Annotated in this window: 60 protein-coding genes (1 of these 60 running past the window's edge); 28 read left to right on the forward strand and 32 right to left on the reverse strand. The window is 32.2% G+C overall.

Features of this window, described 5'->3' with window-relative positions:
- Positions 1–269 precede the first annotated feature (269 nt).
- A complete protein-coding gene (locus AC2D8I_RS09890) occupies positions 270–587 on the forward strand; it encodes a hypothetical protein (protein ID WP_484705842.1) in 318 nt (105 codons plus the stop codon).
- A gap of 1,026 nt (positions 588–1,613) precedes the next feature.
- Here the strand turns inward: AC2D8I_RS09890 and AC2D8I_RS09895 are convergent.
- The 5 genes from AC2D8I_RS09895 to AC2D8I_RS09915 all read right to left on the reverse strand — a co-directional run bounded on the left by AC2D8I_RS09895 (position 1,614) and on the right by AC2D8I_RS09915 (position 6,605).
- On the reverse strand, positions 1,614–1,868 hold the full coding sequence (locus AC2D8I_RS09895; protein WP_484705843.1) for a hypothetical protein: 255 nt from the start codon (positions 1,866–1,868) through the stop codon (positions 1,614–1,616).
- Between the two features lie 3 nt (positions 1,869–1,871).
- Entirely contained in the window at positions 1,872–2,702 is an 831-nt protein-coding gene (locus tag AC2D8I_RS09900; protein WP_484705844.1) for a hypothetical protein, read from the reverse strand.
- Positions 2,703–3,784: 1,082 nt separating this feature from the next.
- Positions 3,785–4,858 carry an RHS repeat domain-containing protein gene (locus tag AC2D8I_RS09905; protein ID WP_484705952.1) on the reverse strand — a complete coding sequence of 358 codons (1,074 nt, stop codon included), beginning with the start codon at positions 4,856–4,858 and terminating at the stop codon, positions 3,785–3,787.
- Between the two features lie 320 nt (positions 4,859–5,178).
- Complete coding sequence (locus AC2D8I_RS09910) at positions 5,179–5,952, reverse strand: hypothetical protein (RefSeq protein ID WP_484705845.1); 774 nt, start codon at positions 5,950–5,952, stop codon at positions 5,179–5,181.
- Positions 5,953–6,347: 395 nt separating this feature from the next.
- Positions 6,348–6,605 carry a hypothetical protein gene (locus tag AC2D8I_RS09915; protein WP_484705846.1) on the reverse strand — a complete coding sequence of 86 codons (258 nt, stop codon included), beginning with the start codon at positions 6,603–6,605 and terminating at the stop codon, positions 6,348–6,350.
- Between the two features lie 130 nt (positions 6,606–6,735).
- On the opposite strand from AC2D8I_RS09915, the gene AC2D8I_RS09920 reads away from it, so the two are divergent.
- A complete protein-coding gene (locus tag AC2D8I_RS09920; protein ID WP_484705847.1) occupies positions 6,736–7,167 on the forward strand; it encodes a hypothetical protein in 432 nt (143 codons plus the stop codon).
- Between the two features lie 57 nt (positions 7,168–7,224).
- Here AC2D8I_RS09920 and AC2D8I_RS09925 read toward each other — a convergent pair whose 3' ends face one another.
- The 4 genes from AC2D8I_RS09925 to AC2D8I_RS09940 all read right to left on the reverse strand — a co-directional run bounded on the left by AC2D8I_RS09925 (position 7,225) and on the right by AC2D8I_RS09940 (position 9,373).
- On the reverse strand, positions 7,225–7,626 hold the full coding sequence (locus tag AC2D8I_RS09925) for a rhodanese-like domain-containing protein (RefSeq protein WP_484705848.1): 402 nt from the start codon (positions 7,624–7,626) through the stop codon (positions 7,225–7,227).
- A 26-nt stretch (positions 7,627–7,652) separates the two neighbouring features.
- Complete coding sequence (locus AC2D8I_RS09930) at positions 7,653–7,955, reverse strand: rhodanese-like domain-containing protein (protein ID WP_484705849.1); 303 nt, start codon at positions 7,953–7,955, stop codon at positions 7,653–7,655.
- A 299-nt stretch (positions 7,956–8,254) separates the two neighbouring features.
- Positions 8,255–8,872, reverse strand: coding sequence for a thioredoxin family protein (locus AC2D8I_RS09935; RefSeq protein ID WP_484705850.1), 618 nt, complete (start codon positions 8,870–8,872; stop codon positions 8,255–8,257).
- A 12-nt stretch (positions 8,873–8,884) separates the two neighbouring features.
- Positions 8,885–9,373, reverse strand: a complete 489-nt coding sequence (locus tag AC2D8I_RS09940) for a TlpA disulfide reductase family protein (protein ID WP_484705851.1) — start codon at positions 9,371–9,373, stop codon at positions 8,885–8,887.
- 109 nt (positions 9,374–9,482) lie between these two features.
- On the opposite strand from AC2D8I_RS09940, the gene AC2D8I_RS09945 reads away from it, so the two are divergent.
- The 13 genes from AC2D8I_RS09945 (at position 9,483) to AC2D8I_RS10005 (ending at position 21,159) form a co-directional block, all read left to right on the forward strand.
- Positions 9,483–9,941: a MarR family winged helix-turn-helix transcriptional regulator gene (locus AC2D8I_RS09945; protein WP_484705852.1), complete on the forward strand. Its 459-nt coding sequence runs from the start codon at positions 9,483–9,485 to the stop codon at positions 9,939–9,941.
- Between the two features lie 27 nt (positions 9,942–9,968).
- Positions 9,969–10,535 carry a YceI family protein gene (locus tag AC2D8I_RS09950; protein ID WP_484705853.1) on the forward strand — a complete coding sequence of 189 codons (567 nt, stop codon included), beginning with the start codon at positions 9,969–9,971 and terminating at the stop codon, positions 10,533–10,535.
- A gap of 318 nt (positions 10,536–10,853) precedes the next feature.
- A complete protein-coding gene (locus AC2D8I_RS09955; RefSeq protein WP_484705854.1) occupies positions 10,854–12,251 on the forward strand; it encodes an anthranilate synthase component I family protein in 1,398 nt (465 codons plus the stop codon).
- A gap of 43 nt (positions 12,252–12,294) precedes the next feature.
- Complete coding sequence (locus tag AC2D8I_RS09960; RefSeq protein ID WP_484705855.1) at positions 12,295–12,861, forward strand: anthranilate synthase component II; 567 nt, start codon at positions 12,295–12,297, stop codon at positions 12,859–12,861.
- 62 nt (positions 12,862–12,923) lie between these two features.
- Complete coding sequence (gene trpD / locus AC2D8I_RS09965) at positions 12,924–13,916, forward strand: anthranilate phosphoribosyltransferase (RefSeq protein ID WP_484705856.1); 993 nt, start codon at positions 12,924–12,926, stop codon at positions 13,914–13,916.
- A 1-nt stretch (position 13,917) separates the two neighbouring features.
- A complete protein-coding gene (gene trpC / locus AC2D8I_RS09970) occupies positions 13,918–14,700 on the forward strand; it encodes an indole-3-glycerol phosphate synthase TrpC (RefSeq protein ID WP_484705857.1) in 783 nt (260 codons plus the stop codon).
- A gap of 101 nt (positions 14,701–14,801) precedes the next feature.
- Positions 14,802–15,431 (forward strand): phosphoribosylanthranilate isomerase, encoded by a 630-nt coding sequence (locus AC2D8I_RS09975; RefSeq protein ID WP_484705858.1) that lies wholly within the window; start codon positions 14,802–14,804, stop codon positions 15,429–15,431.
- A 40-nt stretch (positions 15,432–15,471) separates the two neighbouring features.
- On the forward strand, positions 15,472–16,653 hold the full coding sequence (trpB, locus tag AC2D8I_RS09980; protein WP_484705859.1) for a tryptophan synthase subunit beta: 1,182 nt from the start codon (positions 15,472–15,474) through the stop codon (positions 16,651–16,653).
- A 233-nt stretch (positions 16,654–16,886) separates the two neighbouring features.
- Entirely contained in the window at positions 16,887–17,651 is a 765-nt protein-coding gene (gene trpA, locus AC2D8I_RS09985) for a tryptophan synthase subunit alpha (RefSeq protein WP_484705860.1), read from the forward strand.
- A gap of 466 nt (positions 17,652–18,117) precedes the next feature.
- Positions 18,118–18,531: a DUF805 domain-containing protein gene (locus AC2D8I_RS09990; RefSeq protein ID WP_484705861.1), complete on the forward strand. Its 414-nt coding sequence runs from the start codon at positions 18,118–18,120 to the stop codon at positions 18,529–18,531.
- A gap of 3 nt (positions 18,532–18,534) precedes the next feature.
- Positions 18,535–18,996 carry a tRNA (cytidine(34)-2'-O)-methyltransferase gene (locus tag AC2D8I_RS09995; RefSeq protein ID WP_484705862.1) on the forward strand — a complete coding sequence of 154 codons (462 nt, stop codon included), beginning with the start codon at positions 18,535–18,537 and terminating at the stop codon, positions 18,994–18,996.
- 439 nt (positions 18,997–19,435) lie between these two features.
- Positions 19,436–20,263 carry a HEAT repeat domain-containing protein gene (locus tag AC2D8I_RS10000; protein ID WP_484705863.1) on the forward strand — a complete coding sequence of 276 codons (828 nt, stop codon included), beginning with the start codon at positions 19,436–19,438 and terminating at the stop codon, positions 20,261–20,263.
- Positions 20,264–20,265: 2 nt separating this feature from the next.
- Positions 20,266–21,159, forward strand: coding sequence for a hypothetical protein (locus tag AC2D8I_RS10005; protein ID WP_484705864.1), 894 nt, complete (start codon positions 20,266–20,268; stop codon positions 21,157–21,159).
- A gap of 5 nt (positions 21,160–21,164) precedes the next feature.
- Here AC2D8I_RS10005 and AC2D8I_RS10010 read toward each other — a convergent pair whose 3' ends face one another.
- From AC2D8I_RS10010 to AC2D8I_RS10030, 5 genes are all read right to left on the reverse strand, one after another.
- Entirely contained in the window at positions 21,165–21,404 is a 240-nt protein-coding gene (locus AC2D8I_RS10010; protein ID WP_484705865.1) for a VF530 family protein, read from the reverse strand.
- Between the two features lie 2 nt (positions 21,405–21,406).
- On the reverse strand, positions 21,407–21,616 hold the full coding sequence (locus AC2D8I_RS10015) for a DUF6500 family protein (RefSeq protein WP_484705866.1): 210 nt from the start codon (positions 21,614–21,616) through the stop codon (positions 21,407–21,409).
- Between the two features lie 9 nt (positions 21,617–21,625).
- Positions 21,626–22,933 carry a DEAD/DEAH box helicase gene (locus AC2D8I_RS10020; protein ID WP_484705867.1) on the reverse strand — a complete coding sequence of 436 codons (1,308 nt, stop codon included), beginning with the start codon at positions 22,931–22,933 and terminating at the stop codon, positions 21,626–21,628.
- A 153-nt stretch (positions 22,934–23,086) separates the two neighbouring features.
- A complete protein-coding gene (locus AC2D8I_RS10025; RefSeq protein WP_484705868.1) occupies positions 23,087–24,490 on the reverse strand; it encodes a M20/M25/M40 family metallo-hydrolase in 1,404 nt (467 codons plus the stop codon).
- A 128-nt stretch (positions 24,491–24,618) separates the two neighbouring features.
- Complete coding sequence (locus tag AC2D8I_RS10030) at positions 24,619–25,497, reverse strand: PPK2 family polyphosphate kinase (RefSeq protein WP_484705869.1); 879 nt, start codon at positions 25,495–25,497, stop codon at positions 24,619–24,621.
- Positions 25,498–25,633: 136 nt separating this feature from the next.
- Here AC2D8I_RS10030 and AC2D8I_RS10035 point away from each other — a divergent pair, with 136 nt between their 5' ends.
- Positions 25,634–26,845: a hypothetical protein gene (locus AC2D8I_RS10035; RefSeq protein WP_484705870.1), complete on the forward strand. Its 1,212-nt coding sequence runs from the start codon at positions 25,634–25,636 to the stop codon at positions 26,843–26,845.
- Positions 26,846–26,864: 19 nt separating this feature from the next.
- Here the strand turns inward: AC2D8I_RS10035 and AC2D8I_RS10040 are convergent, their stop codons facing one another.
- The 5 genes from AC2D8I_RS10040 to AC2D8I_RS10060 all read right to left on the reverse strand — a co-directional run bounded on the left by AC2D8I_RS10040 (position 26,865) and on the right by AC2D8I_RS10060 (position 32,350).
- Positions 26,865–28,028, reverse strand: coding sequence for a sigma-54-dependent transcriptional regulator (locus AC2D8I_RS10040; protein WP_484705871.1), 1,164 nt, complete (start codon positions 28,026–28,028; stop codon positions 26,865–26,867).
- Positions 28,029–28,146: 118 nt separating this feature from the next.
- Positions 28,147–29,460 carry an ABC transporter permease gene (locus tag AC2D8I_RS10045; RefSeq protein ID WP_484705872.1) on the reverse strand — a complete coding sequence of 438 codons (1,314 nt, stop codon included), beginning with the start codon at positions 29,458–29,460 and terminating at the stop codon, positions 28,147–28,149.
- A 5-nt stretch (positions 29,461–29,465) separates the two neighbouring features.
- A complete protein-coding gene (locus tag AC2D8I_RS10050) occupies positions 29,466–30,392 on the reverse strand; it encodes an ABC transporter ATP-binding protein (RefSeq protein WP_484705873.1) in 927 nt (308 codons plus the stop codon).
- 296 nt (positions 30,393–30,688) lie between these two features.
- Entirely contained in the window at positions 30,689–31,801 is a 1,113-nt protein-coding gene (gene dnaJ, locus AC2D8I_RS10055) for a molecular chaperone DnaJ (RefSeq protein ID WP_484705874.1), read from the reverse strand.
- A gap of 9 nt (positions 31,802–31,810) precedes the next feature.
- Positions 31,811–32,350, reverse strand: coding sequence for a nucleotide exchange factor GrpE (locus AC2D8I_RS10060; RefSeq protein WP_484705875.1), 540 nt, complete (start codon positions 32,348–32,350; stop codon positions 31,811–31,813).
- Positions 32,351–32,550: 200 nt separating this feature from the next.
- Here AC2D8I_RS10060 and AC2D8I_RS10065 point away from each other — a divergent pair, with 200 nt between their 5' ends.
- The gene (locus AC2D8I_RS10065) at positions 32,551–33,198 is read left to right on the forward strand and encodes a YceI family protein (RefSeq protein WP_484705876.1); all 648 of its coding nucleotides are present in this window, start codon (positions 32,551–32,553) and stop codon (positions 33,196–33,198) included.
- 225 nt (positions 33,199–33,423) lie between these two features.
- Entirely contained in the window at positions 33,424–34,050 is a 627-nt protein-coding gene (locus AC2D8I_RS10070) for a hypothetical protein (protein WP_484705877.1), read from the forward strand.
- Between the two features lie 8 nt (positions 34,051–34,058).
- Here the strand turns inward: AC2D8I_RS10070 and AC2D8I_RS10075 are convergent, their stop codons facing one another.
- The 3 genes from AC2D8I_RS10075 to AC2D8I_RS10085 form a co-directional block, all read right to left on the reverse strand.
- Entirely contained in the window at positions 34,059–34,967 is a 909-nt protein-coding gene (locus AC2D8I_RS10075; RefSeq protein WP_484705878.1) for a TIGR01777 family oxidoreductase, read from the reverse strand.
- 73 nt (positions 34,968–35,040) lie between these two features.
- Positions 35,041–35,727 (reverse strand): tRNA (5-methylaminomethyl-2-thiouridine)(34)-methyltransferase MnmC2, encoded by a 687-nt coding sequence (gene mnmC2 / locus AC2D8I_RS10080; protein WP_484705879.1) that lies wholly within the window; start codon positions 35,725–35,727, stop codon positions 35,041–35,043.
- 1 nt (position 35,728) lies between these two features.
- The gene (locus AC2D8I_RS10085; protein ID WP_484705880.1) at positions 35,729–36,289 is read right to left on the reverse strand and encodes a DUF4920 domain-containing protein; all 561 of its coding nucleotides are present in this window, start codon (positions 36,287–36,289) and stop codon (positions 35,729–35,731) included.
- A gap of 114 nt (positions 36,290–36,403) precedes the next feature.
- Between AC2D8I_RS10085 and AC2D8I_RS10090 the strand changes: the two genes are divergently transcribed.
- The gene (locus AC2D8I_RS10090; RefSeq protein WP_484705881.1) at positions 36,404–37,459 is read left to right on the forward strand and encodes a branched-chain amino acid aminotransferase; all 1,056 of its coding nucleotides are present in this window, start codon (positions 36,404–36,406) and stop codon (positions 37,457–37,459) included.
- Between the two features lie 55 nt (positions 37,460–37,514).
- Here the strand turns inward: AC2D8I_RS10090 and AC2D8I_RS10095 are convergent, their stop codons facing one another.
- Positions 37,515–37,898, reverse strand: coding sequence for a pyrophosphohydrolase domain-containing protein (locus tag AC2D8I_RS10095; protein ID WP_484705882.1), 384 nt, complete (start codon positions 37,896–37,898; stop codon positions 37,515–37,517).
- A 46-nt stretch (positions 37,899–37,944) separates the two neighbouring features.
- Positions 37,945–38,700 (reverse strand): SDR family NAD(P)-dependent oxidoreductase, encoded by a 756-nt coding sequence (locus tag AC2D8I_RS10100; RefSeq protein WP_484705883.1) that lies wholly within the window; start codon positions 38,698–38,700, stop codon positions 37,945–37,947.
- A 1,038-nt stretch (positions 38,701–39,738) separates the two neighbouring features.
- On the opposite strand from AC2D8I_RS10100, the gene AC2D8I_RS10105 reads away from it, so the two are divergent.
- Positions 39,739–41,469 carry a thiol-activated cytolysin family protein gene (locus AC2D8I_RS10105; RefSeq protein ID WP_484705884.1) on the forward strand — a complete coding sequence of 577 codons (1,731 nt, stop codon included), beginning with the start codon at positions 39,739–39,741 and terminating at the stop codon, positions 41,467–41,469.
- Positions 41,470–41,732: 263 nt separating this feature from the next.
- On the opposite strand, the gene AC2D8I_RS10110 is transcribed toward AC2D8I_RS10105, so the two are convergent.
- A complete protein-coding gene (locus AC2D8I_RS10110; protein ID WP_484705885.1) occupies positions 41,733–43,787 on the reverse strand; it encodes a dipeptidyl-peptidase 3 family protein in 2,055 nt (684 codons plus the stop codon).
- Between the two features lie 228 nt (positions 43,788–44,015).
- Between AC2D8I_RS10110 and crcB the strand changes: the two genes are divergently transcribed.
- Positions 44,016–44,393, forward strand: coding sequence for a fluoride efflux transporter CrcB (gene crcB / locus AC2D8I_RS10115; RefSeq protein ID WP_484705886.1), 378 nt, complete (start codon positions 44,016–44,018; stop codon positions 44,391–44,393).
- Here the strand turns inward: crcB and AC2D8I_RS10120 are convergent.
- Complete coding sequence (locus AC2D8I_RS10120) at positions 44,380–44,982, reverse strand: DUF1684 domain-containing protein (RefSeq protein WP_484705887.1); 603 nt, start codon at positions 44,980–44,982, stop codon at positions 44,380–44,382. The two genes, crcB and AC2D8I_RS10120, sit on opposite strands and share 14 nt — an antisense overlap.
- Positions 44,983–45,490: 508 nt before the next feature.
- Here AC2D8I_RS10120 and AC2D8I_RS10125 point away from each other — a divergent pair.
- The gene (locus AC2D8I_RS10125; protein ID WP_484705888.1) at positions 45,491–46,708 is read left to right on the forward strand and encodes an MDR family MFS transporter; all 1,218 of its coding nucleotides are present in this window, start codon (positions 45,491–45,493) and stop codon (positions 46,706–46,708) included.
- Positions 46,709–46,868: 160 nt separating this feature from the next.
- Here AC2D8I_RS10125 and AC2D8I_RS10130 read toward each other — a convergent pair whose 3' ends face one another.
- The 3 genes from AC2D8I_RS10130 to AC2D8I_RS10140 form a co-directional block, all read right to left on the reverse strand.
- Positions 46,869–48,758, reverse strand: a complete 1,890-nt coding sequence (locus tag AC2D8I_RS10130; RefSeq protein ID WP_484705953.1) for a CocE/NonD family hydrolase — start codon at positions 48,756–48,758, stop codon at positions 46,869–46,871.
- 379 nt (positions 48,759–49,137) lie between these two features.
- Positions 49,138–49,677 carry a sigma-70 family RNA polymerase sigma factor gene (locus AC2D8I_RS10135; RefSeq protein WP_484705889.1) on the reverse strand — a complete coding sequence of 180 codons (540 nt, stop codon included), beginning with the start codon at positions 49,675–49,677 and terminating at the stop codon, positions 49,138–49,140.
- A gap of 315 nt (positions 49,678–49,992) precedes the next feature.
- Positions 49,993–50,433, reverse strand: coding sequence for an Lrp/AsnC family transcriptional regulator (locus tag AC2D8I_RS10140; RefSeq protein ID WP_484705890.1), 441 nt, complete (start codon positions 50,431–50,433; stop codon positions 49,993–49,995).
- Positions 50,434–50,550: 117 nt separating this feature from the next.
- On the opposite strand from AC2D8I_RS10140, the gene AC2D8I_RS10145 reads away from it, so the two are divergent.
- Complete coding sequence (locus AC2D8I_RS10145) at positions 50,551–50,946, forward strand: hypothetical protein (RefSeq protein ID WP_484705891.1); 396 nt, start codon at positions 50,551–50,553, stop codon at positions 50,944–50,946.
- A 213-nt stretch (positions 50,947–51,159) separates the two neighbouring features.
- On the opposite strand, the gene AC2D8I_RS10150 is transcribed toward AC2D8I_RS10145, so the two are convergent.
- The 3 genes from AC2D8I_RS10150 to AC2D8I_RS10160 are packed head-to-tail and all read right to left on the reverse strand — an operon-like array spanning position 51,160 to position 53,897.
- Positions 51,160–52,749: a hypothetical protein gene (locus tag AC2D8I_RS10150; RefSeq protein WP_484705892.1), complete on the reverse strand. Its 1,590-nt coding sequence runs from the start codon at positions 52,747–52,749 to the stop codon at positions 51,160–51,162.
- A 52-nt stretch (positions 52,750–52,801) separates the two neighbouring features.
- The gene (locus tag AC2D8I_RS10155; protein WP_484705893.1) at positions 52,802–53,362 is read right to left on the reverse strand and encodes a hypothetical protein; all 561 of its coding nucleotides are present in this window, start codon (positions 53,360–53,362) and stop codon (positions 52,802–52,804) included.
- The gene (locus tag AC2D8I_RS10160) at positions 53,355–53,897 is read right to left on the reverse strand and encodes an RNA polymerase sigma factor (RefSeq protein WP_484705954.1); all 543 of its coding nucleotides are present in this window, start codon (positions 53,895–53,897) and stop codon (positions 53,355–53,357) included. Before AC2D8I_RS10160 ends, AC2D8I_RS10155 begins: the two co-directional genes overlap by 8 nt.
- Positions 53,898–54,071: 174 nt before the next feature.
- Here AC2D8I_RS10160 and AC2D8I_RS10165 point away from each other — a divergent pair, with 174 nt between their 5' ends.
- The 5 genes from AC2D8I_RS10165 to AC2D8I_RS10185 form a co-directional block, all read left to right on the forward strand.
- A complete protein-coding gene (locus tag AC2D8I_RS10165; protein ID WP_484705894.1) occupies positions 54,072–54,626 on the forward strand; it encodes a DUF2911 domain-containing protein in 555 nt (184 codons plus the stop codon).
- Between the two features lie 32 nt (positions 54,627–54,658).
- Positions 54,659–55,738, forward strand: coding sequence for a methylmalonyl Co-A mutase-associated GTPase MeaB (meaB, locus tag AC2D8I_RS10170; RefSeq protein WP_484705895.1), 1,080 nt, complete (start codon positions 54,659–54,661; stop codon positions 55,736–55,738).
- Between the two features lie 255 nt (positions 55,739–55,993).
- On the forward strand, positions 55,994–56,677 hold the full coding sequence (locus tag AC2D8I_RS10175) for a hypothetical protein (protein WP_484705896.1): 684 nt from the start codon (positions 55,994–55,996) through the stop codon (positions 56,675–56,677).
- Between the two features lie 29 nt (positions 56,678–56,706).
- Positions 56,707–57,366 carry a hypothetical protein gene (locus AC2D8I_RS10180; protein WP_484705897.1) on the forward strand — a complete coding sequence of 220 codons (660 nt, stop codon included), beginning with the start codon at positions 56,707–56,709 and terminating at the stop codon, positions 57,364–57,366.
- Positions 57,342–57,671: the 5' end (the start) of a sensor histidine kinase gene (locus tag AC2D8I_RS10185; RefSeq protein ID WP_484705898.1), read on the forward strand. 450 nt of this gene lie beyond the right edge of the window; the window shows 330 of its 780 coding nt (coding positions 1–330); its start codon is at positions 57,342–57,344; its stop codon lies beyond the right edge, outside the window. The genes AC2D8I_RS10180 and AC2D8I_RS10185 overlap by 25 nt, the downstream gene beginning before the upstream one ends.

Consider the following 57,671-nt stretch of genomic DNA (forward strand, 5'->3'; position numbering starts at 1 on the left):
TCTTACCAAAAAGAAATTTAAAGACTTTTTTAATAAAAATGTTGCTACACTTTAGCACAATAAAAAAGCCTCTACATCCCTTAAAAGCTTTCTCTTTATTTTTCTTACTCGATACGCCACTAGCAAATACTAGCGGTAGCCGTAACGTGATAAACTAGTGCCATCTGGGGGCTTTTACATCTCTGTAAAAGCTTTTATCTCTTTATTTTTTTATTACTCTTGCACCAAAATTTAACACCACTAAGCACAGCTTAACAGTAGCGTGCGCTATGTCACATCGGGGTAGCGACACGTGGTTACCGAGCGGGGGATTATTCATAATAAAAAAGCCTTTACTTCTCTGTAAAAGCTTTTCTCTTTTTATTTCTACTCTTATTCTTATACCAATCTGTAACGCTACTAAGCTAAGCTTAGCAGTAGCGATACGTGGTAGCCTAGCGGGGGACAATAATGCTTTGCAAGATCCTTTAATGCTTAAACGCCTTAACGAGATCAACAATTTACCTAATAAAGAAAAAGACGCACTATTGCTTACTCTTGATGCTTTTTTAAGAGACTTTAAAACTAAACAAGCTTTCTCTTCTTAAAACCACAAAAAAAGCCCCTACATCTCTGTAAAAGCTTTATCTTTTTATTATTCTTGTCTTCTTATACTCATACCGCTACTAAGCTAAGCTTAGCAGTAGCGACACGTGGGCCCCTAGCGGAGCACCTACAACTTAATGTAAATGCTTTGTTGCTTACTCTTACCGCCACTAGTTACAAACTAGCGGGAGCTGGGGGGACACGTGTTACCTGAGCGGGGGGTAAACTATGTCCCTTAACGAACATGGACTTAAACTAAACAATTGATTATTCATAATAAAAAAGCCTTTACATCTCTGTAAAAGCTTTTCTTTTTTTATTATTCTTGTCTTGTTATACTCATACCGCTACTAAGCTAAGCTTAGCAGTAGCGACACGTGGTAGCCTAGCGGGTAGTAATACGTGATGCTAAAAGCTAGTGCTAAACTCTGCTTAGTAGCCACAAACTAGCTCTTTTATTCACAAAACAATACCTCACTTTTACATTTGTTATTGGTTTAATAATTACTCAATACGCTACTAAACTAAGTTTAGTAGTAGACACGCGTTACTAAAAGCCAGCGCTAAGCTCTGCTTAGTGACCACAAACTAGCGCTTTATTCACTAAAACAACACCTCATTTTCATATTTGTTACTGCTTTTATAATTACTGAATATGCTACTAAACTAAGTTTAACAGTAACCATACGTATTACTAAAGGCTAGCGCTAAGCTCTGCTTAGTGACCATAAACCAGCTCTTTTAATCACAACAACAACCCATTTTCATATTAGTTATTGCTTTTAATAATTTACTCAATACGCTACTAAGCTAAGCTTAGCAGTAGCGATACGTGGTCACCCATCGGGGAGAATAAAGATGCAGAACTTTTAAAAGACCCTAAAATGCTAAAGCGTTTACAGGATATTGATACGCTTCCTAGTGAAGATAAAAATGGTATTCTTTATGCTTTGGACAACTTGCTTAAAGCGGCTAAATTAAAGGCTATTTAAAAGCAACAAAGCTATCGATTAGGATAGCTTTGTTTATTACCATTTTATATTATTATCTACTTCTAATTTATAAACTTGCGGCTTATCATCATACTCTTCAAATACATATAAGCGTTTACAAGAGGGACACTTCCAGATAGAATGCTTATCAACGTCAATATTAATGACAGGCTCTTTTTCTGACCTATCTAAAAGTAATAACCATTCATCCTCATTAAATAATTTATATTCTATTTCTGAGTCACTAGAGTTACTTAAAAGCTCTCCACATTTACATTTTATTCTTGACATTTTTTATAATTTTTTTACTCCAAACTCAACCACACCATCCTGTGTAGCTATTCTCACTTTTCCTTTAAAAGCCTTTCCTTTATCTGTTCCTTTAAAACGTTTATAAATATCTCTTGCATCATCTAATGACCCTTTTGGAATTCTAATATCTAAATCTATAATATCAACTCCAATTTTTTTAGTTGCTTTTTTCAATTGCTCAACTGCTGTATTTGGATTTAAAAGTGTTTTAGTCAAAGCTTTAAACTCTACTTTAAGACCATCAATTGTAAAATCTGGTAATTTATCTATACTATTTTCCTTGATTCTTTTAACAAGAGAACCATCAGAAAGATATTCCGCTACTCTTTTTGATTCAAAATCTTTTAAACCTTTCCTTACACCTTTAAAAGCTCCTTTCTTAATTGCTCCTTCTATTAAATCAATAGGGTCTAAAATTACTGGTATACCAGTAACTGTTTCAAAAATAAATTCCCCTCCTTCTTTTGCTAATGCTGTTAATCCAAATAATTCAATTGCTCCAACAAAAGCTAAAGTTCCCCCTATGGTATATACTGCAAAAGTAGAGACTTCATCAGCAGAAGCCCCAATATCAGTTGGGTCAAATTCTATCCATTTATGTTTTGAATAATAATAATTATGAACTTCATTTTCTGAATAAGTCCTTGCAACATACATTGTACTTGGTAATAACTCATCAAAGAAATCACCGTGTAACTTATGCATACCAACAGTTTTAAAAACTACTGTCCTTGCAATATCTTCACCAAACAGTTTCTTTTCAGCTGCTTTATCTAACCTATTCCAAAAAAGTTCAGGTTTAGAAGGCTCCATACCTTCTAAATCTTAGTATAATATTGGACTATTACCTGCATATTGATATGGTGACCACCAAGGAAACTTGTACTCTAATGGGTCAGTAGCGAGATGCTAAAAGCTAGTGCTAAGCTCTGCTTAGTGACCACAAACTAGCGCTTTATTCACTAAAACAACACCTCATTTTCATATTTGTTACTGCTTTTATAATTACTGAATATGCTACTAAACTAAGTTTAACAGCAACCATACGTATTACTAAAGCTAAATAATTGCTTATTAAAAATTAAAAAAGCTTCTACATCTCTGTAAAAGATTTTTAAACTATTTTTTTTACTCTTACCGCTACTAAGCACAGCTTAGCAGTAGCCACACGTGGCACCCTAGCGGGGCTTATTCAAAATAAAAAAAGCCTTTACATCTCTGTAAAAACTTTCTCTTTTTTATTTCTACTCTTATTCTTATACAAATCTGTAACGCTACTAAGCTAAGCTTAGCAGTAGCGATACGTGGTCACCCATCGGGACTACTAAGCACAGCTTAGCAGTAGCCACACGTGGCACCCTAGCGGGGGCTTATTCAAAATAAAAAAAGCCTTTACATCTCTGTAAAAACTTTCTCTTTTTATTTCTACTCTTATTCTTATACAAATCTGTAACGCTACTAAGCTAAGCTTAGCAGTAGCGATACGTGGTCACCCATCGGGGGTAGCCATTACTTTGATAAACTAGCACCAGCAGAGGACTTTTCTTTTAAGAAGAATAAAACAATGAATAAAACACAACTTAAAAGATGAGAATATGTAGCAAAATTTATGATTGTGAAATCAAAAAAATCTAACCCCAAAAACCAAAAACTAAAAAACCCAGAAATTAAACCGATAAAAAAACCTAAAAATAAATTCAATATTCTTTTCTTTTTAGAAAAAAAAAGAAAAAAAAGTGAACTCAAAATTACAATTGAATAAAATCTAAAAATTATGCCGTTATCTTTTCCGTAATAAAAGCTCATATCATAATCTCTAATCCTAAAGTCCAACCATAATACTATAGCAAAAATTGACAATATAAATAAACTTAATTTAAACAGTTTTGTCATAATTATTTAATTTCACTTTCAATTTTATCATTTAACTCAATAGTTGCTTTTGTAGCGACGGCTTCAGCAGCTTTAGAGTTCCAATCTACTTTTTTATCTTTTACTTCAACAACAACAAAGTCTAATGCTTTAAACATAGAACCTTTTCCTAAATCATGATTCATTTCAGCATGAGAACCTTCTCCTTCATGTGGATATTTCCCAGTAACAAGTTTCTTTTTTAAAAGTTTAGCAAATTTCTTGTGTTCTTTTGAAGTTAGAGCTTCTTGTAGCGTTGGAATTTCACTAATATCAGTTTGCCCATAAACTTCTTCATAAATTTCTATAAAATTAGAGTGCGAATAAAAATCTTGAACTGCATGAAAAGATTCCCCAATATTAGCACCTAATCTGCTAGCATCAATTATTCCTGATGCATATTCACCTACATATTTATCAACCTCATTGTGAATATTTTTAAAATTGTTAAGTATTTGATTATAACCCATATTATCAAAATGTTCAATATGAATAGACGGAATACCTCTACCGATAGGTTTAGGTAAAGCTCTAACATCTGGAGCAACAACACCTCCATCAAATAACCCAGTACCAACAATTGCGTTCCTGTATGCCTCAATTTTCTCATTTAAGTGATGATTTTTTCCATATTTAAATTTAGATTTTGCAAAAGCCATATTTGTAATACGCTTATGTACATCTATCAAGAAATTTCCATCTGGGTCAATAAAACTTAACGGGTTATTATTGACATAGCTGTATAGTGTCAAATCTGGTAGTTTTTTAAACTCACTGTCAATTTTAAACCATCTACCAATTCGTGGGTCAAGCATTCTAGCTCCAAAATCGTAACTACTTCCTTTAACACCTTTTATTTCATCATCCTTTTCCATTCCATTGAAGCCATAACGATAGCTATCACTAGAACCATGTCTATTAGGTAACAATTGCCCGAAGGGATAATAATCATTATATGAAAGAACGTCTGGTTTAAAGGTAATGTTATTTTCTGTACCGTCAAATATTTTTCGGTCTGTTATTACACTTAATACATTCCCTAAACAACTGGTTTGAATACCGTTTCAAAATAAAACTAGATTCGTTAGCCCCTTTTTCCATTTTAATATTTTCTTTGCATTTTCACCCTTATTCAATACACTACTAGTGATGGTCATGCAAATAATCAAGCGAAAGGTATGCATCTTGTTTTATGCGTTCTGGTTTAGAATTAATAAGTCTCAATTCCAAAAAAACATTTTTTATAAAACATATGTAGGCTTCCCTTTTTATAGAGAAGCCTACAGTACTACACAGTTTACAACCGTATCTTTTTCTTTACAGAAACGCCATTAATAAATACACACTTCTCTTTGTGTATCGTTATTAATAGTTGTTTTTATTCATAAATATATTGTATTGTGCTATCAAGTTCACCTTGGTAATAGTAAGTAGCTGTTGCAGGGTAGTTTGATGAGTTATATGTATATTCATATTCTTCAAATACACTTATATCACCATTCTCATCATCTGTAATTTTTAAAAGGTTATTTAATCCACTTTCTATATAACCTGAAAAATCAATAGCTATAATATTTAACGTTTCTACATTAGAAATATTTTTATAAATACCATTTTTATTATCAAACTCGTGAGTCGACATTAGGTCATCCACGATTTCGAAAGTAACTTGACTATTATTTAATGTAATAATGCGATCAGAAATATGCGAGGTTTGCGCATTATAATCACCAGCATACTGTTTTTCAAGTATCGTACCGTCGTTATTGTATATCAACTCAAAACCTAAAGCTTCGTTGTTTGATATATACGCAACATATGAAATTAATTGGTTATTTGAATTATAATTGAAAAGGGTATAATCAGATGAAATTCCATTTGATGATGTGTGATTTATTCTTTTTAATAAGTTGTTTTCATACAAATATTCATAGAACCCGCCCTCAGAATCCAAAATCTTTGTAAGATTATTATTTTCATCGTATGAAAAATATTCAGTAATGATTTCATCATCAGAATAAGTAACACGTCGTTCTTTTAATAAAAGAACCTCTTCTTGTGGAGGATTATTATCTTCTGAAGCGTCATCGCTACTACAAGAAAACAATGTTAACAGTAAGGTAAAGGCTATTGGTAAGGTTTTTAAATTCATAATTTTTATTATTGATTTTATAAGTTCAAGTTTTAAATACTTAAATGCTTTTTGAGTGTAACATTATAAATAATTAATCCTTGCGCAAAACTATCATATCCCACCTTTAAAAGCAAGGTTATTCGCATATAAGATATCGTGTAAGTTATACTGTATTAAAGTATTGATATCTCTAACAAAATGATTAACAATTCATCATTTCAAAAATCATTCTGTATAAAATAAATATATCCGAAGTGATTGCAGACATACAATTAACTTTTAAAACACTAATAATGCTGCCTATACTTAAAAAATGGATGTCAATAATAATTAAAACAAATCCCCATAAACTAAACGTTATGGGGATTACTAAAAACAATTATCAACATCTCATTAATCATTTTCAGGCAAATTTATTTAGAAAGCAGCTTATTCTTTTTTGCTTCTCTTTTATTAAATTCATACAGTCTTTTTTGAAATACTTTAAAAATAGCATCTTCTATATCTAGATTTTCTTTTCGCCCATTTAATACTGCACTTATATAGGTATCGCTAAAGATTTCGCCACTTTTACTTGTTATGTTTTTATACTCTAATTCTTGTAGAACATCTTTTATATAGTTCGTTTTAAGATGCACCTTTAGCTTTATTGTTTCGTCAGTGGTTATCATAACATATTATTGATTACTTGGTAAATATTTGGTACATTTGAGGTAAATGAAAACACTAAAATACAAATAATATTCTGTATTTAAAAATTATTATCTGTAAAAATGTGTGAAATTATAAATATCCCAAAAAATGGAGATAGTAAAAAGAATAATAGAAATACAAAAAGAAGTCACAAAAAGTCAACGTTCTTTCGAATTAAGCATAGGTAAAACTAGTGGCTACCTTAATGTTATACAAAGAAATAAAAGCACACCAGGAGTAGATTTAATTCTTAAAATAATAGAAATTTATCCAGAATATAATTTAAACTGGATTATGACTGGCAATGGCGAAAAATACAACAAGAATATTGAAGTTAATAGAGTAAGCGAAGGACGATCGCATTACATAACCAAAGAAAACGGAAGTATAGAAAGTATTATAAAAAAACTTATTGATACCAAAACTGATTCCATTTTAAAAGAGCAAGAACAAAAAATAAACGCTCTTAAGCATATTATCACTAAACTACAAACACGTTTAAGCCTTATTGAAAAGAAATCGGGTAAAATAAATAGTTAGCAGCTACATACTACAGTATATAAAAAAAGCCTCGTTTAAAATACGAGACTTTTTGTTTTATAAAGGCTTTAATTTTAGTTTTAATTCTTGATGTTTCCATTTAGAAAACCCACCTTTTAAGTCATATATTTTAATAAAACCAGCCTCTTTTAGCTTTTGTGCACATTGAGAACTTCTACCGCCTACTTGACAATATAAAATTACGGGTTTTAACTTATCTAACTTTTTAATGTCTTCATCAAAATTTGGAGAGTTAAAATTTATATTTTGGGAGTGTTTTAAATGTCCATCGTCATACTCTTTTTCCGTTCTAACATCTACCAATTGAACATCTTCTAAATCTAATAACGTTTGCATTTCTTCGGGTGTGATAACGGTTATTTCGCTATTATCTAAGTCTGAGCACCCTAAAAAAATTAACAAGAATAAAAAGCTTACAATAAATGATGATTGTTTCATGATTGATATCGTTTTTATATTTTATTTCAATGCGTTTCCCATTCAGAAAACCCACCAACAAGATTATAGGTATTCTCAAACCCTAATTGATTCATTATCGCACAAGCTTGAGCACTTCGACTTCCTGCTTTACAATAAACATAGTAATTCTTTGTTTTATCTAATTCCTCCAACTCATAAATAAAAGCTTGTCCTTTAAATATATTTATATTTTTAGCATTAGGAATAAAACCATCTGCGACCTCTTCTTCTGTTCTTACATCTAATATAATTGCATTTTCATCTTCATTAAGTTGCGCTTTCCAAGCCGCTTGGGATAAGTCTGACATATTTGTTTTTTTTAAGGTAAAGTTAAGCAAAATTAACTTTTGTTTAAGATATAGACGACAAAAAAAACAAAAGTGTTACAAACGCTACGCTATTAGTTTACTTATCTGCCTTAACCTTACATTTAATTTACATAAAATCAAACCCTTAAAACCGATACTCTTCCCTTACTATATTTCTGTTACAATTTATAACGTGAAACAGTTAATAGTGCTATTATAGGTTTCTTAGCATTTATAATTTAGATTACAGTTTCGTTCTAGGTCAATCTATCCTAACTATAAAAGCCGAGGCGCTTATTTTATTGTTTAATAGAACAACCAATAGCTTTAGTTTCTTTAATTTTAACCTCTTGCCCGTTCAAAAGGGCAACTACAGCATTTTCAACATACTTATTTTTAACACTAGATGCATCTTTATAGTTATCATCTATCGCTCCAATATATTTAACCACATTTCCTTTGGTTGTTTTTTGTAATACATATACATGTGGGGTTTTTGTCGCTCCATATTGCGGATATATCTTTTGGCCTTTATCTAATAAATAAGGAAAAGTAAACCCTTTTTCTTTGGCTCTAATTTTCATTTGTTCCATGCTATCTCCAGGTTTTACATCTGTATTGTTGGGCACAATTGCAATTACAGGATAACCTTGTGTTACATATTTTTTATTCAAAGCTTCTAAACGGTCTTCATAAGCAACTGCAAACGGACAGGTGTTACAAGTAAATGTTACAATAAAGCCTTTAGCATCATTAAAATCTGACAATGCCACCAGTTTACCATCTCTATTTTCTAATAAAAAATCTGTAGCAACATCACCTATTTTATACCCTTTCATAGCGTTTTGACTCTGCGCAAATGCATAAAAAACAAGGAGTACAGCTGCTACCAATATTAATTTTATTCCTTTTTTCATAATCTGCTCTATTTAATCTAAAAACAAATCCAATGCTCCTTTCAATTCTTCGTAATTAAATGATTGCTCAAAAAAACGACGTTTACTCTTATTATATATTAATGTAGCAGGTATAGCACCAGACCAATTTTCATCAACCTTTGGAATCCAGTCATTAGCACTAACATCATCTAATGCGACAACATAAGACATTAACTTATTTTTTTCTATAAATGGTTTTAATCGGGTCTCATATTGTTTAGGAAAATCTAAACTCACAAAAATAACTTCAACATTTTTAGACTTGTAGTTTGATCTTAATGTTTCAAAATGAGGCAGCTCTTTAATACAAGGGACACACCAAGTCGCCCAAAAATTAATCACATAAGTTTTTCCATCCGTTTTATGTAATAAAGGTTCAAGTGCTTCAAAATTATAAACCGCTAAAGCTGGCAAAGCCTTCTTATTTTCTGATTTACAAGAAAATAAAACCAGTAATATCATTAATAGTATTCTGTTCATCTTATAAAGTTATTAATCCCTTTAGCGATCATAAAAAAAATTAACACAAAATTATATCTCATAAACATATAAAAAACTATATTTGTACATACAAACGTTGTATAGACAAATGAAAATAGAACAAGAAATAAAAAGCTCTGTAGAACTTCCTATTCATCAAAAAACTATTATTAATATTCTGTATACAAGTAATATAGTTAAGGAAGACTTATCTTCCTTTTTTAAAAAGTTTGGCCTTTCAATGGAACAATATAACGTTCTTAGGATTTTAAGAGGACAAAAAGGAAATCCTGCTAGTCTTGGCATTATCCAAGAACGAATGATTAATAAAATGAGCAATACAACCCGCTTAATAGACAAACTTATTGTAAAAGAGTTGGTAACGCGAAAAACCTGTGAAAACAATAGAAGAAAAATAGAAATATTAATTACAAATAAAGGGATGGATTTAATGTCTCAAATAGACAACAATCTACCTTCTAAACAAAACAACATTACCAATAAACTAAATCATAAGGAGCTAGAAACATTAAACGCTTTATTAGACAAAATAAGGACACAAAATTAAATTAAACACAAATAACAATCACTAAAAATGAAGACAATTAAAAACACACTAGTAATCGTATTAACATTAGCACTAACCTCCTTTACAACATCACTTGTAAAAAAAGACTTGAAAGTAAAAGATAGTAAAATTACTTGGACAGGACATAAAATAACAGGTAAACATGAAGGGACTATTAATTTAAAAGAAGGGGTGCTTTCGTTTGAAGCAAAAAAATTAGTTGCTGCTAGCTTTACAATGGATATGCCTTCTATAAATACAACCGATATAAAAGGAGAAATGAAAAATAATTTAGATGGTCATTTAAAATCTCCAGATTTCTTTGATGTAAAAAACCATCCTACAGCAACATTTAAAACAACTGCTGTAAAAGGTAATAAAAACAATTACGAAGTTACTGGTAACCTAACCATTAAAGGCATTACTAATCCTATAACATTTAACATGGATGTAAAGGCTAATAAAGCGACAGCGAAACTAAAAGTGAATAGAACAAAATACGATATTAAATATGGTTCTGCTAGTTTCTTCGATGGATTAAAAGACAAAGCCATACACGATGAATTCGACTTAAATGTTAGTTTGTCATTCTAACATAGAGCCGACTTTAGACTTAAATGTTAGTTTGTCATTCTAACACAAAGTCTGTAGTAAAAAAGATTCCTAGAAAATAGGAATCTTTTTTTATTAAAAGGTTTGAAAACTAAATTTACATTTATATCTTTGACCCTTATAAAATTATAATGAATAATACTTTAAATAATACTTGGTGGTGGAGCTCTCGAAAAACAGATTCGTGAACTATACCCGTATGTATATTTAAAACCAAATAATACAAAAAGGCTTGTCATTCACGACAAGCCTTTTTTGTATTCTGAACATATTTCAAAATGTTTAAACAATTAATAATCTATGAAAACCTTTAGTCTATACACCCATTACAAAAAAATACTAGCAGACACTATAACGCCTGTTAGTATATACTTAAAAATAAGAGATAAGTTTCCTAACAGCATTCTTTTAGAAAGTAGTGATTACCATACTAACAATAATAGCTTCTCTTATATTTGTTTTAACCCTATAGCCTCTATAAAAGTTGACCAAAATACCGTAACAGAAACTTATCCAGACGGTAGTACTATGGAGAACAACACTTTAAATGTTACAGATAGAATACATAAATTCACAAAGCGTTTTAAAGTAAGTTCTGAAAATCAGTTTAAGTTTATTAACAATGGTATATTTGGGTACACAGCTTATGATGCAGTGAAGTACTTTGAAGATATCGACATTTCTAAAAAACCTAATTCCTTAAATATCCCGGATATTTATTATGCCGTATATCAAAACATTATTGCAATAAACCATTTTAAAAATGAAGCCTATATCTTTGCACACTGCTTTAATGATAATTCAAGTAATATAGACGCTATTCTACACCTTATAAAATCTAAAAACTTTGCCTCCTATGCATTTTCTACAAACTCTGAAATAACATCGAATTTAACAGACGATGAATATAAAGAACATGTCGCATTAGCAAAAAAACATTGTGCTAGAGGTGATGTTTTCCAATTGGTACTTTCAAAGAAATTTACTCAAGACTTTAAAGGTGACGAATTCAACGTATATAGAGCACTACGCAGTATTAACCCGTCGCCCTACCTATTCTATTTCGATTATGGTGATTTTAAAATCTTTGGTAGCTCACCAGAGGCACAATTAATAGTTTCTAAAGGCATTGCAGAAATACACCCAATAGCGGGTACTTTTAAGCGTACAGGAAATGACGAGAAAGATGCAGAACTAGCAAAACAACTAGCTCAAGATGAAAAAGAAAACGCAGAACATGTTATGCTCGTCGATTTAGCAAGAAATGATTTGAGCAGACATGGCAGTCAAGTAAAAGTTCAAACGAATCGAGAAGCTCAATTTTTTTCTCATGTTATTCACCTGGTTAGTAAGGTTACAGGAAAAATACACGACAACACTCCAACAATGGAAGTTGTTGCAGGAACATTTCCCGCTGGCACCTTGAGTGGGGCTCCAAAATATAAAGCAATGCAGCTTATAGAAGACTACGAAAAAACAAGTCGAACATTTTATGGTGGAGCTATTGGCTTTATGGATTTTAAAGGCAATTATAACCATGCCATTATGATAAGAACCTTTCTCAGCAAAAACCACCAATTACATTGGCAAGCAGGTGCTGGATTGGTCTCAAAATCAAATCCAGAACATGAACTACAAGAAGTCTACAATAAATTAGGCGCATTAACTAAGGCTATAAAATTAGCCAAAGACATTTAAAACAGCACAAAAACACCTTGATAAGTAAAGGATTAGAGAGAAAATGAAAAAGATATTAGTTATAGATAATTACGACAGCTTCACATACAACCTTGTGCATTATTTAGAGGATTTAGATTGTGAAGTAACAGTAAAAAGAAATGATAAGCTTAGCTTGGAAGAGGTTGATGCTTTCGAAAAAATAGTATTATCACCCGGCCCAGGCATTCCTGATGAAGCAGGCTTACTAAAAGCCATTATAAAAAAATACGCCCCTACCAAAAGTATTCTCGGTGTCTGTTTAGGACAACAAGCAATAGCCGAAGTTTTTGGAGGAACTTTAGTAAACTTAGACACTGTTTTTCATGGGGTTTCTACAAAAGTAACTATTGTTGTAGATGATGATCCCCTTTTTTCTGGATTAGAAAAAAATATTACTGTTGGGCGTTACCACTCGTGGGTTGTAGATACTAATTTACCAGAACAATTAAAAGCGACTTCCTTTGATGAGAATGGGCAAATAATGTCTTTGAGCCATAAAACTTACGATGTTAGCGCTGTACAATATCACCCTGAATCGGTATTAACACCTAGTGGAAAACAAATCCTAGAAAACTGGGTAAACCAATAAACATTAGTTTCGTTTAAATACACTACAAAATGTAAATAAAACAGCCTGATAAACACTTAACTATGAAAAACGTATTAAACAGACTCATAAATCAAGAAAATATAAGCAGTGAAGAAGCAAAAACGGTCTTAGTTAATATTTCTAAAGAAAAATATAACCAAAGTCAAATTGCCTCCTTCCTTACTGTTTTTATGATGCGTAGTATTACACTCGAAGAGCTTAAAGGCTTTAGAGATGCGCTCTTAGAACTTTGCCTCCCAGTAGACCTTTCCGAATTTAATGCTATCGATTTGTGTGGTACAGGAGGCGACGGAAAGGATACCTTTAATATTTCTACCTTATCGTCGTTTGTAGCCGCAGGAGCTGGTGTAAAAGTAGCAAAACATGGTAATTACGGCGTATCTTCGGCCTGTGGTTCATCTAACGTAATGGAGTATTTGGGTATTAAATTTACTAATGATAACGATTTCTTAAAAAAAGCAATAGATAAAGCTGGGATATGTGTACTACACGCCCCTTTATTTCATCCTGCAATGAAAAATGTTGCACCCATAAGAAAAGCATTAGGTGTTAAAACATTTTTTAATATGCTAGGGCCAATGGTAAATCCTTCATTCCCTAAAAATCAAATGATTGGTGTATTTAATCTAGAATTACAAAGACTATATGGTTATCTATATCAAAATACAGATAAAAACTATAGCATTGTTCACGCCTTAGATGGTTATGATGAAATTTCACTAACAGGAAATACAAAAATCATTTCAAATACTTCAGAAACAATATTAAGCCCTAAAGATTTAGAAATAAAGCAAATAGATCAAAAAGACCTCTTTGGAGGGGATACAGTAGCTTCGTCTGCGAAAATATTTATGGATGTTATAAAAGGGAAAGGTACCAAAGCTCAAAACAATGTTGTATGCGCTAATGCTGGATTAGCCATTGCAACGGCCAATCAAATAGACCATAAACAAGGCTTTGAACTCGCCAAAGAATCACTATTAAGAGGAAGAGCTAAAGCAAGCTTAAACAAGCTCATTAAACTAAGCAAATAAAATGGACATATTAAAACGCATAACGGAAGATAAATATAAAGATGTTGCTTTACGAAAGTCGCTTATTCCGGTGCAACAACTAGAACAATCCATTCTCTTTGAAAGACCAACCATTTCATTGGTAAAAAAATTAAGAGAAAGCAACTCTGGAATTATTGCCGAACATAAAAGGCGTTCCCCTTCAAAAGCAGTAATAAATCAAAGTTTTAATGTTTTTGATGTCGCAAAAGGTTATGAAGATGCAGGAGTATGCGGCATGTCTGTTTTAACAAATACCAAATACTTTGGTGGTAGTTTAGAGGACCTATTAACAGCACGAGCAAGCTGTAAACTCCCGCTACTACGAAAAGAATTTATTATAGATGAATATCAAATATTAGAAGCTAAAGCTTACGGAGCAGATGCCATTCTATTAATTGCTGCCATCTTAAATCAAACAGAAATAAAAGCCTTTTCAAAACTAGCCAAGCAACTACATTTAGAGGTTTTAGTGGAAGTACATAATGAGAACGAATTACAAAATGCCATCATACCTAATATAGACATGCTAGGCGTAAATAATAGAGACTTAAAAACGTTTAATGTAAGTTTAGAAACAAGTAAAACATTAAGCACTTTGATTCCTAGTAGTTTTGTAAAAGTATCTGAAAGCGGTATTAGTAATACACAAGCTATAAAACAATTAAAAGCTTATGGCTATCAAGGGTTTTTAGTAGGAGAGCATTTTATGAAAACAAATAATGCTGGTGAAACTGCGAAACACTTTATAGATCAATTAAAATAACATATTCAAAAATCAAATCATTTATCATTCCTATTTATACTGGAATACAATCAAATAAACATTAAACAACACCCTATTTAAGGGGTTAAAACACATTGTATATGAAATTAAAAATCTGCGGAATGAAACTCGAAAATAACATTATAGATGTAGCAGAACTCCAACCTGATTATTTAGGGTTTATCTTCTATGAAAAGTCACCGCGCTATTTTAATACAGCACTCCCCAACCTACCAGAAGACATAAAAAAAATAGGGATTTTCGTTAATGCTAAATACGATTACATTATAGATAAGATAGAGAAGTATGACTTACAAGGCGTACAATTACATGGAGAGGAAACACCAGAATTATGTGCGCAATTACAAGAACAAAACGTAATTGTAATTAAGGTTTTTTCAATTAAAAACCAATTTGATTTCAAATCTTTAATACCTTATGAGAACGTATGTAACTACTATTTGTTCGATACCAAAGGTAAAGAACCCGGCGGGAATGGCTATACTTTTAATTGGAATGTATTAAAAAAATACAATTCTAATAAACCTTATTTTTTAAGTGGCGGCATAGGCCCCAATGAACTAGAAGCCTTATTGTTGTTCTTAAAAAGACCTGAATCCGACTTATGCTGTACCCTCGATTTAAATAGTAAATTCGAAACCGCATCAGGATTCAAAGACTTAAAAAAACTAAAAGATTTTCAATACCAACTAAGAAAACACGGGTATTAATAACAATTAAAAAGAGCCCTGTGGTTTCAGGAATGTAATTATGAAATACAACATTAATAAAAAAGGGTATTACGGCGAATTTGGAGGAGCATATATTCCAGAAATGCTGTACCCCAATGTAGAGGAACTCCGCCAAAATTATCTAAAAATAATGGGAGAACCGTCTTTCAAAAAAGAGTTCGATCAATTATTAAAGGATTACGTTGGCCGCCCTTCCCCGCTCTATTTTGCGAAGCGTTTAAGTGAAAAATACAAAGCCAAAATCTATTTAAAACGAGAAGATTTAAACCATACAGGCGCACATAAAGTAAACAATACCATTGGACAAATTCTAATGGCACAACGCTTAGGCAAAAAACGTATCATTGCAGAAACTGGAGCTGGGCAACATGGTGTCGCTACAGCAACTGTTTGTGCATTAATGGGCATGGAGTGTATTGTATATATGGGCGCAATAGATATTGCCAGACAAGCTCCTAATGTTGCTAGAATGAAAATGCTAGGTGCGAAAGTAATTCCTGCATTATCTGGTAGTCGTACATTAAAAGACGCCACAAACGAAGCTATTAGAGACTGGATAAACAACCCTATAGATACGCATTATATAATAGGTAGCGTTGTAGGCCCGCATCCATATCCAGACATGGTAGCCCGTTTTCAAGCTGTAATCTCCGAAGAGATCCAATGGCAATTACAAGATAAAGAAGGCCGTACAACACCCAATTATGTTATCGCATGCGTTGGTGGTGGCTCTAATGCCGCAGGTGCTTTTTATCACTATTTAGAAAATTCTAATGTAAAACTAATTGCCGTGGAAGCCGCTGGTAAAGGAATCCATTCTGGTGAAAGTGCAGCCACTTCCATTCTAGGAAAAGAAGGGATTATTCACGGCAGTAAGACCTTATTAATGCAAACTAGCGATGGGCAAATTACAGAACCTTATTCTATTTCGGCTGGTTTGGATTATCCCGGTGTCGGGCCTATGCATGCACATTTATTTAAAACAAAACGTGCAGAGTTTATAGCTATTACAGATAATGAAGCCATGGCTTCTGGCCTAGAATTAAGTCAATTAGAAGGCATCATCCCTGCCATAGAAACCGCGCATGCCTTAGCAGTGCTTAGCAAAAAAAGTTTCAATCCAGACGATGTTATTGTTATCAATCTATCCGGACGTGGTGATAAAGATTTACAAAATTATATAGACCATTTTAATTTATAATATTATGGCGTTACCACAAGGGTCGGGCTTTCCGTTATATCTTTTGCAAAAAGAGCAAAAGGATGCCACTGCAATCCCTAACGCTATAACCCCCTTCAAAATCATTTAAAATAACCTCTAATTAATTTTATCCAATACCATTTTACAGACCCAAGGATAAAAATTAAACACTTGAAACGCTAAAATATACAATGAGGTCTTAAAACGATTCTCATTAATTAAAAGGAAACATTATGAATCGCATTCAAACCAAATTACAAGAAGACAAAAAACTGCTTTCAATATATTTCTCTGCAGGATATCCCAATATTAATGATACCGTAAATATTATTCAAAACTTAGAAAAAAATGGGGTTGACATGATAGAGATAGGGCTTCCTTTTAGTGATCCTCTGGCAGATGGGCAAACCATTCAAGAAAGCTCAACACAGGCCCTTAAAAATGGAATGACCACAAACCGACTCTTTAAACAACTCGAAGGCATAAGAAATACAGTTACTATTCCTTTAATAATTATGGGGTACTTTAACCCTATATTACAATACGGTGTAGAGGCCTTTTGTAAGCAATGTCAAGATATTGGTATCGACGGATTAATCATTCCAGATTTACCAGTAGAAGTATACAATGAGCAATACAAAACAATATTCGAAAAATATGGCTTGATAAACATCTTTTTAATTACCCCACAAACAACCATTGAGCGTATTAATTTTATTGATGCTATTTCCAATGGCTTCATCTATATGGTTAGTAGCTCTAGCATAACGGGTGGTAATTCAGGGTTTAAAGACGAGCAAACCAACTATTTTAAACGCATCGTCGATATGGAATTAAAAACACCTCTAATTGTAGGTTTTGGAATCTCTAACAACGAAACGTTTAACCAGGCGACCCAATATGCAAAAGGCGCTATTATTGGTAGTGCTTTTATAAAACACTTAACTCAAAACAGTACAACAGCAATAGATGCGTTTATAAATAGTATAAAGGTTTGATATTGTTACTAAAACAAATAAATTAGAGGCATTAAATACCTCGCAAGTCATTTATGAAGCCTTCAATTACCATAAAACCATTAACAAGTACTATTAACATTCTTATAATTGGTTTTGTACTCTTTTCGTCTTGCATCAAAAAAAAATGATCGTTATTTTAATGAAACTCTTAAAGTTATTACGCTTAGGGCGCAATCGGGACTCTTTTTAATACCAGAAATGTACTACAATTAAGATTATGTACCCACAATAAGCATCTTATAATATACAGAATACAATAATTATAATAGTAAACTAAACCCCGACAACTTACCTATTAAAAAATATTTAATTTTCAATAAATACTATTTCTAATTTTATGAAAATATTTTCCTACAAAAGAAATCATTTTCTATCTTTTACTCGTCTTAAATGATATATTTGCAGCTAATTGTAAACTAACTTATATTAATTAAAACTAAAATTTATGAAATGGTATTTAAAAGTAGTAAGAGACAACTATGCTAATTTTGAAGGAAGAGCGAGAAGGCAAGAGTATTGGATGTTTCTTCTGTTTAATTTTATTTTTACGATTGCTATTGCGATAGCTGTTGGAGTTATAGGAACCATTATAAATGTTCCTGCTTTAGCATTCATTTATGTCATTTATGTCGTAGGTATAATTATTCCTAGTTTAGCAGTAGCAGTAAGGAGATTACATGATACAGGAAAAAGTGGTTGGTACTATCTAGTTTCACTTATCCCTCTTATTGGAGGAATATGGCTCTTAATTTTACTTGCTACAGAAGGAGATAGAGGGACTAATGAATATGGCCCAGACCCTAAAGCTCTAGGAAATGAAGAGATTAATGAAATTGGCCAAGCCCAACCTGAAGCATAACAAATGCCTTTAAATATAGTATTAATAGAACCTGAAATTCCTAATAACACAGGAAATATAGGCCGATTAACTTTGGCTTCAGGTTCTCATTTGCATTTGGTAAAACCCTTTGGTTTCGAAATTACAGACGCGAGATTAAAACGTGCAGGTTTAGATTATTGGCAACATTTAAACCTCCATTATTATGAAAATATTGAAGATTTCTTCAACAAGCATACCAATGCAAAAATGGTTTTCCTATCCAGTCATGGCACAAAAAGCCATTGGAATATTCCATTTGAAGATCATTTATTTTTAGTGTTCGGAAAAGAATCTGTAGGACTCCCAAAAACAATCACCCAAAAGTATCCTGATTCTCTTTATAAAATTCCTTTATACAGTGAGCATATTCGCAGTTTAAACATTGCTAATGCAGTGAGTATAGTCGTTTATGAAGGCTTAAGGCAAATATCAGAAGTAAAATAAAAAGAGGAGCTACTCTCTTTACGCCTCTAAAAAATATTCTTAAATTTAGTGTTAACGTCTACAAATTTTTAATTCAAATTTCTAACACTATTCCCTAAACACAAACCACACTCAAACACCTAAATAACAGCAAATTAAAACCTAAAAAAAAGTACCCGTATTTTATAAAATGACGATTACTTTTTTTGGGGTTTAAACCATGCTCTGCTACATTTGCTTTCATAATAATTCAAAAAATAATCATTATGCAAAGTGAACACAAATTTCGTCTGGATGAGTTAAGCGCACCTGTAAGTCCGCAAGTCTCTGCAGAAAGCTCTTCAATGTCCATCGTTGACCTTACAACACTTCTTTTAGGATACATTTTGTAAGACAAATTATAGAGCCTTTCATTATTTAGTTTAATGAAAGGTTCTTAATTCTAAAATCACATTAAGGTATGAATATTCACTTAACGCAATTTCACACAGCCATTAAAGACTTAGAAGACAAACATTTTCTTTCTGAAGCTAAAATACATTTAGAGGCGCTTTTAAAAACTTCTTTTTTAATTAAACTGGTAAACGAGCATCTTTATAAATTAAATGCTCAAGAGCATTATTACCCAACACGTTCCTCCATTAACTACTGGCATATTTTAACAACAAAAGCTTTTACTTTAACGCTTGTTAAAATAAAAAAAGAACAAAATTCAAAAGTTATCAATTCCTATCCTTATGATAAAATAATAGTGCCTTTAACTGAAGACATTTCTTATAGCCATTATAAGCAACCCAATCCTTTTCCTATAAATATATTGGATAAAACTAAAAAATTAATCCCTTTAGCCATTCGCAAAACATTAAGTAAAAACACACCGTATGATATAAAAAAACACGAAGATGTCTTTTCCTATCATGGAGGGTTAGCTCAGGAATCTATCCTACTTTCTTTCTCTTGTAGAAAAGCTCAATCCTTTGGTTGGGAATACGATACCAATACACTATATCCATTGCGTTTGGTAACTAACATCTTGCAGTCTGCAAGATTGGAACATACCTGTAAATTATTAGGAGAGTTAGGCAATGAAAGCGCACTACCAAATTTATTTATGTTCCTGAAAAATCCATATCATAATGTGAGATGGGAAGCTGCTAGAGCTATTATGAATATCAATTTCAATAAAGGCATTGAAGCCTTACTATGTCTTAAAAAAGATACGCATCCTGATATTATTGAATCCGTAGAAAAAGCACTAAATAAAATCGCTGCATTAAAAATTAATTAACCATGGCTATTACGATTAACACACCCAATATAAAAGAAAGTATATCACTTCAAGATTTTATTGCGTTTTCTAAACAAACAATAAAGGCAAATGACGATGATTCCCTCTTAGAGTGCTCAAAACACTTAAAAATGTTATCTAACAACACGCAGTTTATCTCCGATTACATCAACGAGCAGTTAAAGGACTTGGCTTCATTTCAAAATAACAATGCCTATGGCATTCAAAGCACATTATTACATATTAATGATGTTTTTTATATTAGAATCAATGCATGGCCTAGCATATCTGAACATAAAGATGTTAGCGTTTGGCAAAAAGACCTATACCATCATGTTCGTGCACACGATCATAATTTTTCGTTTATAACTGTAGGCTGCCATGGGAAAGGCTATAAAACAAATATTTGGGAATACGATTATGATAAAGTAATGGGCTATGTTGGGGAGAAAGTAGATTTATCATTTTTAGAACAGACTTCATTACCCAAAGGTAAGGTTATGTACTATAGAGCTTCCAAAGACATACATACCCAAATTCCTCCAGAAGAATATTCAATTTCATTGAATATTATGAAACGAGGCCATTCATTTTTAGACAAAGAACAATATCATTTTGATCTCGAAAAAAAAATAATTACTGGGATTGCACCAGGTTTTGGAACAGGTCGCTATTTTTTAATGAATTTAGCGAAACAAATAGCCACCCCTGAAACAGAGGCCCTTTTAGAGCAATTAGCAACTCAGCATAAAGCACCTCATGTTAGAGCTCAAAGTCATAAAGCGTTATGGGAATTAAATGCAGATGAATCTTTATTATTTAAAGCATTAAATGATAAAAGTTTTATTGTTCAAGACTTTGCAAAACGTATATTGGAGACAAATACGCAGACATGAAGCGTTTAGATATACTCGTTTTTAGATTGTTTTTTAAGCATTTGTAGATAAAAATTTTCAACTTTTGTTCTTGCCCAAGGCGTACGTCTTAAAAACTTTAAACTAGACTTTACAGATGGGTTATCTGTAAAGCAACGAATTTTTATATTGTAACCTAAATATTCCCAACCATAATAGGCTTCCAAAGCGACAATAATTTGTTCTAGTTTAACACCGTGCAAAGGGTTGTTAGGTTGAGACGCCATAATTAAACAACTAATTTTTTTATTTTAACAGCTTTTTCAAAATGATTTAACTTGTGAGTCATAATCCACCATTCTGCAACTTCCATAAGTAATTCTGGATTATCATTCTTATTTGAAAAAAAAGCATAAAAAGACAGTCCCACATTTTCGCCTTTCTGCGCGATTTTTTGATTACAAACAGCTATTATTTTAGCCCTTAAAATGGAATTCATATTCTGATATTAATCTCTTCTTTCATTAGAACGTCTAGAGGAAGTATTTCTATTTTTAGGCCGTCTAGAATTTCGTCCCTTATCTCTAGTAGCTCTACCGCCGCCTTCAGTATTAGACTTTTTAGATCTAGAATACCGCTGTTGCCTTCCTTGACCTTGCTTTATAGGTTCTGTAGAGGCATTAGGGTCTGGTTCAAAGCCTTCAATAATCTCTGTAGGAATTTTTATACCCACTAATTTTTGAATATCTCTTAAATAAGTAGTTTCGTCTGCACTAACCAAAGAGATAGCTTCTCCACTTGCTCCTGCTCTACCTGTTCTTCCTATACGGTGCACATAATCCTCGGATATATTAGGGATTTCAAAATTAATTACATGAGGTAATAATGGAATATCTAAGCCACGAGCAGCTATATCTGTAGCGACTAACACACGAACACTTCCACTTTTAAATCCTGCTAAGGCTTTCGTTCTTGCGCCTTGACTTTTATTTCCATGAATGGCTGCTGCGGTAATACCTGCACTTACCATTTTTTTACAGAGTTTGTTAGCACCGTGTTTTGTTCGCGTAAATACTAAAACTTGTTTCCAGTCCCCCTCAGAAATAAGTTTAATTACCAAATCTGTTTTTTTACCTTTGGCAACTCTATATACTTTTTGGCTAATTGCTTCTGCTGTTGAGTTCTCTGGTTCTGCTTCAACTTGCACTGGATGATGTAAAATCCCTTGTGCTAGTTTTTTTATATCTTTTGAAAATGTTGCAGAGAACATTAGGTTTTGACGACGTGCTGGCATAATTTTCATAACACGTTCAATATCCCTTAAAAACCCCATATCCAGCATACGATCTGCTTCATCTAAAACAAAAATTTCTACTTTTGATAAAGACAGTACACCTTGGTTATGCAAATCTAGCAATCGGCCTGGTGTAGCGACCAAAACATCAACACCTTGGCGTAAGTTTGCTATTTGCGGCTTCTGATTTACGCCTCCAAATATAACTGCTGAGCGTAAATTTAAAAATTCACTATATTCCTTTACATTAGCATATACTTGAGCTGCCAATTCTCGTGTTGGGGTTAATACCAATGCGCGTACAGGTTTATGCCTTAAAGACTGTCCTTGAGATAGCAAATGTAATAATGGTAATGTAAATCCTGCTGTTTTACCTGTTCCTGTTTGTGCCGAAGCCAATACATCCTTACCTTCTAAAACTGGTGGTATTGCTTTTTCTTGTATTGGAGATGGTACTGTATATCCTTTTTTGCTAATAGCTTTTAGCAAGGCTTCGGATAAGCCTAAAGACTTAAATGACATATAAATTGTTTCTTAAATGACAATCTATTTTTAGCGCCATTCTTTATTAGCCTGCAAAGATACATCTAATTTTACTCGTTGTCATTATTTTTAAGTTGATTTTATTTGTTACGAACAAGTTACAGCTTTTAAAATACCCTAAACAAAGGCGCTCTAATCTTTAACCGCTTTATTCTCTGTTATAGGATTTGTGCCGTATTTATCGAACAGATATACTAAAGTGGTCATTGTTGCAGCTCCTAACTCTAACTCGCGTTTATTTACAGCATCAAAAGTATCGTTACTAGCATGATGATGATCAAAATAGCGTTGTGAGTCTGGACGCAACCCCGCCAGGACATTACCATCATTTTTTAATGGTCCTACATCTGCACCGCTTCCTCCTTGTTCGAAATAATGTATTAAGTATGGTTTAAACAAAGGTTTCCAACTTAATACCTGGTTATAGTTAGCATCACTACAATCAAAACTAAACCCTCTTGGTGTAAAGCCTCCCGCATCACTTTCTAAAGCAAATACATGTTTTTCTTTATTTTTTTTAGCTTCTGACGCATATTTTTTTCCGCCACGCAATCCATTCTCTTCATTCATAAATAACACCACCCGAATACTTCTTTTAGGCTTTATTCCTGATGCTTTTAGCAATCGCAATACATCCATAGATTGTACCACTCCTGCACCATCATCATGGGAACCATCACCTAAATCCCAAGAATCTAAGTGTCCGCCAACAACCATATATTCATTAGGAAATTCACTTCCTGTAATTTCGCCTATCACATTATAGGATAATACATCTTTTAACTGTTTACAATTTTGTCTAAAATAGAACTTAAGTGTTTTATCTAATTTTAGTATGCTCGATAATTCTTCTGCATCATTTGTACTTATTGCTGCCGACGGTATGCGCTGCGCATTGGGTAAATCGCCATAACTCATACTACCTGTATGTGGAAAATCGTCTAGCCTTAAATTCATTGAACGCACTATAACTCCTACTGCTCCATATTTACCTGCTTCCATAGCCCCTGCATAACGCTGATTTACACAACCACCATACGCATTAAATGTTGAAATTAAATCGGCTTGCATTGGTCTGTTGTAAAACACGATTTTACCTTCAATGTTTTCTTTACCTAGCCGTTTTAAGTCTTCAAAATTTTGAACTTCAATAATATTGGCTTTTATACCTAATGGATTGGTAGCTACAGATCCTCCTAAAGCGCAAATATTAACTGTAGTTGTTTTCCCCGAGGCACTTTCATAATAGGCATATTCTTTGGCACCTCTTACCCACTTTGGAACCATTACTGGCTGTAACCACACCTTATCCAATCCTAGCTTATCCAATTCTTCTTTACTCCAAGCTACTGCTTGTTCTGCATTTAACGACCCCGAAAGCCTTCCACCAATGGCATTAGACAAATGGTCTAACCATTCATAACTTTTCCCATTTGTTAGTGATGTTGTATAGATCTTTTTTATGACTTCTTCATCTGTTTGAGAAAACATTATTATTGAGAATAATAATGTTAAAGGAAAAATAAATGCTTTCATTCGTTTTTTTTTAATGTTTTAAAGATAGTATTTTCAACACATACTGTAATTAAAATAACCTTATAAAATAATACTAATCGGAACGTTTTTTATTGCTTAAAAATAAAACGCTAGTATTTCCCTTAATTTTACTCGTTATTTAATGCTTGCTTATACTGTTTTAAATTAGCCTTTGTCTTAGCATCTAAAGCTGGCTCTTGAATATCTGCATAGGTTTTTAGCGTATCATATAATATTTTAGCGACAATATAACGTGCTGTTGATTTATCATCTGCAGGAATGTTATACCATGGTGCATGGTTTTTAGATGTTTTATTTATAGCAGCTTCGTAGCAGCTTTGATATTCTCCCCATAGTTTACGCTCTTTAAGATCTCCTGCCGAGAACTTCCAATTTTTTTCTTTTTTATCCAAACGTCGCAATAGCCTCTTTTTTTGCTCATCTTTAGAAAGGTTTAAAAAAAACTTAAATACAATTGTTCCATTATCGGTTATGTGCTTTTCAAAATTATTTATTTGTTCAAAACGAGAGTCCCAAAAAGCATCATCTATATCATTTATCGACTGAACTGTTGGAATATTTTCTTCCAAAATATAATCGGGATGTACTCGTGTTACTAAAACATTTTCATAATGTGTTCGGTTGTGCACACCAAATTTACCTCTTGCTGGTAATTTTAAATAATGGCGCCATAGGTAATCGTGTTTTAATTCGAGAATTGTTGGAGCCTTAAAGCTTTGCACCTCTACTCCACGAACATTAAAATCTTTAAAAACCTCCCTAATTAAGCTGTCTTTTCCTGCGGTATCCATACCTTGTAAACACACTAAAACAGAATACTTACTATGTGCATACATTGTATCTTGAAGCGCTCCTAATCTTCGTCTTAGTTTTCTTAGTTTCTCTTCAATCTTATCTTTTGAAACCTTTAGATCCAAAAATGTTTTTTGATCTTCTATTTTAATTTTTGAAGTGATCTTAAAGTCTTCTATTTTAATATTTTTCATAGTGTTAAATTCTATTATTGCTAAATATACAAATGTTTGTTAATATCTTTCGATAGCTATTCTTTTATTTAACACACTAATATTCAATACTTTTTGTAAATTTAAAGTATCGCTCTCTTAATCAGACCAACATTTAATGACGCTAAAAAAAATAGTATTTTTTTTAATAGTTATTATTAACCCATCCCTTTTTGCTCAACACAGCAAGGATAATAAAACTTCTTCTATAAAAAACGGCATCTCTAAGCCTAGTATATTATCGACCAATCCTTTTGGTATTTTTATTTCTCGTTTAAATCATAATTTTAAAATAAAAGCCTCTTCCCGTTATGAAATAGATATAAGCATAGAAAGCGGTAATGTTTGGGGTCCCAATGTTAAAACCTACATCCCTAATAATGAAGATATAATAAAAGAAATGCGCGGGGTAGATTGGTTTTCAAGACAATATTTATACCAAGAAGAGACCCTAGATGCGCAATCTTATGAGCTTGAAATTGATGGTGTAATAAAAGGATTTCGAAGCAACTTAACTCTACCTATAAATAATCAACAAGAATTAGTACTAGGGTTTAGAGCATTTATACTAACCAATGGTAGATTTCCATTTTCTTCATTAACTAGCGATGGTTTTATTGAATTTTTTCATGACAATGTTGCTGGCGGAAAAAACCCTTTTGACCGCATGGTGTTTGGCTATGATAAGGCACATATTAAATATACCGATAGGAATGGAAATCACTTAGATTTAAACGCTAATGATTTTATATTTGGCGGCATAGAAACCCATTATTATTACTATCCTAACGCATTAAATTCTAAACAAATTTATTTAAATTTTGGGACACATGTAGGTATTAACATGTCTCAATATAACACCGCTATAGATCTAGGATTATCCCTTGCTGTTGTTAAGGCTTTATATTTTAATAAGCGCCATTTTATGCTATTGGGTTTGGGAACCAATGGTATTAGAAAGAATACTATAGACTTAAAACGTGAAAACATGGATTTTGGGACTAATGATTTTATTGGTAGTTTAGAAACAAGTATAGAATATAATTTTATCTCAAAAGGAAACACAACACATTCTTTTGGCATAAGTTTCTATATACAAACTAGCCTTAATCAAAAAGATGAAGCAGAATACGCCATACATGTTCGTGATGATGCGGCCTTTAATTCATGGCAACATGGTACCAAACACTTATATAAAAACAATAATTATTGGACTTTCATTTACTCCATAACTAGAAAAGTGCAAACGTCATTTTACTTACAACAAGATTTTACGGTTAACAACAATCCTGATTTACAAACCGGTATAGGCATTAAATTTGGTCTATAAAAACAACCTTATTTTTTAATTATTTTGAAGCAAATGACTTTACATCCTGTACACTAACTTCATTACCTCCAAGAATAATTAAACGCTCGATAACATTACGAAGTTCCCTTATATTTCCTGTCCAATCATATTCTTGTAATAGTTTTATAGCCTTTTCTGAAAATGTTTTTTGCGCTGTACCTTGCTCTCTAGCAATTTTCTTTGTAAAATGATTTACAAGTAATGGAATGTCATCTCTCCTATCGTTAAGTGCTGGTACCTGAACCAAAATAACTGCTAATCTATGGTATAAATCTTCACGGAATTTCCCCTCGGCAATTTCCTTTTTCAAATCTTTATTGGTTGCTGCAACAACCCGAACATCAACTTTAATATCCTTATCGCTCCCTACTCTTTGAATTCTACTTTCTTGCAATGCTCTTAAAACTTTTGCTTGAGCAGACAAGCTCATATCGCCTATTTCATCTAAAAAAATAGTCCCGCCGTTTGCTGCTTCAAATTTTCCTGCTCTATCTTTTGCTGCACTAGTAAAGGCACCTTTTACATGACCAAACAATTCACTCTCTATTAATTCACTAGGTATTGCAGCGCAATTAACTTCTATCATGGCTGCTTTGGCTCGTGCACTTTTTTCATGTAGCCAGTGTGCTACAAGTTCTTTACCTGTTCCATTAGGCCCTGTGACTAGTACACGCGCATCTGTTGGAGCAACTTTATCTATAATATTCTTAATTTGAGAAATGGCATCACTCTCTCCAATCATTTCGTATTTCTTACTTACTTTCTTCTTTAAAATTTTATTCGCAACAACCAGTTCCTTTCTATCCAAAGCATTGCGAACAGTATTTAGTAATCGATTTAAATCTGGTGGTTTCGAAATATAATCGAAAGCTCCTAATCTCATCGTATTAACAGCTGTATCTAAATCGCCATGTCCAGAAATCATAACAATCGGAATTTCTGGTTTTATTTTCTTTACGGCTTCCAAAACTTCAACACCATCCATTTTAGGCATTTTAATATCGCAAAGAACTAGATCGAAATCTTCCTTCTTAATTTTTTCGATACCAACTAAACCGTTTTCAGATTGATCAACTTCATACGTATTATTTTCTTCAGATAGTATTTTCACTAATACTCTTCTAATCGCAGCTTCATCTTCTATTACTAATATTCTTGGCATTCTTCTTAAATTTAATTTCTGTTCTTAAATAAAACGGATTTGTTTTCCCAACTCTTTCTTAAAGCGCTTTTTTAACTATCCATAAATGGTTATATAACATCTTATTTACGTTATTATTTTAATATCGCAACCATTTTAAAAGCTCTTTATAACTTGTTTTTTTACCATACATTAAAATACCGACTCTATATATCTTTGCTGCAAACCAAACCGTAAGCATAAATGTACTTATTAATAATAACAATGACAGCACTTGTTGCCATATTGGAACCCCAAACGGAATACGCATTAACATAACGACTGGTGAGGTGAATGGTATAAAAGAAAAAATGGTAGATACTGTACCATGTGGGTCTTCAACAACTGTAAAACCACCAACATACACCGCCAACATTAAGGGCATTATTATAGGAAGCATAAACTGTTGTGTATCGGTTTCATTATCTACAGCTGCTCCAATAGCTGCATATAAAGAACTATACAATAAATAGCCGCTCAAGAAAAATAACACAAATGCAATTACAAGATTTGTTAAGGGCAAGCTATTAACTGCTAGAAATACATTCTGAATTAACATTCCTGCATCTTGGTTTTCCATGGTTTGCTGCATTAATTGCTGCTGGGGTGTTTGCATTTGAGATAAATCTATCCCTAAAACAAATGGCAATACCAGCATTAATATACTTCCTATAATTATCCAAATAGTAAATTGTGTAACGCCTGCTAATGATGTTCCTATAATTTTGCCAAGCATTAATTGCACCGGTTTTACTGAAGAAATAATAATTTCTATAATTCGACTGGTTTTTTCTTCTATTACAGAGCGCATAATCATATTTCCATAAATAATAATAAACATAAATAGCAAATAACCTGCCAAAATACCAAAACCTAATTTAACATAGCTTTCAACTTTCGAGGTTTTCTCGCCACTAAAATTCTCTTGATTTATAGTCACATTTATTTTTGATGTTTCTATTTTCGCTAAATCTATGCCTTCTTCAAGTCTTTTTAAATTAGTAAGTTTTTGCTCTATTTCAAACTCTAAATCAGATATTAGTGTTAGCGATGGTGATTCCTCTGAATAAAAACTAATGTGCTTTGCTACTGCTTTCAAATTTGAAAACTTATCTACATATAACAACCCATAATATTCTTTTTCTGCTGAAATTGTCTTTGCATTTTCTAAAGAAATATTATCCAATAGGTGATACTTTATTGTTTCTGTATCCTTTAATATGTTTTTTACAATCCCTGATTCATCTAATACAGATATCGTTTTTATTTTATTGTTATTTAATTGAGATAAATAAGATACCAAAAGAATAAGCCCTATCATTATTAACGGACTTAAAATAGTCATAATGATAAACGACTTATTTTTAACCTTGGTTAAATATTCTCGTTTTATAATAAGTGGTAGGTGATTCATAATCTTTAATTACTCTTTATTGCTTGAATAAAAATATCGTTTGCGCTTGGGATGAGTTCAACAAAATGAGAGACCTGTCCTTGGCTTGTTAAATAGCTCAGCAAATCGTTAGCTGTATCTTTTTTAGATAATTTTATGTTTAACTTTAATTCCCCGCCTATGGTTCTAAAATTTGCAGGTGCAACAGAAAAGCGCTCTGCCAAAGCCTGTTCTACAACAGCATGGTTATCTGCATTAATACCAACCTCGTAAGTATTCGTCTTATATTGCCGCTTTATTTCGGTTAAATTTCCATCCAAAATCTTATTGGATTTATGAATAAGTGCTATGTGGTCACATAATTCCTCTACAGATTCCATCCTATGTGTTGAGAAAATAACAGTAGCACCTTCCTTTTTTAACCTAAGGATTTCATCTTTTATTATGTTTGCATTTATGGGATCAAAACCTGAAAAAGGCTCATCGAAAATAAGTAATTTGGGTTTATGTAAAACGGTCACAACAAACTGAATTTTTTGTGCCATCCCTTTTGAAAGTTCTTGTATTTTCTTATTCCACCAGTCTCCTATTTCTAAGCGGTCGAACCACTCTAGCAAACGCTTTTTAGCCTCTGCTTTTTGCATTCCTTTTAATTGTGCCAAATATAAGGCTTGTTCTCCCACTTTCATCGATTTATACAGCCCTCTTTCTTCTGGCAAATATCCTATATCTTTTACATGGTAAGGCTGTAAAGGTGCTCCATCGAGCAATACGCGGCCAGTATCTGGCATTGTAATTTGGTTTATAATACGTATCAAGGTTGTTTTGCCAGCCCCATTAGGTCCTAAAAGGCCAAAAATACTTCCTTCTGGAATGGCAATAGATGCATTGTTTAGTGCCGTAAAATCACCGTATTTTTTAGAAACTGAATGTGTTTCTAATAAGTTGCTCATAATATGGATTTAAGAATATAATAAAAAGTTGTGTAAATATAAAAAATGTTCCTAGGAGTACTTTCCTGCTTTACATTTTTTTTAATGGTTTCTATAAGAAAAACAAAACCCACCCTTAGTAAACTAAGGATGGGAAAAAATTGCTATGAAAAAGAAAAATTATCGCTAATTTTCATCAGCGATGAATCAAATATAGTCTTTTTTACGAGACAAACACAGAATGATTTAAAATAAGTTCTGCTTATCTGAAAAAAATCCCGTTAAAAAAAAGGATTTAATATTTTAGAAGTATAAGACTATGAAAACATATCTTTTACTTTTTCAAAAAAAGATTTATCAGAACGTTCTGGCTTTGGTACAAAATGTTCGTCATCTCTCATTTTTTCAAAAAATTCTTTTTGAGACTTACTCAATGTTTTTGGTGTCCAGACGTTAACATGTACTAAAAGGTCCCCTTTTCCATAGCCATTAATACTAGGAATCCCTTTACCACGTAAGCGTAATATTTTACCCGATTGCATTCCTGCTTCAATCTTGATACGCACCTTTCCTGTTACAGTATCTATTTCTTTTGATCCTCCCAAAACAGCATCTGATAAGCTTACATACAAATCGTAATGTAAGTTATCTCCTTCTCTTTGAAGGGTTTCATGTGCTTCCTCCTCGATTGCCACTAATAAATCTCCAGAAACACCATTCCCTGGCGCTTCATTTCCTTTTCCAGAAACTTTAAGTTGCATGCCATCTACTACACCTGCAGGTATTTTCACAGAAATAGCTTCCTCTTTTACTATAAAACCATTTGCATCTGCATTTGCTGGTTTTTTATCTATAGTTTGCCCTGCCCCTCCACAAGTTGTACATGTAGTTGCTGTTTGCATTCTTCCCAAGATCGTATTAGTAACGCGCATAACTTGCCCAGAACCATTACAGGCTGTACATGTTTTATAAGTTGTTCCTTCTGCTTGAACTTTGCGCTTTACCTTTATTTTCTTTTCTACGCCATTAGCTATTTCTTCTAGCGTCAATTTTACACGAATACGAAGATTACTTCCTTTTACACGACGTTGTCCACCGCCTCGACTTCCTCCAAATCCTGAAAAACCACCTCCAAAGATGTCTCCAAACTGGCTAAAAATGTCGTCCATATTCATTCCGCCACCGTTAAAGCCTCCGCCACCACCTTCAAAAGCTTGATGACCATATTGGTCATAACGTGCTTTTTTATCTGGGTCACTCAATACTTCATATGCCTCTGCAGCTTCTTTAAACTTTCCTTCAGCACTTTTATCATCAGGATTTTTATCTGGATGAAACTCTATCGCTTTTTTACGGTATGCTTTTTTTATTTCAGCAGCCGTAGCATTCTTTGCAATGCCTAATATCTCGTAAAAATCTGTTTTTGCCATCTTCTTTTTTTATTGGCCTATAACCACTTTTGGAAAACGAATTACCGTATCTCCTAATTTGTATCCTTTTTCTACAACATCTACAATTTTACCTTTTAAATCCTCATTTGGTGCAGGGATTTGAGTTATTGCTTGATGAAAATCCGCATCAAAAACATCGCCAGATTTCACTTCCATCTCAGACAATCCTTTTTGACTTAAAGTGGTTTTTAATTTTTGACTAATTAATTCAACTCCTTTTAAAAGATCTTTCTCATCTGTTTTCGAGATTTCTGAATAAGCTCTGTCAAAATCATCCAAAATAGGTAACAATGACACTATTACATCCTTACTTGCGGTTTGAAATAACTCAATACGCTCTTTAGAAGTTCTTTTTTTATAGTTTTCAAACTCAGCAAATAAACGCAAAAATTTATTTTTTTCTTGCGCCAATTCTTCTTGTAATTGTTCTTCTACGGTAAGTTCTAAAGTCTCCGTGGTTTCTGCTGTTTGTGTAGCTTCTGCTTGTTCTGCTACTATTTCCTCTTTGTTATTTTTCGTTTTACTCATTTTTGTATCCTATAGATTTTAAATACATTTAAACGTTTGCAAAAGTACTGCCATTATTACAAAAATGCCAAAATGTCATTTATATTTTTAGCCTAACCTTATTTTATAATGACAGCACATATCTCTTAAAAAAATGCTTTTAATAATACTAATTCTTTATTTTTGACTCAAAATAAATACCCCTTAAAATGAAATATAAAATGAAAAAAAGAGTCTTAAAAATATCAGCTTTAATAGCTATTACTATACTTTCAACAGGATGCAAAGAAAAAACTGCCAATGCAACAGTAGAGGAAGCAAAAGCAGTTACAAAAGTTGTTTCAGAATCAAAATATAATGTCATCGCTTCCGAATCTATGATCCATTGGAAGGCTAATAAAGTTGTAGGTAGTCATGAAGGCACTATAAATTTATCTAAAGGTCATGCGCTATTTAAAGGTAACGCATTAATAGGCGGTCACTTTAGTTTTGATATAAAAACGTTAAAAAACACAGACATCCCTGCAGATAGTGAAGATAACGCTAAATTAGTTGAGCATTTATTAGACAAAGATTTTTTTGATGCAGAACAATTCCCTGATGCTACTTTTGAAATCACAGCTGTAGAGGGCAATAAAGTAAGTGGGAATTTAACGTTAAAAAATATTATGAAAAATATTACATTCCCCGCAAATGTTGTTATGACGAATAATACTGTATCTATTACAAGCGCGCCCTTTACCATTGATAGAACTTTATGGGGTATTACGTACCACTCTGGAACTGTTATGGATCCTGCAAAACTAGGCGATTATATGATTAACGATAATGTTGAAATTAAAATTGTAGTAAAAGCGACTAAAGCATAAATTAATATCATATTATAACCTCTAAAACCACTCAATGTTTTAAACCTTTGAGTGTTTTTTTTATTCAATAATGTTGTAAGGCGCCTAGTGCTTCACTATAACTGAATGATTTACATTAAACGTAAATAAAATACCTTTTATCGAAAAAAAACACATATAAATCATTTTAATCAGGTTTTTTTAATAAAAATATCAGATTTTCGCGCTCCGAAATCTAAAATGACAATGAAAAAGATATTATTATTCCTACCACTATGTTCTTGTTTTTTTATGCATTCTCAAGTGGGTATTGGCACGGTTTCACCTACCGAAACACTTGATGTAAATGGAACGGTTGCGATAAGAGATTTATCCTCTAAAACTTCTGGGGTTACAAAATTGGTTGGAGAGAACAATAACGGTGTTTTAGGAAATGTTACTCTTGGAACTACCTTAAGACTAAACAATGGAGTACTCAATGCTACATCTACAGCCTCAGGAACCTATTTTTATCCTGCTATAATTACGGGTAACTTTTCTAACGGCACACATAACAACTACAATTTTAACCTTAATGGAGGCAATAAAAACAAAACTGTTTTTATAATAAGACAATCCTCTGGCAATGTGCAACCCACAACTTTCACTGGCTTTTCTGGAGGAAAAGATGGCAGAGTCATTATCTTAAAGAGTGATTCTCAGAATATGGGAATAACAATAAGGAATGAGAGTTCTAGTTCCATCGCAAAAAACAGAATTAGATTTTCTAGTGGTAACGGAAACAGCATGAATGTTAATGGGTATGGATCGTTAACATTTGTATATGTAGGATCTGACCAAAGGTGGCACTTAATAAACCGTAACGTAAATTAATTATTTTATTACTGCGATATTAAGCCTTGTAATGCACTATCCAAATTATAGTATTTAAAGCAAAAACCTGCATTTTCTATTTTTTGAGCACTTACACGTTGACTTTCAAATAAAAGTATATGCATTTCTCCAAGGATTAAAGCCATTAGTTTCTTTGGAACATTAGGCAATACTAATGGTCGCTTTAAATACTGAGCCATTACTTTAGTAAGTACTTCATTAGTTTCTGGGTTTGGAGAAACGCCGTTATATATCCCTTTTAGTTTATATTCTAATACATATAAAAATAAATAAGCCAAATCGCTAAGATGAATCCAAGATTGCCATTGTTGCCCTGATCCCATAGTAGCCCCCATACCATAGCGTATTGGTTTTATCATTTCTGGAAAAGCACCGCCTTTACTTGATAAGACAAGCCCAATTCTTATTTTTGAAACAATAATATTCAATTTAGAAAAAGTATTAACTTCTGCTTCCCATTGTTTTACTACTTGCCCCAAAAACGATGTGCTTACTTGAGTTTCGTCTTCTGTATAATAATTCGTTAGAGAGTCTGGATAATAACCAATAGCACTTGCGGTTATGATTTGCTTGATATCATTTTTATGATTACTTAATGTTTGATAAAGTAATGCAGTTGACTTTAATCGGCTATCCAAGATTTTATTTTTATACTTTTTGGTCCAACGTTTGGATATACTAGCGCCAGCTAAATGTATAATAGCATCGACACCTTTTATACAATTAGTATCGATACTATTTTTACTTGGATTCCAATAAAACCCTTTATAAGCGTTATTAGTTTTATGCTTTATTTTTTTAGTTGTTAAATAATTTACAGCAATACCTTTTTCTTGGCAACACTTTACAATTTCGCTACCAATTAAACCTGTTGCTCCAGTAATTAAAACTCGCATTGCTAACCTTTTTTATATAAATTTACAAAATAGTAGCACAGAAGACCTCTTGTTTGTGTTAGGTTTAACATAACTACGCTTTGGTCGCCCTCAACATATGTCGCTTTCCTGGTGGCCCTTCCAGTTTTTCTATTTTAAAACCTGCGCTTAACATCGCTCGTCTGGCGTTACCTTGTGCGCAATATGTTACTAGAATTCCCCCTCGTCTTAGTGCGGAGTACATTTTTTGAAATATTGCAACTGTCCATAATTCTGGCTGAACTCTCGGCCCAAAAGCATCAAAATAAATAACGTCATATAACGCTTTGTCCTGTATCTCAGAGAATAGCATTTGTTGTTTTTTTAAGCTAAAATAATTAGAAACAGGATACATTTCTTCCCAAAGACTAGTATGAAGCGTATTGAAAAGTTTTGCTCGACTTTTTTCTTGTAATGCTTCTACGTAATTAAGTTGCTTTAATTCTTCGTCTGAGATTGGGTACGCTTCAACAGCAGTATATTTTATATTTATTTTTAAAGAATCAGCTTGTAGCAATGTTAAAAACGTATTCAAACCTGTTCCAAAACCGATCTCTAAAACAGAAACATCACTCTTTTCACCCTTAAAGACATCCCTAGTCAAAGCATAATGTAAGCCTTGTTTTAAATACACATATTCTGCTTCTTGAATAGCGCCATGTTTAGAATGATACTGTTCGTTCCAATCTATTATTTGTATGGTTTTGGAACCATCTTGAGTTGTTATAATTTCGCGTTTCAAATTAGTTCTTTAATAATACGCCATCTGCTTCAAAAGAATATGTACGCTTTGGTTCTGTTATAGCGGCTATAGCGTCTTTGGTTTCTCCTGCATCCGCTGCATAATGGCGTTGCTCATCTACAGAAACTTCTTTCACATAAGCTTTCCCGTTTACAACGACATTCTTTCCTTCAATATCTTTAGGCATGAAAAAACCATAATCTTTAAATTTTACCATCACTTGCTCTCCATTATCTAAGTTTAGTTTCATCCAGCAACCTTTGGCTTTACACACATCACCTACCTTCGCAACCATTTTAACCGCTATACTATCACCCGTTTTTAAACCTTCATAATGCTGAATCATTGTTTTTACAGGCACCGCATTTTCTGTATCAATGTTTTTCCCAAAAGACTCGTAACTAGCCAATGTTTTAATTGCTTTTTCATTTTTAGATTTGTCTTCTAAAACTTTAGATGATGTATTGTTTACATCCGATTCTTTCTTTGAAATTGTCTTCTTTTCATTGCTACAAGAGGTTAATCCTAAAATTAAAATAATTAACACGCTATATTTTCTCATTACTTTTATGGTTTTGTTGGTTTTTTTATCTTCTCAAAGATAGTATTTTACTCATAAATACCGCTTTGGTAAGTCTTATTTCTTTACTTTTGCAATCTGAAAAAGAATAAAAAAATGGGGACTACTATAAAGATTACAAAAGCTGAAAATTCTAAAATTGACAACGTAGATTTTAATAACTTAGATTTCGGAAAAGTTTTTACCGATCATATGTTTTCTTGCGATTTCAAAGACGGTAAATGGCAAACCCCAAAAGTAACACCATATGCTCCATTAACTATAGATCCTTCTGCCAGAGTTTTTCATTATGGTCAAGCTGTTTTTGAAGGTATGAAAGCCTATAAAGATCAAGAAAACCAAGTTTGGCTTTTTAGACCTAAAGACAATTTAGAGCGTATAAATATTTCCGCATCAAGGTTGGCAATGCCTGAATTCCCAAAAGATTTATTCTTTGAAGGTTTAAGCACCTTATTAAAACTGGATGATCAGTGGATTCAAAATACAGAAGGAAGCGCTATGTATATTAGACCTTTTATAATCGCTACTGAACCTGCTATTTCGGCCTCACCTGCTGCGGAGTATAAATTTATGATCATACTCTCACCAGCACAGTCTTACTACGCAGGTGAAGTTCGTGTTAAGATTGCAGATAAATATAGCCGGGCTTCTAACGGCGGAGTCGGTTTTGCTAAGGCTGCTGGTAACTATGCGGCTCAATTTTACCCTACTGCATTAGCGAATCAAGAAGGCTACCAGCAAATTATTTGGACAGATGCTAGTACACATGAATATTTAGAAGAAGCTGGTACAATGAATGTTTTTTTTAGAATTAACGATACCTTAGTTACAGCTCCAACTAACGATAGAATTTTAGATGGTATTACAAGAAAGAGCATTATACAATTAGCGAAAGACAACGGTATTACTGTCGATGTTAGACAAATAAAGGTAGGCGAACTTATTGAAGCAGCGAAGAATAATAGCTTAAAAGAAATATTTGGCTCTGGAACAGCAGCTGTAATAAATCCTATATTAGGATTTAAACACAAGGATTTTAAACACGAATTACCAAAAACAGAAAACACTTACGCTTCTATGTTTAAAACCCAATTAAATGCCATTCAATACAATACTGCTGAAGATCTGCATGGATGGAGATACAAAATATAAACAACACATATCATAAAAAAAAGAAAAGCAACCTTTTAATCGGTTGCTTTTTTTATTACTTTAAAATATCGGAGATATTAGGTTTAAAATAATTAGGCCCTTTTAAAACCTTACCATCTTCTCTATAAATAGGCTCTCCATTCGCTCCTAACTTACTCATATTACTACGTTGTATTTCATTAAAAACAGCCTCTATTTTATGTTGCATACCATGTTCTATTATAGTACCGCATAATATATATAACATATCACCCAGTGCATCTGCGACTTCAACCAAATCATTAGTCCTTGCTGCTTCAAGATATTCTTCATTTTCTTCTTTCATAAGATTAAAACGCAATTTGTTTTTCTCTTCACCTAAATTTGCTTTTGGGGTTTCTCGATGGCCGATTTTAAAGGCGGTATGAAACGCTTTTACAGCTTCTATTTTATTTTTCATATAAAAACTTTATTTAATAAAAATTCGATTCTTTAATATTTTAAAATTACATTACTTTTTTAATTATCCAAGATGGCACAAACATTAAAACTAACGCAACCAGATTCCATCGTTTTGAAATATAAACACGTCGTTTTCTTCTTTTAATAGCTTTGTGTATTTGACACGCAGCCTTATCTAAAGGTACCATCCAAAATATTTTATCACCTAAAGCCATTTTAGTATCAACAAATCCTGGTCTTATATCTGTAATATAAACAGCCTTACCTTCTATTTCTTTAGCCTTAAAATACAGTGACTCTAAATAATTTACTTGATATGCCTTAGACGCAAAATAAGCTGGCGCCTCCCTATTTCCTCGTAATGATGCTATTGATGAGATGGCTACTAAATGACCAAACCCCTGATTTTTAAATAAATTAAATGCCAAATCATAAATCTTGGTAGCCCCCATAATATTTGTTTGAATGGTTTCTTGCTCTTTTTCCCATTCTAAATTTGGGTTTTCATAACCAATCCCTGAACTATGAATAATTAAATCTACCGTTTTTAACTCTAAAATTATTGTATTGAAAATACATTCCGAAGCTTCAATATCCTTAACGTCGTGTTTATATGTTAAAATATTTTTAGAATATTCTTCTGCTATCGTTTTTAATAGTTTTTGCCGCCTTCCTGTAATAGCTATTCTATATTCCGCTTTAACAAGCTGTTCGATTAGCGCTTTTCCTATCCCAGAAGTGGCACCAAAAATTATGGCATTAGGCATATTATTCTTATTTTTGATGCGTTGAAATTTCATATTCAACATTAGATTCTAAAAATAGGTATATGTTTAGTACAGGACAATTAATTTTTGCAGTTTTATTTGCCATCGCTTTTATATTTGTGATGATATATACCTATAGAAAAGATTTAAAATTTCACAAACAAAACTATAAAGGAGTCCTCTGGGTACTTTTAGCTTTTCTTTCATTTATAGGATTTATTGTTGCCATAAAAGTATTTTTTAAATAGGTAACCCCATTTAATCAGCTCTTTTCATTAACTTTCCATCAAAATTTTCATTACGATATTTAAAACACCTGTTATTGGGTATTTTTTCATGCTTGTATTTCAGCACTCAAATACATTAGTTTGAAATTTAAAATACGACTCCAATCTATTTAGGGTCTAAACTACTGTAAATACACATAGAAAAAATATGATTCGCATTCTTAAACTAAAAGGAAAAGGCGAATTAATGCGTTATACTGTATAAAAAAATACAAATTCCCCTGATTTTAAATTTTAAAAAACTAACAACAACCCACCGTTAAACCCTGTAAAATCATAAATTTTAACCTAAAAAAACACCAATAAATCATAAAAATTCTTAAAAAAACCACTTTAACAATGTAAGTTCATTCTATTTAATCGACTAATTAAGGTTTTATTATAAATAATTAAAAAGTGAATAAAACACAGACAAACAAAACAATTAACAATAATCTTAACATTTTTTCTAATATTTACATAAAATAAGTTGCTTTTAAATAAAAAAAAATTAGTTTTGCTCCCCGATAATTATTTTTATAGTTAAGTATACTAGTCGCTATAATTATAATTTTAATTATCAAACAATAAAGTAAGTGACTACGTATTCCCCAAATGCAATGGAACTACATTATGAATTCTATACTATTTATAGAACTTCATTTATGTTAATAATAATCTACATATAAATATTTCAATTAAAAGAAGTATCTATAATGGTTTTCTTCAATTGTAGCGCCATCAAAAATGGTAAAATGATATGACACCCCTTACTTTTTAATCTAAATTTAATTTTAAAAAAACGATGAAATATACAACTCGTATAGTATTAACATTGTGTTTACCTATGTTAATCGCATCTTGTTCAAATGAAGAACCGCTTCATGTAGAGAATAAGATAGCAAAAACCCCTTATACTCAATTATTAAATGACAATACCCCTGATGGCATTAGTAATTTTAGTATTACAGATATAGAAAATAATACCGCTTCTAAAGGTTTAGTGGAAGTCAATTGCGTTGATCAAGAGGTAAGTTTTGATAAAACGGACTCAGAATTCTTTTTGATAAACCCCAACGGAAGTTTACTTTGGCCTGGTAACATTGTTGGATTAAGAACAATACAAGAAGGCGCTCCTGCTTCAGTTCCGCTTTATGATGAAAACAGAAACGCTATTGAAATTGGTCTTGATGTTATTTCTGGAACTACAGCTTCTACTTCAACAGTAGTAACATCACCTAGCCCTGGTAAAGTTCGAGATGAATTAAATGGTATTTTAAATGATTATTATGCCTCAGAAGCTTCATTCCCTGCTGCTTTTGAAGTTTCTATTGAACGTATTTATAACGATACCGATTTACAATTTGCCTTAAATGCTGGATATTCAGGTTACGGAGCAACTGTAGCTGGTGAATTGGGTATTAATTTTAATGAGCAAAAAACACGTTATGTCGTGACTTTAAAGCAACGTTTTTTTACCGCTCACGTTACGCCTAAAGCAGGTTTAATAGGTAACAACGGATGGTTCAACTCTACTGTAACACCTAATGATTTAAGCAACTATGTAACCGACTATCAAAATGTACCAGATCATATAGCAAATCCATCTGGTTATATCGAATCGGTTACTTACGGTAGGTTATTTACACTTATTTACGAGTCTAACGACAGTGCAAGAGAAGTTTCTGCTGCTCTAAATTTCGCATATAAAGGTTCTATTGGCGATATTACTGTAGATGCTTCTACGCAATACAGTGAAACGCTAAATAACTCTACTGTTAAAGTGAAGCAAATTGGAGGAAATGCACAATCGGGTATTATCGCAGGTTTACAAGCTATGGCTGGTAACTTAGATGCTATTGGTACATTCCTAACAGATGGAGCAGATGTGTCTAGTACAAACCCAGGCTATCCTATTTCTTATAAAGCAAACTATATTAATAATAACAATCCGTTTAAAGTAACGAGTAACGTTTCTTATACACAAAGAAATTGCGATTTAGCATCCAGAAGAACAATACGTTTCAACCCTTTTGAAGTTCACACGAATTATTATGCTTACGATCATGGTACTTCTGGAATGGAGCTTTACGGCTTCTTTAAAGTACAAAAGTATGACAACCATACTAATAACTGGTATGATATTACATCACCTATTAGTTGGGGCTATAACTACGAGCATACTTCATTAGATTTATATGGTTTTGGTCACGCTTATAATATTCGTAACAGAAGTGCTTTTAGAGATTTCGAAGTTGATCAAGTTAACGGCTCACGCTTTAGAGTTCTTTCCATAGCTGGTGAATGTGATTCCAGCTGCGTTATCCAACAAAATGGAGGTACAACATCTACAGTATATGAGTATAATGCACAAAGTGAGCAATGGGTAGGCTATGGTGGTCGCCAGTCTTCACCTACTATTCCAAATACCAATAATACTAACAACGCACATGAGTTCTTAAACTCAGTTGATGGATATTATGGTGGCGAATATGATAGAATTGCGATTTACTACGGGATATACTTCTTAGATTAAGAACTTTTTATCTTCTATTTTAGTTAAACTCTGATTAATAACCAGATTAAAAATGAATACACTAAACCTGAACAATAGAGTTATTGTTCAGGTTTTTTTTATTAAAAACACATAGAACTCTAATTATCTAGGAGTCCAAAAATTATCGTTATCTCATTCGTTTCAAGTAAAGTCTAACGCTATTTCAAGACGAGACTCATTAAATAAAAAAGCCTTAACCAGAAATGGTTAAGGCTTTTCAATATAAAAGAATCTATTTTATTTTAATTTACTTCTGGTAAGAAACCATATTTTTTGCTGTAGTCTAGCATTTGACCATCAAATGTATTTGGCTGTGTTACGTTAATTTTAACAATTTCTCCTGCATCGTTAGTTTCTGGAACTAATACTGGATTCACAAAACCACTATAAGGCGGTGATGGGAATTGTTTGTTACGCTCTAAAACTTCTGCATGAATACCTTGATCTACTTTTACACCATAACCTTCAACTAGTGCTTCTACTGCAGCAAAATCACCTTCAGATTTTATACGCTGTGTTTCGCGTAGCAGTTGCCCAAACAATTCGTGCAACTTAGCATAATCATTAATATTAAAATACGTTTTCCCGTCTCTAGTTACTTTTTCAATAACATTATCTTCAAGTCCTTTTTCAAAAACCCAAGCACTCACCCATTGCCTGTTACGCATATGCGCTTCTTCTACTTCATCTCCTAAATTCAAGCGTATAAGTTGTGTCATTAATCCGTTACGGATGTACCCATCGTAAGCAGCCATTCCTACTTTTTTCCAGTCTTTTACTAATCCTAATTCTTGCAATTTTGGATTATATAAATAGTACAAACCAACCAAATCAGCACGGCCTTCTTCTAATGTAGACGCATAGTTTTTAAGCGTTTCCTTAGTTTCACCAACACCAGGATTTAATTGTCCTGAAGCGTGCCCAATTACTTCATGAAGTGCCGTATGCAGCTTATCTGCCAATTGTCCATATTCTTCTTCTAATTGCATTTCTTCTTCATCATGAACAAATTCTTTTAAACGTCCAGAACTTCCTGCATTATTGTAAGCATTAATAATATTTCCTAAAGAAACAGACTTACTCCCTACCGCTGCACGAATCCAGTTCGCATTTGGAAGGTTCACACCTATTGGTGTACTTGGTGAAGCATCACCTGCCTCTCCTGCAACATTAACCACTTTATAAGTAACACCTACTACACTGTCTTTTTTATGCGCATCCATTAAAGGCGAGTGATCCTCAAACCATTGTGCATTTTCAGATAATACAGCCATTTTTTCAGACATATCAAAATCTTTAACCTGAACAACTGTTTCGTAAGACCCTCTATAACCTAATGGATCATTGTATACTTCTATAAAACTGTTTATATAATCTATATTGCCTTCTGTAGCTGCTGTCCAAGCCACATTATAATCGTCCCATGTTTGTAAGTCACCCGTTTTATAATACTTTATCAATAACTCTAAAGCATCCCCTTGCGCTTTATTTTCGGCAACGCCTTTAGCTAACTCTAACCATTTAATAATTTCATCTATAGCCTGACCGTACAATCCGCCAGACTTATATACTCGCTCTTTTAAAACACCATCTTCTTTTACTAATTGTGAATTTAAACCGTATGATAATGGCTTTTCTGGGTTTGGAGATTTTATTTTAGCATAAAATGATTCAACATCTTTATTGGTTACATTAGGACCATAAAAGTTAATCGCAGACAAAGCGACATTATCTACACCTTTAGATAAATTAACTTTTTTATTATCCTTATCATTAAAAATAACATCGAATGCTTCCCCGTCTAAAACCGTATTTGTTGCTGCTAATAATTCTTTTAAGTAATCTGAAGAAAATTCAGGTTTTATTTTATCATTAGAATAATGATGGTGTATACCATTAGAAAACCAAACACGCTTTAAATAAGTTGTAAATGCGCTCCAGTTTTTTGAAGTCTTATCGCCATTGTAATTGGTATAAATCTGTTCTAAAGCTTTTCTTATTTTTAGGTTATATCTATAGTTTTGATCCCACATGATATCTCTACCTGCTAAACCTGCTTGCGTTAAGTAATATACCAATTTCTGTTCTTTCAAACTTAAATTTTCCCAACCAGGAATTTGGTAGCGTAACACTTTAATATCTGCAAATTGCTCTACATTGTAGTTAAAGTCCTTAGAAGCTTTGGCTTCTTTTTTTGTTTCGGATTGAACTTTCGTTTCTGTTTTTGAAGCATCATTACCACAAGAAAACAAAAATGTAGCAGTCAAAGCCATTCCAATTACGGATCTAATTTTCATTATTATATATTTTAATTAATTTCTAACAAAAATAAGATTATTTATCAAACTTTAAATTTTCATTATCTTTGATTATAATTTCTAAACTTTTGAAATTATAAAAGTTTTAATATGTAATGTGTAACATTAAAAACGTACTCTTCTCTAGAGGTTACATTATTAAGCTATTTGCTTTTATAAATTATCAAATTTTGGTTTTAGAAAACAGATATTCTCACAAAAAAATAGATGAAGCAATTTTTATTGGTGTTTATAGGCGGTGGTTTTGGAAGTGTCCTAAGATACATTATCGGAAAATACCTCAACAGTGCCGAAACAGGAATCCCTTATGGCACTTTTGCTGCCAATATTATAGGCAGTTTATTAATTGGATTTATTTTAGGCTTAGCAGCAAAGCACAACGCACTTTCACATAATCACACTTTATTATTAGCAACAGGTTTTTGCGGGGGCTTTACAACATTCTCTAGTTTTGCTTATGAAAATCATATTTTTTTAAAATCTGGAGACTTTACTAGTTTTGCAATTTATACTGTATCCAGTTTTATAATAGGATTTCTAGCTGTTTTTTTAGGCATTTATCTAGTAAAAATTAGTGTTTATTAAAAGCCTTTACACCTGCTTCAATATTTGCATCTAAGTAATTTTCTCGTGGCACTATAGGGCAAGAATATTTTTCGTTATAGGCACAAAAAGGATTATATGCTGTATTAAAATCTACGACCATTTTATCGCCTTTAGGAATTCGTAAATCGATATAGCGACCGCCACCATAACTTTCTTCGCCATTAGTATTATCTAAAAAAGGTAAAAACAAATAATCTTGATACCCGTCTTGCGTCATTAAATCTTTATCTTGATACACATTCAACACCATTGCTTCGCCATTCAATTGAAAAGATAAAACCCCATAAATTCTTTTCTGCGTCAACCTATTTGTTGTTGTTTTCATTGAAGAATATGTTGTTTCTGGAGTCCGTTTTAACGTTGCAGTAACAACATAAGAAGAATCAAACTTAAAAAAATTCAATCCAGAAAACACTTTTAAATCTTTAGCTTTTAATGGCGATTTACTAGCATCTTTATACTCGGCATTTATAGTACGCTGAAACGCTGTTTCTCCTAAGATTGGTTTTTTTTCTTGTGCACAGCTAAAAATAGATGTGAAAAAGAATAACATTATAATTTTTCTCATAGCTCTTACTTTTTATTCTATTCAAAAATACACTTAAAATATGTTGTTTCTTTCTCTTCGTTGAAAAAATATTAATTACTATTCATCTTTCTTTATTACAACGTAGAAGCTATCCTCTTATATTAAATCGTAATATTTATTGTAATGCTTCCCTCGCTAACACTAATACGCTTCTGCAACACCACACATACAACAAAAGACTTCTCAAACCTTTTATACCGTATTCGGTTTTAATATTTTAAAATATTTTCTGTTTAAAAAACCCACCCTAATATTTTTTTGTTTAGCTTTGAACTTTAAAATACACAAAAATGAATTCAGTCATTAGAAATTATAAACAATGTACATCTCGCGATATAGCGAGTTGGACTGCTTATATTCTATGATGATGTAAAATATCAATTATAATATAATACTAAAAGTCCAACTTCGCAGTTGGGCTTTTTTTTTGTCCATAATCGAATGTGCTTTTAATATGACTTAAAACAATCAAAAAAAACGACTATCAATGAAAACATTATTCAGAAATTACACAGATTCTTTTAAAGGGCTCTCCAAAGAGGTTTGGTGGCTATCTTTAATTACTCTTATAAATAGAGCGGGTACAATGGTTATTCCTTTTTTGTCTATTTATTTAACCGAAGATTTGCACTTTTCACTGCCTAACGTAGGATGGATAATGACTTGTTTTGGTATTGGCTCTGTTATAGGAACCTGGATTGGGGGCAAACTTACCGACAAAATAGGGTATTACAAAATTATGGTTTTTAGTTTACTATCTACAGGGTTTCTATTTATTGGAATGCAATACCTAACCACATTTAAACTACTATGCTTAGGTGTTTTTGTACTAACTGCAATTGCAGATATGTTTAGACCTGCTATGTTTGTAGCTTTAAGTGCCTACAGCAAACCAGAGAATAAAACACGTAGTGTGACTTTAATTCGTTTAGCTATTAATTTAGGGTTTTCAGCAGGGCCAGCTTTGGGCGGCATAATTATTGCTACCTTAAGTTATTCCGGACTATTTTGGGTAGATGGGCTAACGTGTATTTTTGCAAGTCTTTTATTAATAAGAGTATTAAATCCTAAAAAAGCCAAAATTCAAGACGATATTATTACAAAGAACCCTGTATCTGCATATAGTGACAAGCCTTTTTTAATTTTCACTTTTGCATTAATACTATTTGGGCTAATCTTTTTTCAATATTTCTCTACAATGCCAATATATTATAGAGATATACATAAATTAAGCGAACCCGAAGTTGGTCTGTTATTAGGCGCCAACGGTTTTATTATATTCTTATTGGAAATGCCTTTAATAAAATGGCTAGAAAACACTAAATACACAAAAATTGGCTTAATCTTTTTTGGTGCTATTTTAACCGGTTTGAGTTTCTTAGTTTTAATTCTTAGCCATTGGGTTGGTATTCTTATTATTGGCATGATACTAATGACTGTAGGAGAAATGATAGCATTTCCTTTTGCCAATGCTTTTGCTTTACAACGCGCTAAAAAAGGGAATCAAGGGGAGTATATGGCCTTATATGCGATGTCTTTTTCTATTGCTAGTATTTTTGCTCACAATGCAGGTTTACAGCTGGCAGCAGGCATTGGTTTTGACGATACTTGGATTATCATGACTGCTCTTGCGTCACTATGTGTTGTTTTATTATTAGGGCTAAAAATGTATATGAAAAGAAAAAAAGACATACAATACATTTAAAATCAAACAAAGACATGTTTTTTTTAATATTACTAAACGTATTCTATTTTTGAGGTGAATAATTAAACACCCTTCATTAGAAGGGTGTTTAATATTATAAATAGAAACCTCTTGAACTTATAGTAGACTTATTTATAATGGCTTAAATAAAAAAACACCATTAGTTTAATACTGAAAACTCAATGTTTGATTCATTAAATACGGTATGTGTTTGATTTTTAAAGTCATTTTCACGAGCTTTATAAATATTAGGCACAAAGGTTTGTGGATTTAAATCGATAAGCGGAAACCAAGTACTTTGTACTTGAACTTGTAATTTATGTCCCGCTTTAACAGTATGAAATACGTCCTGTAATTTAATAACCACGTCTGTTGCTTTATTAGGCACAAAAGGTTCTGGTTTTTCAAAACTATTTCTAAATCGACCACGCATCACTTCACTACGTACCATCATATGGTAGTTACTCAGTTTTAAATGATCTTGCATGCCGTCTTTTTGTTCTTCAATATTTGCTGGGTGAACATCTATAATTTTAACAATCCAATCGGCATCTGTTCCTGTTGTAGCAACTTTTAAGTTTGCTAAAATATCTCCTGCCAGTATTAAATCTTCTTCTAGCACATCGGTTTCAAAAACTAATACATCTGGGCGTCTTGCTGCAAAACGCTGATCGTCTGTCATATATTTTCTAGGTGTAAAAACGGTTTTTATATCTTCAGAATATGGCACAGGTCGTTTTAAATCGCTCACAAATTCCGCTTTTGTTTTTCCTTTTTTAGAAGAAGACAGCTCTTGATTTTTATTAAGGTACATTTTTTGCTTTGAAACATGCTTTGGCGGCCATGAATCGAAACTACTCCATGCTTTCTTTCCAGAATCGAATACATAGGCTTCCGGTAATCCGGAATTCTTACTCCCGTCGCCTTTTAAGAAATGATTAAAGAACTTTGTTTCAATATCTCTCTGGTAGTTTAATGAAATTGAATCGCCAAAATAATAATTACCAACATAATTTTTAGCATTTGTACTCGCCCAACGACCATGATCCCAAGGTCCAAAAACTATCGTATTATAATTATTGGGATTATGCGCTTCAATAGTTTTATAGGTTTGCAAGGGGCCATATAAGTCTTCAGCATCAAAAAAACCACCAACAATCATGGTTGCTACTGATGATTTTATGTTTTTTAAATTTTGAATTAATCCCTTAGGCTTCCATACACTATCGTAATTTGGATGTTCAACTATTTCTTTCCAAAACACATCGTCTATTTTATCAGACTTTGATGTAGAAACATCATCTGGTTTCTTGTACTGAAAGTAACTATTTAAATTGCTTAATGGTCCTGCATCTAAAAAGAATTGATATTGATCTTGCGTTTCTAATTCTGGTAATTTATACCAAGCAGAATCTGTAGGCATATTTTTTTCTGTTCCGAATAGAGATATTGCTCTAAAATAACTTAATAAGAAAGCCCCATTATGGTGAAAATCATCAAAAAAGAAATCCCCAATACAAGCTTGAGGAGAAGCCGCTTTCAATGCGGGATGAGCATCTATTGTTGAATATGTCGCATAAAATCCTGGATACGAAATCCCCCAAGTTCCTACTTTACCATTATTATTATCGACATTATTTACCATCCATTCAATGGTATCATAAGTATCTGAGGATTCATCTATATCGGTTTTATTTTTTTTATTAGGAATGTATGCTCTCATATTATCATAAACACCTTCACTCATCCAGCGACCACGGACATCTTGATATACAATAATATTACCTTCCTCCATTAAATGAACATTAGGCCCAATCCTTTTTTTAAACTTTCCTTCTCCATAAGGCGCGCTACTGTATGGCGTTCTGCTCATTAGTATAGGATAGCTTTTACTAGTATCTTTTGGTGAATAGATCGTAGTATGCAACTTAATTCCATCTCGCATTTCTATATCAACTTCCTGCTTATTATAATGGTCTTTCACATAAGTATTCACCACTTTTTCTTTGGCTACTTCCGAAGACGTATCTTTACTCTTCGTACATGCCATAAAAAACAACACGCATACTAGAGCACATTTAAAAAGGTATTTCATAAAATATATTTATATGTTTTGTTGGGTTAAATTTACAAAACAATTACCAATTTAGTTATAATGAAAATACCACTATTATTTTGTTGTTAAAAAACTAAAAAACAGCTTCCAAAAAGACGGTTTTAATAACAGTAAAAACACTTTTTTTTAACATCCCAATACGTCTTGAAATATTATGAATATGAGCTCGGCAGTAACAACGTCTTCTAACCGAGTATAAAACAGAAAAGCTTTATTTTCATCCTTATTAAAATTTAAGGAATAAACATATTATGCTGTGTTAAATAGGTATTAAACTAAAAGCATTTCTATAGACGCAATTTTAAAATTAAGCTTAATTACAAACCTTACAATTTTCACGGTCTTGAATCTCCCCTACTAAAAGCCCTTTATCATTTTTTTTAAAACCGCAACAATCCATAAACCCTTGAGCAACTAATCGTCTAGCGCGTTGTATTTGAGATTTTATCGTAGGAAGAGCCACCCCCAATTGCTTAGCAACCTCTGCTTGTTTCATCCCTTTTATATCAGACCAATACAATGGTTCTCTATATTTTTTGGGCAAGCTACTCAAAATGCCTCTCAAACATTCCTCTTCTGTATGTGTCTTGGAATCGGTTTCTGTTTCAGATTCAAAATTAATTAATGCTACAGTTTGCTTTGTTGTTTTAAAATAATCGATAATAGAATTTCTAGCAATAGAAAATAGCCAAGGTTTTATCTTGGTAACGTCTTTTAGTGTTTCTAATTTGGTATGAATTTTTATAAATACCTCCTGTAAAATATCATCGGCAATTGTAGTATTTTTCACTTTACTTATAATAAACCGATTTAAATCTTCAGAGTATTTCAACCAAACATCTTTAGTAGTCATTATGATATTCTTTTAAATTAAAATGGAGATTACCTTAAAATTCATTTATAAAATTAATAATGAATCTTAAAACAACCTCCATAAAAATAAGATTTAACAATTACAATTTTTGCACACACAATTCACGCAGGTACAATTGCTACAATCATTATTCTTACAATTCTCACAAGTACAAAGACAATCTTTATTTTTCATAATACAGTATTTAAGTTATACACTTATAAGACTCCATATTCTTAAAAAAGATGCATTAATGGTTGTTTTTTTTATAGCGCTTAATAATTACAAGTTATTATTAAACACCGTTTCGCTCTCTTAAGACTCTACAATAGAATTATTCTTTACAACATGAGACAATACAATCTGTGTTTTTGTTTCTCCATAAACAATGAGATCATCTATAAAAGATTCTAAATGTTTCTGATGTTTCAATACGACTTCCATCACAATATTCTCGTTACCAGTAATTCTATAGCAATTAACAACTTCTTCATACGTTTTTACTTTTTCTAAAAAAGGTTTTAGCATTCCCATAAATGCTCTTAAAGTGATTATTGCTTTTAACTGATACCCCGCTTCCAATGAAGAAATAAAAGTATTATACCCTTCTATAACTCCCAAATCCTCCATCTTTTTTATGCGCTCTGAAACTGCTGGAGAGCTAATCCCTACTTTTCTTCCTATTTCGGCATTAGATTGCCTTGCGTTGGACTGCAAACATTTTAAAATTTTCCAATTAAGCGTATCTATACTCATATTTAAAGTAAAATTTAAAAAAAAATTAATTATTAAACCAAATATAGCATTTTACTTTAAATTCAAAAGAATAAAACCATTTTTAGTCAGTATTTTTGTATAAACTTGAAAATTAAAATGTTAGCGAATACTCCTTCTCATCTTTCCGATTTGCCTATTTATAAAAAGGCTATGGATATTTTCATCTTATCAAGGCGTATTTCTTCATATATGAACAAAGATTTAGTATCATTAAATCCAGATGGTAGTGAAGATTCTAATATCTACTTTTCTGGTGATATTATACAGCAATCTGAATCTTTGGCTCCAGAGATTTTAAAAGCGGAGCTTGAACGGTATTCTGATAAGAAATATAGACATATTATGTCTGTAAAACGATTAACTAATAGACTATACCAGAACTGCAAACGTTTGGAACAATCTAATAGTGACGGGATTGATTTCCTTCCTATCCTTAGAAAAGAACTTAAAAAATTTAAAAAACTACAACGCAGTTGGGTTTTAAAATTTTAAATTCTACAAACTATCCCTTATTTTTTTATGTAAAGAACTATTTACACACGTTTATATAGAAAAAACCACAAAGAAAATAGGATCGCCAGATCTGGCATCCTGTTATTCCAACTTTTATGTAAACCTCATTTTTTTTTAATTAGTTCGCGTACATTATTTTGGGGACATCGTTATTTTAACGCCATTAAGACTAAGCAATAGCTTTAAGAAATATTACTCCACACTCACTGAACTATATTTGGCATTTATAACAATTGTTTTACTTGTATTACTATTGTTATTAGGGTAATTCTTAATTGTTTTTGTACTTATATTCTCTTTATTTAATTGTGACTTATTGCCTTTAAAGAATAAATTAAAATCTGTTTTTGGCAATTTCAATGTAGCGTCACTATTTTCTAAAATAATATTTAAGTTATTAAAATGTGGCATAATATGACGTATTACCAACTCTCCAAAACTCCCGTCTATTATTGTATTTTCTCCTAATTGCCCTATGTTAACACTTGAAGACACTGAACTTAAAACTAATGCGCTTACATTTTCGAGTATTGCATTTTCAACATAATTGAGCTTTAACTCTCCATCTTTCCAATTGTTTATCTTTAGGTTTGAAAATGAAGCATTGATGGAAGTTTCACTTCCATCAATGCTTTGCGCTAATAATTTAGCGTATGTTATATTACCTTTTAGATTACTCATTACAGAGGCTATTTTAAGTTCCCCATGCTTTACGTTAAGCTTTAACTTCGCTTTTTTAGGTATTTTTAACTTAATCGTTCGTTTTATGGTACTATTGGTAGCATTAAATAATGAATGTTTACCTGTCTTAAGTTTCTTTTCTATCTCTTTAATATACGCCTCGTCTTGTACTTTTAATTGTTTTACATTTTGCTCTAAGCTCGTAATATCGCCCTCTATTTCCGCTGTAAACTTTTTTTCAAAACGTTGCCCCCAAGCTTCCATCTTTTCTCCAAATTCCTTTCCGAATGCCTCTCCAAATTCCTCTCCCCATGCTTCCATTTTCTTTTCGAAATCCTTACCATATTTATCGCTAAAATCTTTTCCAAATTTCTTTCCCCATATTTCCATTTCTTTCTCGTAAGCTTTGAAATCAATTTTATCAAATTCTTTAGCCCAGACCTTCATTTTTTCCTTATACTCCTTTCCATATTTCGTTTCGTATTTTTTACTCCAAGTATCCAAATACTGCTCCCCTTCTTCTTTGTATTTTTCATAATCAAAACTAACATTAGAAATCCCTTCTGGTAATTCTGGTAATTCTGGCATTTCTGGCATTTCTGGCATTTCTGGCATTTCTGGCATTTCTGGATGGGCTAACAGCTCTGGTAAAACCATTACATCTTCTAATGCTTTTAAACTTTCCAAAGAAAGAATTAATTCTGGCATATCTGTCAAAACTGGCATATCAATCATTTGAGTTTCTAAGTTTTTTAATGCTGCTAGAGATTCGCTATTAAAATTAGGGTAATCCCAACCGTCTTCAGATCTGCTCGATTTTATAGAGACCTCTTCTGCTGTACCATTTATACTTACGTCCCATATTTTTAATGCTTTTTTTAACTCATCTTTTGTTAGTGTATTACTTTCTATATAGGCTTCGACTTCTATATAATCTTTATTCCAAGTGTCTACTTCTATGTTGGTCTGACTCGTATTTAAGTTTACAATTACATCCTTATTTGCTTTTATAGATTGTGCTGTCTTTTCCATTTTTTGTTGAGCAGACATGCCTAATGTTAACAAACAAATCGTTATTATTTTTATATCTTTTAGTTTCATTTTTTATTTTTTTATACAAATAGTCTTTGTGTTAACCGTTTTCTTTTAATTGTTACCCGTGTGTTTCTTCCACTGCGTTTATTCTTTTCAACTGTTCTTGAAGACGTTGCATTAAATTTAAACGCAATTTCAAATTATTAATTAAAGCATGTATTGTAAATTCGTCTGGGCCATTATTGGTTAATTCTAAAGACAAGCGTTTGTATTCATTATTTAATTCTTCTAGCTTAATTAAATAGCCATCGAAGAGCGCTTTGTTTTCTGATGTTATTTTCACTTTAGAAAGTGCTAAATTGATATTTGCCACATAATAATCTTCCACTTTTTTTAGCCCTGGCGAAACATCTCCTAGTGTTTTTGTTTTAGATTTTGTATTTGTATTCACAATAGTTTCATCCAATGGCATCATTTTAAAATACTGAATACCAGCGATGCTCAATCCCATAATCAGAGCAATACTTGCTGCAATTTTCAACCAATTATAATTTGGTTTAGAATGCTGTGGCAAAGCCTTCTCCAATTTTTCCAAGAAACGTTCTTGATGTCCTTTTGGCATTGTTTCATGGGGTTGATTTTGATTCGTTTCAAATAACTCTCTTATGTCCTTAGCCATATTTTTTATGCTTTAATAAATCTTGTAATTTTATTTTCCCTCGAGATAATTGTGTTCTTGAAGCAACTTCTGATATTTTTAAAATCTCTGAGATCTCTTGATGATCATACCCTTCTATTAAAAAAAGTAGTAATACGTATTTATATTTTTCTGGCAAATTCCCAATAGCTAACTTAATATCATCAAGAGTTATCTCGTCATTAACCAACCATTTGTCATCAACTGAAGTATCTATAACTTTGAGGTGCACCTCATCTAATTCCACTAAACGCTGCTTTTTTAGTTTCAATGAGTCTATACTTTTATTTATGACAATACGTTTTAACCAAGCCCCAAAAGTAACGTCTCCTTTAAACTGATCTAATTTAGAGAACGCCTTTATAAATGCTTCTTGTACAACATCTTCTGCTTCAGTTGTATTATTTAAAAATCGTTTAGCAACACTATACATCCCACTGCAATACTGGTTGTACAATTGCAATTGCGCTTTTCGATTATTCTGCTTACATAACTCAATAATATCTACTGAAACGATTCTCACTTTTGGTTTTTAGTTAATGTTCATATTAAAGACGACACAAAAATTATCGTGTTGCAAAAAATCACATTTTTTTCTTAAGTAATTCATAAATTAAAATAATTTTGGCTTTTTATTTTACGAACTATCCATTTTTAAAGTATCTTTAATCTTTAAAAAAAAATCATAAAAATGAGTACCTTATTAAAGCGACTTATAGTGCTACTATTAGTTGTAGCTGTTGGTGTATTTTGCTATTCTTATTTTAATGGCGGCATTTTAAATAAGCCATTAAGTCCCAAAAAGACCGTAAGTTTTTCAGTTGATGATTTAAAGCTTGAAGTTTTTTATAACAGACCCTCAAAAAGAGATCGCGCTATTTTTGGAGCCTTAGTCCCTTTTAATAAAGTTTGGCGCACTGGAGCAAATGAAGCCACCACTTTTGAAACCAATAAAACCTTAACTATAGAAGGCGCTTCTCTTCCTGCTGGTAAATATACGCTTTGGACTATTCCTAAGGACAATTCCTGGGAAGTTATATTTAATTCTAAACAGTACAACTGGGGAGTAGATGAAACAATGAAGGCTATGCGAGATGCTAGTTTTGACGTTATAAAAACGTCTGTCCCTATTGAGAAAATAAAAAATATCGTAGAACAGTTCACCATCGCTTTCGATAATTCTACAGATAACCTATCTTTAACAATGGCTTGGGATGATACTAAAATTGTAGTCCCTCTTAAATAATATTAGTTCCACGAAATATAACAGTGAGTGTTTTGAATTTAGAACCTAGAAAAACAGCTTTAAAAGAAAACGATGGGGTTTCTCCACCTGAAATCACTAACGCGGTCTCTATTTCTAAAATTCAATCTAAAAGAAAAAAACAACCCTCCAGTAATGCTTTGGTAAAGGCCATTATAAAAGGGGACATTACAGCTTTAAGTCGCTCCATTACTTTAATAGAAAGCCGAAATACTAAGCATTTACAAAAAGCAAACGATATTATTAAACAATGCTTGCCCTATGCTAATAAATCGATTAGAATTGGTATTACTGGAGTTCCAGGAGTTGGAAAAAGCACTTTTATTGAAGCCTTTGGATCTTATTTAACCCATATGGGTAAAAAAGTAGCTGTTCTAGCTGTAGATCCCAGTAGTTCTTTAACAAAAGGAAGTATTTTGGGAGACAAAACAAGAATGGAAGACTTGGTAAAGGACAATAATGCTTTTATTAGACCTTCTCCCTCTGGAGAATCCCTTGGTGGTGTGGCTCGAAAAACGCGAGAAACGATTATATTATGTGAAGCCGCTGGTTTTGATACTATTATAATCGAAACCGTTGGGGTGGGGCAAAGTGAAACAGCTGTACATAGTATGGTAGATTTCTTTTTACTATTAAAGCTTGCGGGGGCTGGAGATGAGCTACAAGGTATAAAACGTGGCATTATTGAAATGGCAGACGCCATTGCCATTAACAAAGCAGACTCTAATAATATAAAACAAGCTAAACTCGCTAAATTAGAGTTTAATAGGGCATTACATCTTTACCCTGAAAAAACATCCAAATGGCAGCCAAAAGTTACAACGTGTAGCGCTTTAAATAAAGAAGGGATTGATAACATTTGGAACATTATTGTTGATTATGTTTCTATAACTTCCAAAAATAATTATTTTGAAACTAAGCGCAACGAACAGAATAAATTCTGGCTCTTACAAACCATAGAAGAACAGCTTAAGTATGATTTCTTTAGTCAATTAGAAATAAAAACTGCGCTAGATAAGCAATTAGCTTTAATTGAAACCAACAAAACGACGCCCTTTGCTGCTGCGGATTATTTATTAAATTTAAAAAAATAACACTATTCTTATTAGTTATAACAACTCATAAATCACGCATTATTTAACGCCACTTTTTAGCATAAAAACTAAAAAAACGCCGATTTTACACCTCTGGCCCTTAGGGGAAAAACACCCAATATCATATCAGTAAACAAGCATAACTACCTAACATACAAGAGTTTACGTGTAAAATGATTGAGTCAAAAATTCTCATAATGTAGAATGAATTCTTTATTCCCTTAAATTTGTAGAAACAAAACTCTCTATTTAATCATGAAGAAACCATTTTCACCATCCGCTATTATTTTGTTATTTATATTCCTAATTACAGGAAGCTGTAAACCTTCTGGAGAATATACTTATGATGATACATTAAAAGAACATATTATTCCCGTAAATCGTGCATTAAAGATGCAACAAGAGTATAAAAACGAAAGAATAACTCCCTTAGCACCTGTTTTACAAGACACTTATAACGACAATACGTTTAAGGACACCGAATTTGTTATGTTTTCACTAAAGGATATGAAAGCTTATATCGCTTATTTAGACGCCATACAAAAAGCAAATCCAAAACAAAAATTATCAGGCATTCGCATATACTTTGCTGCATATGATAATAAAGACCTTCAAAAAGAAAAATACCCTGGCCAGCAAACAGTTTTTATGGTTCCTACAGTAAAAACAAATTACCAGCACAAAACAAACACAATGAATCATCTTCCTTTTGTTATTGTACCAGATCATAAAAAAAATCCCATTAAAGGACATTTTAAAATATTAAAAAAATTAATGTTAGAGCATGAAAAAGAAGAACGTTATGGGCATTATTACAAAAGTATTCAACACCAAACGCATACACCATTAAAAACGTCTACTCACAATAAAAAGAAAGACGAAAAATACGTAACCAGTACCATTATTAATGAAGGAGATTTAGCGCCACCACCAAAATAGAACTAACTTAAACCAATTAAACCAACCTTATGTTATTGGAAATATCATTTACAACTTTAGGAAAATCTTTAAAATATATAGAACTTGCAACAGCTATTGTCGGTTCTATATATTATTATAAGTATAAATTTTCCTTTTTAAAATACTTTTTAATACTCCTATGGTACGTTCCGCTTAACGGATTTCTAGGACGCTATTTACATGAAACCGAAATATTAAGAAACAACACCGTACTATACAACATTTACCATATTATTAATTTTTCTTTTTTATTAATTTTATTTAAATTTTCTATAAAAGAATTCAAATACAAAAAATGGATTAATACGTTTCTTATAGTATATATTCTAAGTTTTATAATAAATGCCTTTTTCAAAAATTATCTCATAGAAATACAAGTTTTACCATTTATTATAGGAGCCTCCTTTATTATTATTAGTATTCTTTTCTATTTTTTGGAGGTTTTAAATACAAATAAAGTACTTTACATATCAAAGAATTTACTATTTTGGATAAGTACGGGATTGTTACTCTATTTTGGAGGTAAAATTCCTACCAGAATCATTAGAAATTATTGGGAATCTATCCCTAATTATGAGACTATTTTTATTATTGAATTTGTTTTAAGTATTGTTATGAATATTTGTTTTATCATAGGGTTTATATGCAGTCAACAACACAAGAAATAGAAGCTCTAAAGAGTCTTGAAGTTGGGGGCACAACTGTAATAATAGCGGTTTGCACACTCGTTTTACTCTGCATTATTATTATTATTCTTTTTTTAATATTCCAAAAACGAAAAAATAGCTTGCTCCTCGATCAAAAAGAATCGGAAAAACGTTTTGAGCAAGAAATAAGCAAAACCCAAATAGAAATTAGAGAAGAAACCTTTAGAAATATTAGTTGGGAATTACATGACAATATTGGGCAATTAATAACCTTAGCTAAAATACAATTACAAAACGAATCTAAAACTAAAGACGTTATAGAAACA

This window comes from Lacinutrix sp. YIN62, from assembly GCF_057219185.1.

Bases quoted from the DNA above. Each gene is read 5' to 3' on its own strand.
- AC2D8I_RS10075 (WP_484705878.1), bottom strand. From the start codon at position 34,967: ATGCGAGTTTTAATTACTGGAGCAACAGGTTTAATTGGTAGCGAAATT.
- AC2D8I_RS10165 (WP_484705894.1), top strand. From the start codon at position 54,072: ATGAGTACCTTATTAAAGCGACTTATAGTGCTACTATTAGTTGTAGCT.
- AC2D8I_RS10145 (WP_484705891.1), top strand. From the start codon at position 50,551: ATGTTAGCGAATACTCCTTCTCATCTTTCCGATTTGCCTATTTATAAA.
- AC2D8I_RS09920 (WP_484705847.1), top strand. From the start codon at position 6,736: ATGGAGATAGTAAAAAGAATAATAGAAATACAAAAAGAAGTCACAAAA.
- AC2D8I_RS09945 (WP_484705852.1), top strand. From the start codon at position 9,483: ATGAAAATAGAACAAGAAATAAAAAGCTCTGTAGAACTTCCTATTCAT.
- AC2D8I_RS10100 (WP_484705883.1), bottom strand. From the start codon at position 38,700: ATGAAATTTCAACGCATCAAAAATAAGAATAATATGCCTAATGCCATA.
- AC2D8I_RS10065 (WP_484705876.1), top strand. From the start codon at position 32,551: ATGAAAAAAAGAGTCTTAAAAATATCAGCTTTAATAGCTATTACTATA.
- AC2D8I_RS10110 (WP_484705885.1), bottom strand. From the start codon at position 43,787: ATGAAAATTAGATCCGTAATTGGAATGGCTTTGACTGCTACATTTTTG.
- AC2D8I_RS09895 (WP_484705843.1), bottom strand. From the start codon at position 1,868: ATGTCAAGAATAAAATGTAAATGTGGAGAGCTTTTAAGTAACTCTAGT.
- AC2D8I_RS09995 (WP_484705862.1), top strand. From the start codon at position 18,535: ATGCCTTTAAATATAGTATTAATAGAACCTGAAATTCCTAATAACACA.
- AC2D8I_RS10035 (WP_484705870.1), top strand. From the start codon at position 25,634: ATGACGCTAAAAAAAATAGTATTTTTTTTAATAGTTATTATTAACCCA.
- dnaJ (WP_484705874.1), bottom strand. From the start codon at position 31,801: ATGGCAAAAACAGATTTTTACGAGATATTAGGCATTGCAAAGAATGCT.
- AC2D8I_RS10060 (WP_484705875.1), bottom strand. From the start codon at position 32,350: ATGAGTAAAACGAAAAATAACAAAGAGGAAATAGTAGCAGAACAAGCA.
- trpD (WP_484705856.1), top strand. From the start codon at position 12,924: ATGAAAAACGTATTAAACAGACTCATAAATCAAGAAAATATAAGCAGT.
- AC2D8I_RS10125 (WP_484705888.1), top strand. From the start codon at position 45,491: ATGAAAACATTATTCAGAAATTACACAGATTCTTTTAAAGGGCTCTCC.
- AC2D8I_RS10010 (WP_484705865.1), bottom strand. From the start codon at position 21,404: ATGGCGTCTCAACCTAACAACCCTTTGCACGGTGTTAAACTAGAACAA.
- AC2D8I_RS10005 (WP_484705864.1), top strand. From the start codon at position 20,266: ATGGCTATTACGATTAACACACCCAATATAAAAGAAAGTATATCACTT.
- trpC (WP_484705857.1), top strand. From the start codon at position 13,918: ATGGACATATTAAAACGCATAACGGAAGATAAATATAAAGATGTTGCT.
- AC2D8I_RS09990 (WP_484705861.1), top strand. From the start codon at position 18,118: ATGAAATGGTATTTAAAAGTAGTAAGAGACAACTATGCTAATTTTGAA.
- AC2D8I_RS09900 (WP_484705844.1), bottom strand. From the start codon at position 2,702: ATGGAGCCTTCTAAACCTGAACTTTTTTGGAATAGGTTAGATAAAGCA.
- AC2D8I_RS10120 (WP_484705887.1), bottom strand. From the start codon at position 44,982: ATGAGAAAAATTATAATGTTATTCTTTTTCACATCTATTTTTAGCTGT.
- AC2D8I_RS09910 (WP_484705845.1), bottom strand. From the start codon at position 5,952: ATGAATTTAAAAACCTTACCAATAGCCTTTACCTTACTGTTAACATTG.
- AC2D8I_RS09955 (WP_484705854.1), top strand. From the start codon at position 10,854: ATGAAAACCTTTAGTCTATACACCCATTACAAAAAAATACTAGCAGAC.
- AC2D8I_RS09935 (WP_484705850.1), bottom strand. From the start codon at position 8,872: ATGAAAAAAGGAATAAAATTAATATTGGTAGCAGCTGTACTCCTTGTT.
- trpB (WP_484705859.1), top strand. From the start codon at position 15,472: ATGAAATACAACATTAATAAAAAAGGGTATTACGGCGAATTTGGAGGA.
- AC2D8I_RS10175 (WP_484705896.1), top strand. From the start codon at position 55,994: ATGAAGAAACCATTTTCACCATCCGCTATTATTTTGTTATTTATATTC.
- AC2D8I_RS09950 (WP_484705853.1), top strand. From the start codon at position 9,969: ATGAAGACAATTAAAAACACACTAGTAATCGTATTAACATTAGCACTA.
- AC2D8I_RS09975 (WP_484705858.1), top strand. From the start codon at position 14,802: ATGAAATTAAAAATCTGCGGAATGAAACTCGAAAATAACATTATAGAT.
- AC2D8I_RS10130 (WP_484705953.1), bottom strand. From the start codon at position 48,758: ATGGCATGTACGAAGAGTAAAGATACGTCTTCGGAAGTAGCCAAAGAA.
- AC2D8I_RS09940 (WP_484705851.1), bottom strand. From the start codon at position 9,373: ATGAACAGAATACTATTAATGATATTACTGGTTTTATTTTCTTGTAAA.
- AC2D8I_RS09930 (WP_484705849.1), bottom strand. From the start codon at position 7,955: ATGTCAGACTTATCCCAAGCGGCTTGGAAAGCGCAACTTAATGAAGAT.
- AC2D8I_RS10155 (WP_484705893.1), bottom strand. From the start codon at position 53,362: ATGGCTAAGGACATAAGAGAGTTATTTGAAACGAATCAAAATCAACCC.
- AC2D8I_RS10020 (WP_484705867.1), bottom strand. From the start codon at position 22,933: ATGTCATTTAAGTCTTTAGGCTTATCCGAAGCCTTGCTAAAAGCTATT.
- AC2D8I_RS09925 (WP_484705848.1), bottom strand. From the start codon at position 7,626: ATGAAACAATCATCATTTATTGTAAGCTTTTTATTCTTGTTAATTTTT.
- AC2D8I_RS10105 (WP_484705884.1), top strand. From the start codon at position 39,739: ATGAAATATACAACTCGTATAGTATTAACATTGTGTTTACCTATGTTA.
- AC2D8I_RS10040 (WP_484705871.1), bottom strand. From the start codon at position 28,028: ATGCCAAGAATATTAGTAATAGAAGATGAAGCTGCGATTAGAAGAGTA.
- AC2D8I_RS10095 (WP_484705882.1), bottom strand. From the start codon at position 37,898: ATGAAAAATAAAATAGAAGCTGTAAAAGCGTTTCATACCGCCTTTAAA.
- AC2D8I_RS10000 (WP_484705863.1), top strand. From the start codon at position 19,436: ATGAATATTCACTTAACGCAATTTCACACAGCCATTAAAGACTTAGAA.
- crcB (WP_484705886.1), top strand. From the start codon at position 44,016: ATGAAGCAATTTTTATTGGTGTTTATAGGCGGTGGTTTTGGAAGTGTC.
- AC2D8I_RS10015 (WP_484705866.1), bottom strand. From the start codon at position 21,616: ATGAATTCCATTTTAAGGGCTAAAATAATAGCTGTTTGTAATCAAAAA.
- AC2D8I_RS10025 (WP_484705868.1), bottom strand. From the start codon at position 24,490: ATGAAAGCATTTATTTTTCCTTTAACATTATTATTCTCAATAATAATG.
- AC2D8I_RS10150 (WP_484705892.1), bottom strand. From the start codon at position 52,749: ATGAAACTAAAAGATATAAAAATAATAACGATTTGTTTGTTAACATTA.
- AC2D8I_RS09915 (WP_484705846.1), bottom strand. From the start codon at position 6,605: ATGATAACCACTGACGAAACAATAAAGCTAAAGGTGCATCTTAAAACG.
- AC2D8I_RS10135 (WP_484705889.1), bottom strand. From the start codon at position 49,677: ATGACTACTAAAGATGTTTGGTTGAAATACTCTGAAGATTTAAATCGG.
- AC2D8I_RS10045 (WP_484705872.1), bottom strand. From the start codon at position 29,460: ATGAATCACCTACCACTTATTATAAAACGAGAATATTTAACCAAGGTT.
- AC2D8I_RS10090 (WP_484705881.1), top strand. From the start codon at position 36,404: ATGGGGACTACTATAAAGATTACAAAAGCTGAAAATTCTAAAATTGAC.
- AC2D8I_RS09890 (WP_484705842.1), top strand. From the start codon at position 270: ATGTCACATCGGGGTAGCGACACGTGGTTACCGAGCGGGGGATTATTC.
- AC2D8I_RS10050 (WP_484705873.1), bottom strand. From the start codon at position 30,392: ATGAGCAACTTATTAGAAACACATTCAGTTTCTAAAAAATACGGTGAT.
- AC2D8I_RS10140 (WP_484705890.1), bottom strand. From the start codon at position 50,433: ATGAGTATAGATACGCTTAATTGGAAAATTTTAAAATGTTTGCAGTCC.
- AC2D8I_RS10085 (WP_484705880.1), bottom strand. From the start codon at position 36,289: ATGAGAAAATATAGCGTGTTAATTATTTTAATTTTAGGATTAACCTCT.
- AC2D8I_RS09960 (WP_484705855.1), top strand. From the start codon at position 12,295: ATGAAAAAGATATTAGTTATAGATAATTACGACAGCTTCACATACAAC.
- AC2D8I_RS10180 (WP_484705897.1), top strand. From the start codon at position 56,707: ATGTTATTGGAAATATCATTTACAACTTTAGGAAAATCTTTAAAATAT.
- AC2D8I_RS10070 (WP_484705877.1), top strand. From the start codon at position 33,424: ATGAAAAAGATATTATTATTCCTACCACTATGTTCTTGTTTTTTTATG.
- AC2D8I_RS10030 (WP_484705869.1), bottom strand. From the start codon at position 25,497: ATGAAAAATATTAAAATAGAAGACTTTAAGATCACTTCAAAAATTAAA.
- trpA (WP_484705860.1), top strand. From the start codon at position 16,887: ATGAATCGCATTCAAACCAAATTACAAGAAGACAAAAAACTGCTTTCA.